This is a genomic window from Myroides sp. DF42-4-2 (assembly GCF_030326445.1).
Classification (GTDB): domain Bacteria; phylum Bacteroidota; class Bacteroidia; order Flavobacteriales; family Flavobacteriaceae; genus Flavobacterium.
Genome location: NZ_JACAKI010000012.1, coordinates 1 through 57,671 on the forward strand (window position 1 = coordinate 1; position 57,671 = coordinate 57,671).

General features: G+C 37.7%; 49 protein-coding genes, 1 tRNA gene and 1 riboswitch (1 of these 51 running past the window's edge). Of the genes, 24 read left to right on the plus strand and 26 right to left on the minus strand.

What is annotated here, in order from left to right; all coding sequences use genetic code 11:
• Positions 1 to 3: 3 nt before the first annotated feature.
• The 5 genes from HX062_RS09940 to idi all read right to left on the minus strand — a co-directional run bounded on the left by HX062_RS09940 (position 4) and on the right by idi (position 2,491).
• A tRNA-Thr gene (locus tag HX062_RS09940) sits at positions 4 to 77 on the minus strand.
• Between the two features lie 80 nt (positions 78 to 157).
• Positions 158 to 421, minus strand: a complete 264-nt coding sequence (locus HX062_RS09945) for a hypothetical protein (RefSeq protein ID WP_182627364.1) — start codon at positions 419 to 421, stop codon at positions 158 to 160.
• A 55-nt stretch (positions 422 to 476) separates the two neighbouring features.
• A complete protein-coding gene (locus HX062_RS09950; RefSeq protein ID WP_182627517.1) occupies positions 477 to 1,445 on the minus strand; it encodes a type I phosphomannose isomerase catalytic subunit in 969 nt (322 codons plus the stop codon).
• A gap of 96 nt (positions 1,446 to 1,541) precedes the next feature.
• Positions 1,542 to 1,958: a 6-pyruvoyl trahydropterin synthase family protein gene (locus HX062_RS09955; RefSeq protein ID WP_182627362.1), complete on the minus strand. Its 417-nt coding sequence runs from the start codon at positions 1,956 to 1,958 to the stop codon at positions 1,542 to 1,544.
• The gene (idi, locus tag HX062_RS09960) at positions 1,955 to 2,491 is read right to left on the minus strand and encodes an isopentenyl-diphosphate Delta-isomerase (RefSeq protein WP_182627360.1); all 537 of its coding nucleotides are present in this window, start codon (positions 2,489 to 2,491) and stop codon (positions 1,955 to 1,957) included. Before idi ends, HX062_RS09955 begins: the two co-directional genes overlap by 4 nt.
• A 172-nt stretch (positions 2,492 to 2,663) precedes the next feature.
• Between idi and HX062_RS09965 the strand changes: the two genes are divergently transcribed.
• A complete protein-coding gene (locus HX062_RS09965) occupies positions 2,664 to 2,906 on the plus strand; it encodes a hypothetical protein (RefSeq protein WP_182627359.1) in 243 nt (80 codons plus the stop codon).
• 92 nt (positions 2,907 to 2,998) lie between these two features.
• Here the strand turns inward: HX062_RS09965 and recQ are convergent, their stop codons facing one another.
• On the minus strand, positions 2,999 to 5,194 hold the full coding sequence (recQ, locus tag HX062_RS09970; RefSeq protein WP_182627357.1) for a DNA helicase RecQ: 2,196 nt from the start codon (positions 5,192 to 5,194) through the stop codon (positions 2,999 to 3,001).
• 90 nt (positions 5,195 to 5,284) lie between these two features.
• On the opposite strand from recQ, the gene HX062_RS09975 reads away from it, so the two are divergent.
• From HX062_RS09975 to HX062_RS10000, 6 genes are all read left to right on the plus strand, one after another.
• Positions 5,285 to 6,250 (plus strand): KpsF/GutQ family sugar-phosphate isomerase, encoded by a 966-nt coding sequence (locus HX062_RS09975; protein ID WP_286467276.1) that lies wholly within the window; start codon positions 5,285 to 5,287, stop codon positions 6,248 to 6,250.
• 3 nt (positions 6,251 to 6,253) lie between these two features.
• Positions 6,254 to 7,093, plus strand: a complete 840-nt coding sequence (gene tatC / locus HX062_RS09980; protein ID WP_182627353.1) for a twin-arginine translocase subunit TatC — start codon at positions 6,254 to 6,256, stop codon at positions 7,091 to 7,093.
• Positions 7,094 to 7,095: 2 nt separating this feature from the next.
• Positions 7,096 to 7,839: an LPS export ABC transporter ATP-binding protein gene (gene lptB / locus HX062_RS09985; RefSeq protein ID WP_182627351.1), complete on the plus strand. Its 744-nt coding sequence runs from the start codon at positions 7,096 to 7,098 to the stop codon at positions 7,837 to 7,839.
• Positions 7,840 to 7,950: 111 nt separating this feature from the next.
• The gene (locus HX062_RS09990; protein ID WP_182627349.1) at positions 7,951 to 8,733 is read left to right on the plus strand and encodes a polysaccharide biosynthesis/export family protein; all 783 of its coding nucleotides are present in this window, start codon (positions 7,951 to 7,953) and stop codon (positions 8,731 to 8,733) included.
• A 5-nt stretch (positions 8,734 to 8,738) separates the two neighbouring features.
• Positions 8,739 to 11,150 (plus strand): GumC family protein, encoded by a 2,412-nt coding sequence (locus HX062_RS09995; RefSeq protein WP_286467278.1) that lies wholly within the window; start codon positions 8,739 to 8,741, stop codon positions 11,148 to 11,150.
• 250 nt (positions 11,151 to 11,400) lie between these two features.
• A complete protein-coding gene (locus HX062_RS10000) occupies positions 11,401 to 13,623 on the plus strand; it encodes an NADP-dependent isocitrate dehydrogenase (protein ID WP_286467279.1) in 2,223 nt (740 codons plus the stop codon).
• Between the two features lie 126 nt (positions 13,624 to 13,749).
• Here HX062_RS10000 and purB read toward each other — a convergent pair whose 3' ends face one another.
• From purB to HX062_RS10030, 6 genes are all read right to left on the minus strand, one after another.
• Positions 13,750 to 15,099 carry an adenylosuccinate lyase gene (gene purB / locus HX062_RS10005; RefSeq protein WP_286467280.1) on the minus strand — a complete coding sequence of 450 codons (1,350 nt, stop codon included), beginning with the start codon at positions 15,097 to 15,099 and terminating at the stop codon, positions 13,750 to 13,752.
• 107 nt (positions 15,100 to 15,206) lie between these two features.
• Complete coding sequence (locus HX062_RS10010) at positions 15,207 to 16,061, minus strand: DUF2911 domain-containing protein (RefSeq protein ID WP_286467281.1); 855 nt, start codon at positions 16,059 to 16,061, stop codon at positions 15,207 to 15,209.
• A 134-nt stretch (positions 16,062 to 16,195) separates the two neighbouring features.
• Positions 16,196 to 18,184 (minus strand): protein-disulfide reductase DsbD family protein, encoded by a 1,989-nt coding sequence (locus tag HX062_RS10015; RefSeq protein ID WP_286467282.1) that lies wholly within the window; start codon positions 18,182 to 18,184, stop codon positions 16,196 to 16,198.
• Positions 18,181 to 19,536, minus strand: a complete 1,356-nt coding sequence (gene tilS, locus HX062_RS10020) for a tRNA lysidine(34) synthetase TilS (RefSeq protein WP_255492418.1) — start codon at positions 19,534 to 19,536, stop codon at positions 18,181 to 18,183. Before tilS ends, HX062_RS10015 begins: the two co-directional genes overlap by 4 nt.
• Before the next feature lie 126 nt (positions 19,537 to 19,662).
• Complete coding sequence (locus HX062_RS10025) at positions 19,663 to 20,706, minus strand: RluA family pseudouridine synthase (protein WP_182627334.1); 1,044 nt, start codon at positions 20,704 to 20,706, stop codon at positions 19,663 to 19,665.
• A gap of 13 nt (positions 20,707 to 20,719) precedes the next feature.
• Positions 20,720 to 21,313, minus strand: coding sequence for a PASTA domain-containing protein (locus tag HX062_RS10030; RefSeq protein ID WP_182627332.1), 594 nt, complete (start codon positions 21,311 to 21,313; stop codon positions 20,720 to 20,722).
• Positions 21,314 to 21,437: 124 nt separating this feature from the next.
• Here HX062_RS10030 and HX062_RS10035 point away from each other — a divergent pair, with 124 nt between their 5' ends.
• A complete protein-coding gene (locus tag HX062_RS10035; RefSeq protein WP_182627329.1) occupies positions 21,438 to 22,412 on the plus strand; it encodes a D-alanine--D-alanine ligase in 975 nt (324 codons plus the stop codon).
• Positions 22,413 to 22,425: 13 nt separating this feature from the next.
• The gene (gene coaD, locus HX062_RS10040) at positions 22,426 to 22,878 is read left to right on the plus strand and encodes a pantetheine-phosphate adenylyltransferase (RefSeq protein WP_182627327.1); all 453 of its coding nucleotides are present in this window, start codon (positions 22,426 to 22,428) and stop codon (positions 22,876 to 22,878) included.
• 45 nt (positions 22,879 to 22,923) lie between these two features.
• On the opposite strand, the gene HX062_RS10045 is transcribed toward coaD, so the two are convergent.
• A complete protein-coding gene (locus HX062_RS10045) occupies positions 22,924 to 23,529 on the minus strand; it encodes an NUDIX hydrolase (RefSeq protein WP_286467283.1) in 606 nt (201 codons plus the stop codon).
• A gap of 7 nt (positions 23,530 to 23,536) precedes the next feature.
• Here HX062_RS10045 and pyrE point away from each other — a divergent pair, with 7 nt between their 5' ends.
• Positions 23,537 to 24,178: an orotate phosphoribosyltransferase gene (gene pyrE, locus HX062_RS10050; RefSeq protein ID WP_182627323.1), complete on the plus strand. Its 642-nt coding sequence runs from the start codon at positions 23,537 to 23,539 to the stop codon at positions 24,176 to 24,178.
• 16 nt (positions 24,179 to 24,194) lie between these two features.
• Positions 24,195 to 24,587 carry an SRPBCC family protein gene (locus tag HX062_RS10055; RefSeq protein ID WP_286467284.1) on the plus strand — a complete coding sequence of 131 codons (393 nt, stop codon included), beginning with the start codon at positions 24,195 to 24,197 and terminating at the stop codon, positions 24,585 to 24,587.
• Between the two features lie 36 nt (positions 24,588 to 24,623).
• On the opposite strand, the gene HX062_RS10060 is transcribed toward HX062_RS10055, so the two are convergent.
• The gene (locus tag HX062_RS10060; protein WP_182627319.1) at positions 24,624 to 25,367 is read right to left on the minus strand and encodes a hypothetical protein; all 744 of its coding nucleotides are present in this window, start codon (positions 25,365 to 25,367) and stop codon (positions 24,624 to 24,626) included.
• Positions 25,368 to 25,869: 502 nt separating this feature from the next.
• Here HX062_RS10060 and HX062_RS10065 point away from each other — a divergent pair.
• A complete protein-coding gene (locus tag HX062_RS10065) occupies positions 25,870 to 27,261 on the plus strand; it encodes an RtcB family protein (protein WP_286467285.1) in 1,392 nt (463 codons plus the stop codon).
• Positions 27,262 to 27,348: 87 nt separating this feature from the next.
• Here the strand turns inward: HX062_RS10065 and HX062_RS10070 are convergent, their stop codons facing one another.
• Together HX062_RS10070 and prmA are read right to left on the minus strand one after the other, a co-directional pair.
• Positions 27,349 to 27,627, minus strand: coding sequence for an ATP-dependent Clp protease adaptor ClpS (locus tag HX062_RS10070; RefSeq protein ID WP_182627315.1), 279 nt, complete (start codon positions 27,625 to 27,627; stop codon positions 27,349 to 27,351).
• A 24-nt stretch (positions 27,628 to 27,651) separates the two neighbouring features.
• The gene (prmA, locus tag HX062_RS10075; protein WP_182627314.1) at positions 27,652 to 28,485 is read right to left on the minus strand and encodes a 50S ribosomal protein L11 methyltransferase; all 834 of its coding nucleotides are present in this window, start codon (positions 28,483 to 28,485) and stop codon (positions 27,652 to 27,654) included.
• Between the two features lie 120 nt (positions 28,486 to 28,605).
• Here prmA and HX062_RS10080 point away from each other — a divergent pair, with 120 nt between their 5' ends.
• Together HX062_RS10080 and HX062_RS10085 are read left to right on the plus strand one after the other, a co-directional pair.
• Positions 28,606 to 29,829, plus strand: a complete 1,224-nt coding sequence (locus tag HX062_RS10080; protein WP_286467286.1) for a porin — start codon at positions 28,606 to 28,608, stop codon at positions 29,827 to 29,829.
• 136 nt (positions 29,830 to 29,965) lie between these two features.
• Positions 29,966 to 30,454 carry a hypothetical protein gene (locus tag HX062_RS10085; protein ID WP_182627310.1) on the plus strand — a complete coding sequence of 163 codons (489 nt, stop codon included), beginning with the start codon at positions 29,966 to 29,968 and terminating at the stop codon, positions 30,452 to 30,454.
• Positions 30,455 to 30,503: 49 nt separating this feature from the next.
• On the opposite strand, the gene HX062_RS10090 is transcribed toward HX062_RS10085, so the two are convergent.
• The 3 genes from HX062_RS10090 to HX062_RS10100 all read right to left on the minus strand — a co-directional run bounded on the left by HX062_RS10090 (position 30,504) and on the right by HX062_RS10100 (position 33,308).
• The gene (locus HX062_RS10090) at positions 30,504 to 30,734 is read right to left on the minus strand and encodes a hypothetical protein (protein WP_182627308.1); all 231 of its coding nucleotides are present in this window, start codon (positions 30,732 to 30,734) and stop codon (positions 30,504 to 30,506) included.
• Between the two features lie 80 nt (positions 30,735 to 30,814).
• Positions 30,815 to 31,978, minus strand: coding sequence for a diaminopimelate decarboxylase (lysA, locus tag HX062_RS10095; protein ID WP_286467287.1), 1,164 nt, complete (start codon positions 31,976 to 31,978; stop codon positions 30,815 to 30,817).
• Between the two features lie 10 nt (positions 31,979 to 31,988).
• Positions 31,989 to 33,308, minus strand: a complete 1,320-nt coding sequence (locus HX062_RS10100) for an aspartate kinase (protein WP_286467288.1) — start codon at positions 33,306 to 33,308, stop codon at positions 31,989 to 31,991.
• A gap of 418 nt (positions 33,309 to 33,726) precedes the next feature.
• On the opposite strand from HX062_RS10100, the gene HX062_RS10105 reads away from it, so the two are divergent.
• From HX062_RS10105 to HX062_RS10125, 5 genes are all read left to right on the plus strand, one after another.
• Entirely contained in the window at positions 33,727 to 35,478 is a 1,752-nt protein-coding gene (locus tag HX062_RS10105) for an ABC transporter ATP-binding protein (protein WP_286467289.1), read from the plus strand.
• A 74-nt stretch (positions 35,479 to 35,552) separates the two neighbouring features.
• Positions 35,553 to 35,918: a PUR family DNA/RNA-binding protein gene (locus tag HX062_RS10110; protein WP_182627303.1), complete on the plus strand. Its 366-nt coding sequence runs from the start codon at positions 35,553 to 35,555 to the stop codon at positions 35,916 to 35,918.
• A 66-nt stretch (positions 35,919 to 35,984) separates the two neighbouring features.
• Positions 35,985 to 36,046, plus strand: a riboswitch (Fluoride riboswitch).
• A gap of 28 nt (positions 36,047 to 36,074) precedes the next feature.
• Positions 36,075 to 37,292 carry a chloride channel protein gene (locus tag HX062_RS10115; RefSeq protein WP_286467290.1) on the plus strand — a complete coding sequence of 406 codons (1,218 nt, stop codon included), beginning with the start codon at positions 36,075 to 36,077 and terminating at the stop codon, positions 37,290 to 37,292.
• A gap of 324 nt (positions 37,293 to 37,616) precedes the next feature.
• Positions 37,617 to 39,170, plus strand: coding sequence for an FMN-binding glutamate synthase family protein (locus HX062_RS10120; protein ID WP_286467291.1), 1,554 nt, complete (start codon positions 37,617 to 37,619; stop codon positions 39,168 to 39,170).
• Positions 39,171 to 39,944: 774 nt separating this feature from the next.
• Positions 39,945 to 41,642, plus strand: a complete 1,698-nt coding sequence (locus HX062_RS10125; RefSeq protein ID WP_286467292.1) for a tetratricopeptide repeat protein — start codon at positions 39,945 to 39,947, stop codon at positions 41,640 to 41,642.
• Between the two features lie 42 nt (positions 41,643 to 41,684).
• On the opposite strand, the gene HX062_RS10130 is transcribed toward HX062_RS10125, so the two are convergent.
• The 3 genes from HX062_RS10130 to HX062_RS10140 all read right to left on the minus strand — a co-directional run bounded on the left by HX062_RS10130 (position 41,685) and on the right by HX062_RS10140 (position 44,801).
• On the minus strand, positions 41,685 to 42,623 hold the full coding sequence (locus tag HX062_RS10130; protein WP_286467293.1) for a pyridoxal-phosphate dependent enzyme: 939 nt from the start codon (positions 42,621 to 42,623) through the stop codon (positions 41,685 to 41,687).
• A 62-nt stretch (positions 42,624 to 42,685) separates the two neighbouring features.
• On the minus strand, positions 42,686 to 43,618 hold the full coding sequence (locus tag HX062_RS10135; protein ID WP_182627297.1) for a peptidylprolyl isomerase: 933 nt from the start codon (positions 43,616 to 43,618) through the stop codon (positions 42,686 to 42,688).
• A gap of 13 nt (positions 43,619 to 43,631) precedes the next feature.
• The gene (locus HX062_RS10140) at positions 43,632 to 44,801 is read right to left on the minus strand and encodes an MFS transporter (protein ID WP_286467294.1); all 1,170 of its coding nucleotides are present in this window, start codon (positions 44,799 to 44,801) and stop codon (positions 43,632 to 43,634) included.
• A gap of 176 nt (positions 44,802 to 44,977) precedes the next feature.
• On the opposite strand from HX062_RS10140, the gene trmD reads away from it, so the two are divergent.
• The 4 genes from trmD to HX062_RS10160 all read left to right on the plus strand — a co-directional run bounded on the left by trmD (position 44,978) and on the right by HX062_RS10160 (position 47,911).
• A complete protein-coding gene (gene trmD, locus HX062_RS10145) occupies positions 44,978 to 45,664 on the plus strand; it encodes a tRNA (guanosine(37)-N1)-methyltransferase TrmD (RefSeq protein ID WP_286467295.1) in 687 nt (228 codons plus the stop codon).
• Between the two features lie 216 nt (positions 45,665 to 45,880).
• Complete coding sequence (gene rplS / locus HX062_RS10150) at positions 45,881 to 46,231, plus strand: 50S ribosomal protein L19 (RefSeq protein ID WP_182627285.1); 351 nt, start codon at positions 45,881 to 45,883, stop codon at positions 46,229 to 46,231.
• Positions 46,232 to 46,475: 244 nt separating this feature from the next.
• A complete protein-coding gene (locus HX062_RS10155; protein ID WP_286467297.1) occupies positions 46,476 to 47,009 on the plus strand; it encodes a COG3415 family protein in 534 nt (177 codons plus the stop codon).
• A 32-nt stretch (positions 47,010 to 47,041) separates the two neighbouring features.
• Positions 47,042 to 47,911 carry an IS3 family transposase gene (locus HX062_RS10160; protein WP_286417822.1) on the plus strand — a complete coding sequence of 290 codons (870 nt, stop codon included), beginning with the start codon at positions 47,042 to 47,044 and terminating at the stop codon, positions 47,909 to 47,911.
• Between the two features lie 436 nt (positions 47,912 to 48,347).
• Here HX062_RS10160 and HX062_RS10165 read toward each other — a convergent pair whose 3' ends face one another.
• Both HX062_RS10165 and HX062_RS10170 read right to left on the minus strand, forming a co-directional pair.
• Positions 48,348 to 52,004 carry an ABC transporter permease/M1 family aminopeptidase gene (locus HX062_RS10165; protein ID WP_286467298.1) on the minus strand — a complete coding sequence of 1,219 codons (3,657 nt, stop codon included), beginning with the start codon at positions 52,002 to 52,004 and terminating at the stop codon, positions 48,348 to 48,350.
• A gap of 3 nt (positions 52,005 to 52,007) precedes the next feature.
• Positions 52,008 to 52,880 (minus strand): ABC transporter ATP-binding protein, encoded by an 873-nt coding sequence (locus tag HX062_RS10170; RefSeq protein ID WP_182627281.1) that lies wholly within the window; start codon positions 52,878 to 52,880, stop codon positions 52,008 to 52,010.
• Between the two features lie 191 nt (positions 52,881 to 53,071).
• Here HX062_RS10170 and HX062_RS10175 point away from each other — a divergent pair, with 191 nt between their 5' ends.
• Positions 53,072 to 54,604: a SulP family inorganic anion transporter gene (locus tag HX062_RS10175; RefSeq protein ID WP_286467299.1), complete on the plus strand. Its 1,533-nt coding sequence runs from the start codon at positions 53,072 to 53,074 to the stop codon at positions 54,602 to 54,604.
• 312 nt (positions 54,605 to 54,916) lie between these two features.
• Here HX062_RS10175 and capA read toward each other — a convergent pair whose 3' ends face one another.
• Together capA and HX062_RS10185 are read right to left on the minus strand one after the other, a co-directional pair.
• Positions 54,917 to 55,951 (minus strand): cysteate synthase, encoded by a 1,035-nt coding sequence (capA, locus tag HX062_RS10180; protein WP_182627278.1) that lies wholly within the window; start codon positions 55,949 to 55,951, stop codon positions 54,917 to 54,919.
• 69 nt (positions 55,952 to 56,020) lie between these two features.
• Positions 56,021 to 57,671 carry the 3' portion of a S9 family peptidase gene (locus HX062_RS10185; RefSeq protein WP_286467302.1) on the minus strand. Its footprint extends 410 nt past the window's final position, so the window shows 1,651 of its 2,061 coding nt (coding positions 411-2,061); its start codon lies off the right edge, out of view — the gene reads right to left on this strand; its stop codon occupies positions 56,021 to 56,023.

Genomic DNA, 57,671 nt, shown 5'->3' on the forward strand with positions numbered 1-57,671 from the left:
TTGAGCCGATGGAGGGACTCGAACCCACGACCTGCTGATTACAAATCAGCTGCTCTAGCCAGCTGAGCTACACCGGCGACTCATTTTTCGAGTGCAAATATAACACGCTTTTTCAGTCTTACAACTGATTTCGCGTGTTTTTTTTACTTTATTTTAATTACAAGTTGTTAATTTTTCCAACTAATTGACCTGCAATGTTTTCTAATTTTACAAAAACGCCTTTAAAATGAGCTTTTTTATTTTCAACCCCTTTTGCATTGATGTCCATGATCAATTCGTCGAATCCTGTTAAGGCTTCTTCGATCAAAGCAGTTGTTTCTTCTGTAGGTCCTCCTACTGTCAATTCATGAATATAAATTGCCTCAATGATATCTCCTAATACTTGGTGAACATCTTTTTTTAATCCTCTTACGCTTGCCATAATAATTTATTTAAAATTTAAACAAAAGTACAATTATCTTTACTACATCGACGGTCTAATCGATATATATTTCTAACAATGTTGCTTGACCAACTGCAACGAGTTTATTTACTGAGGCGGGAATTAAAACGGTTTCACCTTGTTTAATTCCGCACGATAAATCGTTAATCTGAAGCTCACAGGCTCCGTCTGTACACACATAAAGATAGAAGCGATCTAGTGGCTTCTCTAGCTCATATCGCTGGGCTAAAGGGATGTAATTTACCGTAAAAAACGGACAAGAAACCAGTTGATTCGCACGGTTTTCTTCTTCAGTATAAGAAAGTACGACCTGTTTCTTTTCGTAATTAATCGCTTTTAGCGCCAAATCTACGTGTAATTCTCTTGTTTGTCCTTCACTATCTACGCGATCCCAATCGTAAACGCGATAGGTAATATCTGACGTTTGCTGAATTTCAGCGAGTAAAACTCCAGCTCCAATGGCGTGAACAGTTCCTGTTTGTATAAAAAAAGCATCGCCTTTTTTTACGGGAATTTCATTTAAAATTTCAGGTAGTGTTTTGGTATTCAGGTGTTGCAGATAATCCTCTTGGGTAACCCCTTCTTTAAAGTCTACAACAACCCTGGCCCCCGGATCGGCTTGCATTACATACCACATTTCGGTTTTTCCCAAAGAATTATGTCTCGTTTTTGCGAGTTCATCATTGGGATGTAGCTGAATAGAAAGATCCTCTTTAGCATCTAAGAACTTGAATAACAACGGGAATTGATATCCAAATGTCTGAACGATAGCGGAACCTAAAATATCTTCAGGATAGGTTTTAATTAGTTCTTCTAAGCTTTGTCCTTTATATGTGCCATTGGAAACAAGGCTAACATTTTCTGGAACATTAGAAATTTCCCAGCTTTCTCCAATTGAATCAGAAATCTGCTGTTTACCTAAAACAGTATGTAATTTCCGCCCTCCCCAAATTCTATCTTTTAGGATGGGTTCAAACATCATTGGATATTGTATAAAACTCATAGGCTTAACTTCTTCCTCATTTCGCAATAGTCCATCAGCGGGATTATTGCCTAAAACAAGACGCAAATGTACAACTTTTAATGGATTCTATGCATGTTAAATCCCCTCCCCTTTAAAAGTTACAAAGTTTCTATTGGTTTCATACAAAACCACCTCTAAATCTTTGTCTTTTGCAATAAAAGGCCTTAATTTTTGCCAAATCACTACAGCAATGTATTCTGCAGTAGGGATTAGATTTTTGAATTCTATAACATCTAAGTTCAGATTTTTGTGATCAAAAGCCTCTTCAATCTCGGATTTAATCAAATCTGACAGTATTTTCAAGTCCATGACAAATCCGGTTTCTGGGTCAACTTCACCAGTAACATGGACGATTAATTCGTAATTATGTCCGTGAAAATTGGGATTGTTACACTTACCAAACACAGCCTGATTCTTTTGGTCCGACCAATCTGGGCGATGTAATCGATGTGCGGCGTTAAAATGTGCTTTTCGGCTAACTGTTAATCTCATGCTGTTTTAATTTTATGTGCTTCGATATGGGGGTAAAATTCAGCGAAAATAATTTTAAACCAAGCGGTATAAACCTGTGGATTGACTTCCATATCTCTTTTTACTGCTTCAATTCCCATCCACTTCCACGCTTCCACTTCTTCTGGATTCGTATTGGGATCTTCGTTATAATACCCCACCATCACATGGTCAAATTCGTGTTCTGTCAACCCGTTGTCAAAGGGTGCTTTATAAATAAAGTGAAATACTTCTTTCAGCTCTACTTCAAACCCCATTTCCTCTCTCAAACGGCGTTTTCCTGCTTGAATATTTGTTTCTCCTACTCTTTGGTGACTACAACAAGTGTTCGCCCATAATAAAGGAGAGTGATACTTCTCTGCTGCGCGTTGTTGAAGCATGATCTCATTTTTATCATTCAAAATAAACACAGAGAACGCCCTGTGTAACAAAGCTTTTTCATGTGCTTCTTGCTTGCCCATGGTGCCAATTGGCTCATCTTGCTCATTAACTAAAATCACTTGCTCTTCAATCATACCTAGTGTTACATTTATTTTACTTCCAAAAGTACAAAAAACAAAATAGGAAACCAATGCCAAAGGGGAGTTTAAAAACTAGAGGGGAACTCCTCATCACAGTGGTAAAGATTGCGATGCTTTTTACGGTGGTCCTACACAATTTGGTTATCTTTGGCGTTTTATACAAATCATGGAAAGATTAATCAAACTAATATGGGATTTTCGAGGTCCGGATGCTGAAAAAATTGCTGAACACCATGTAATTCACTTGCGTGAATTCGTTGCTATAGAACAACTCCCTTTAACTATTATGGACAAAGAAGTCATCAATGAGGTTCACAGTATTGCGTATCTCGTAGTAAATGACCAACAAATGCGAGAAGTTAGAGATGCTTTAAAACCACATCGTGGTGAACTTTACGAAGTAAAATAACAGCTATACACCCCTATAAAAAAGAGGGTGACCTTTTGGGACACCCTCCGTATAATAACAAGTCTTTAGGACTTTTCTTAATAGATCAGCTGTTAATTTGCTTCTTTGGTGATAAACTGGATGCGCATTAATCGCAATTCATCTGTATCGTATTCTCCATCAAACTCTGTCATAGCAGTTTTGATGTTATCCGATTCAGAATCCATGAAATAATCGTAGATTTCCTCTTGTTGATCTTCGTCTAACACTTCATCTAACCAATAATCAATATTCAGTTTGGTACCCGAATATACGATTTGCTCCATTTCTTTTAATAAAGCATCCATATCCAATCCTTTGGCTTTGGCAATATCATCTAAAGACAATTTGCGATCAACACTCTGGATAATATACAGTTTTAGTGCAGAATTAGCACCTGTAGATTTCACAACTAAATCGTCGGGTCTGATAATATCGTTTTCCTCTACGTAATTTTGGATCAGATCGACAAAATCTTTTCCGAATTTCTTCGCCTTTCCATCACTTACTCCTATAATATTAGCCATTTCCTCTAGTGAAATAGGGTATTTCAAACACATTTCTTCTAGTGAAGGATCTTGAAAAACCACAAAAGGAGGGACTCCTGCTTTTTTGGCTACTTTTTTTCTCAAATCTTTCAGCAAGTGGATCAATACTTGGTCAATAACCAATTCTGTTTTTGGTGCATCGCTTTCTACCACAGCATCTCCTTCTGCATATTCGTGATCTTCTGTCATCATAAATGAGATAGGGTGCTCAATATAGCGCTCACCTGCTTGAGTTACTTTCAAGACACCATACGTTTCGATGTCTTTTTTCAGATATCCCGCTACATTAGCTTGCCTGATCAACGCCAACCAAAAGCGTTCATCCTTATGTTTACCACTTCCGAAAAAGGGCTGAGTATCTGTTTTATTTACTTTTATAACTGCATTCAACTTACCTAGGAGCACAAATACAATTTCTTTTGTTTTGTATACTTGTTTTGTTTCAGCAATAATTCTCAACACTTGTTGAAGCTCGTCTTTTGCTTCGCTTTTTTTCTTGGGATTGCGAACATTGTCATCCATGTCCGCTCCTTCTCCGTGCACTTCGTCAAATTCTTCTCCAAAATAATGAAGTAAAAACTTGCGTCTGGACATAGATGTTTCGGCATAAGCAACAACTTCTTGCAACAAGGCAATTCCTATTTCTTGTTCAGCAATTGGCTTTCCTGCCATAAACTTCTCAAGCTTTTCAATATCTTTATACGAATAATAAGCCAAACAATACCCTTCTCCTCCATCTCTTCCCGCTCTACCTGTTTCTTGGTAATAGCTTTCGAGTGATTTAGGAATGTCGTGGTGAATGACATAACGCACATCTGGCTTGTCAATTCCCATTCCAAAGGCTATAGTTGCCACAACCACATCGACATCCTCCATGAGAAACATATCTTGGTGTTTGGCTCTTGTTTTAGCATCTAAGCCCGCGTGATAAGGTACTGCGCTAATGCCATTTACTTGGAGAACATTTGCTATTTCCTCAACTTTTTTTCTACTCAAGCAATAGATAACCCCTGACTTTCCTTTGCGTTGTTTGATAAAGCGAATAATGTCACTTTCAATGTTTTTCGTTTTGGGTTTTACCTCGTAATACAGATTGGGTCTGTTAAACGACGCTTTAAAAACATTTGCATTGGGAATTTCTAAGTTTTTTAAGATGTCTTCTTGAACTTTTGGCGTTGCTGTAGCAGTTAAGCCAATAATGGGAATATCGCCCAATTGTCGGATAATATTCCTCAAATTTCTGTATTCGGGTCTAAAATCGTGTCCCCATTCAGAGATGCAGTGTGCTTCATCAATGGCGACAAAGGACAATTCAACCTCTTGCAAGAAGTTTACATATTCCTCTTTTGTCAATGATTCTGGGGCAACATATAACAATTTTGTCACGCCTCGTTTAATATCTTCTTTTACTTGATTGACTTCGGTTTTGGTCAAAGAAGAATTTAAAACATGGGCAATTCCTTGCTCTGTGGACAAGCTACGAATAGCGTCCACTTGATTCTTCATTAAAGCAATCAAAGGAGATACAACAATGGCAGTCCCGTCTAAAACCAACGCAGGCAATTGATAGCAAAGTGATTTACCACCACCTGTAGGCATGATCACAAATGTGTTGTGTCCAGAGATAATACTTTTCACTACGTCTTCTTGGAGACCCTTAAACTGAGAAAAGCCAAAAAACCTCTTTAACTCTTTGTGCAAGTCAATTTCAATTGATTTCATTATTTTTGTATGGTATTTTACATAAATTTGCAGTACCTAAAGATACTAATTTTCTTTGGTGCAATCCTAATATTTAACATTCTCGTCATTTTGAATACATCTACAACTATACTAGACCGAGCAAAAAAAACCTTACTATCTGAAAGTGAGAGCATTAAAAAGCTAATTGATTACTTAACAGAAGACTTCGCAGTGGCTGTACAAACCCTATTGGCTTGTAAAGGTCGCGTTGTTGTTACGGGGATTGGTAAAAGTGCGTTAATCGGAAGCAAAATTGTTGCAACATTCAACTCTACTGGCACGCCTTCGCTTTTTATGCATGCGTCCGAAGCCGTTCATGGAGATTTAGGGTTACTTCAACCCGATGATTGCGTCATTTGTATCTCCAACAGTGGAAATAGTCCAGAGATCAAGGTTCTGACCCCGCTACTTAAGCGTTTTGGCAATACATTAATAGCTATTACTGCGAATGAAAATTCGTTTTTGGGCAAAAATGCCGATTGTGTTTTACTGTCTAAAGTAGAGCGCGAATCAGATCCAAACAACTTAGCGCCAATGGATAGTACAACTGCTCAATTAGTGTTAGGAGATGCATTAGCGGCTTGTTTAATCGAATGTAGAAATTTCACAGCCAATGATTTTGCGATGTATCACCCTGGAGGTGCTTTAGGTAAAAAGTTACTCTTAGTCGTTCAAGATATTTTAAATAGTGAAAACAAACCGATGGTTACTCCAGATTCATCTGTTAAGGATGTAATTGTAGAAATATCGCAAAAACGCTTAGGTGTAACCGCTGTAATTGACAATAATAACTTAATTGGCATAATTACCGACGGGGATTTGCGTAGAATGTTACAAAATAACACTAGCTTTGAAAACATCCAAGCGAAAGATATAATGAGTATAAACCCCAAAACGATCGAATCCGATCAATTGGTATCAAAAGCGTTGTCCCTATTAGAAGACAATTCAATAACCCAATTAATCGTCACAAAAGAGGGGGCATATCAAGGAATCATTCACTTACATGACATTTTAAAAGAAGGAATAGTATAACAAATGGCAAAACAAAAAAACTCAGAAAAGGCGATGTCCTTTTTAGACCATTTAGAAGAATTAAGATGGCTATTAATCCGCGCTTCTGTCTTCATTTTAGGAGGGGGTATTATCGCGTTCTTTTTTAGAGATTTCATCTTCAACACCATCATTTTCGGTCCTAAAAACAGTGATTTCGTAACCTATCAATTCTTTTGTAAAATCGCGCAATACTTTAATTTTGACGATAGTTTTTGTCAGCAAGAACTTCCATTCGAAATACAAAACAGAACGATGGATGGTCAGTTCTCTGTGATGATGTGGACGTGTATAACTGCTGGTTTCATCATTTCAGTACCCTTTATTTTATGGGAAATATGGAAATTTATCAGTCCAGCGCTTTATCAAAAAGAAAAAAAATACGCCAAACTATTTATTGTCGTTTCGTCTTTCTTATTCTTTTTAGGGGTACTATTTGGTTACTATGTAATTACGCCCCTATCGATCAACTTCTTAGTGAACCTACAAGTAAGTGATGTAGTAAAGAACGACATTGACATCAACTCCTACATTGGATTAGTCAAGACGACTTCTATCGCATGTGGTCTAATCTTCGAATTACCGATCATCATGTATTTCTTATCGGTATTAGGTTTGGTGACTCCGGAGTTTTTGAGAGAATACAGAAAGTACGCCATCGTGTTGATTCTAATTTTAGCAGCAATCATCACGCCACCAGACGTTATTAGCCAAATTATCGTATCTATCCCCCTATTAATTCTGTATGAAATTAGTATTTATATCTCTAAATTTGTTCAGAAGAAACCCAAAGCAGAAGTTTTAGTACAAAACAAAAAGGACTAATCATGAAATTAAGAGCAGACAATATAGTCAAGATATACAAGAAGAGAAAAGTCGTTAAAGGTGTTTCTGTCGAAGTAAATCAAGGAGAGATTGTGGGGTTATTAGGCCCAAATGGAGCGGGAAAAACAACTTCCTTTTACATGATTGTTGGATTGGTAAAGCCTAATTTCGGACATATTTATTTAGACAATATGGACATCACCAATTTTCCGATGTACAAACGCGGACAACACGGTATTGGTTACCTCGCACAAGAGCCTTCGGTATTTAGAAAGTTGAGTATTGAAGACAATATTTTGAGCGTACTGCAATTGACTAAGCTTCCAAAAGAAGAGCAAGTAGCAAAAATGGAGTCCTTGATTGCTGAGTTCAACTTAGAACACATCCGCACCAATCGCGGGGATTTACTATCAGGAGGTGAGCGTCGAAGAACGGAGATTGCCCGTGCCTTGGCAACAGATCCAAAATTCATTTTACTAGACGAACCCTTTGCAGGGGTTGACCCCGTTGCCGTAGAAGACATTCAACGCATCGTAGCCAAATTGAAAAATAAAAACATTGGCATACTAATTACCGACCACAATGTACAAGAAACACTAGCTATTACTGACAAAACTTACTTAATGTTTGAAGGAGGTATTTTGAAAGCAGGCGTCCCAGAAGAACTTGCAGAGGATGAAATGGTTAGAAAGGTATACTTAGGTCAAAACTTTGAATTACGTAAAAAGAAACTAGACTTCGACTAAGATATCAGTAAAAAATTAACAATTAACACACTTTTAATTTTAATTGTAAAATATTGTTACTTTTACTTTTATTCAACTTAACAAAGTTCTATTTTTGAAAAAAAATTAACAATGAAATTAAGAAACTTATTTGTCGTTCTACTTATCACTACGACAGTTTTTCTCACTTCTTGTGCCTCAAGAGAGTCGATGGTATACTATCAAAATATTGAGGAAGTATTAGCCAAGAATAATACGGTAGAACAATTTGAAACGTATCTACAGCCAGATGATTTATTAATGATTATTGTATCTGCACAAGATAGAGAAGCGGCAGAGCCATTTAACTTAGTAAATACCATGCTTACCAATTTGAATAATCCTGCAGGTACTGGATCTGCTCAACAGCAGCTTTACCTAGTAGACAACAAAGGTAACATCGAATTCCCAGTTTTAGGCACTGTAAAAATCAGTGGTTTAACGAAGAAACAAGCGATCGATTATTTGACCACGGAGATTAGTAAATACATTATTCGCCCTATCGTTAATATGCGTATAATGAACTACAAAATCACGGTACAAGGAGAGGTGAATCGTCCGGGTATTCACACCGTTGTAAGTGAGCGATTGACTTTAGCGGATGCCATAGCTCTATCTGGAGATTTAACGGTTTATGGCAAAAGAGATAATATTCTTGTCATCCGTGAAGTCGATGGGAAACGCATTCCTTATCGCGTAGACATGACTAAAGCAGACTTCATAACATCCCCTTATTATTATTTGAATCAAAATGATATTGTCTATGTTGAACCAAACAAAACAAAAGTTAACTCTTCTGTTATTGGTCCAAACTTAACTGTGGGTATTTCAGCTTTATCTCTATTAATAACCATCATCTCGATTGCAACTAGATAAAAAAAATGGAAGGAAAATTTGACAATAGCGAAAACGTTAGTGTAAATATTCGCGAAGAATTAGAAAAATATCTCATCCACTGGAGATGGTTTGTTGTAAGTATTATTCTTACACTTGTACTAGGGTTCATCTACCTTCGTTATACGGAAAAAACCTATAAGGTTAATACAACTATTGTTGTAAAAGACGAAAAAAGAGGGGGAGGTATTTCTACCGAACTTTCAGCATTTGCAGATTTAGGTATGTTATCCGGTGGCAAGAGTAATCTTGAAACCGAAACACAAGTTTTGTCTTCTCGTACCTTAGCAGAAAAAACGGTACGTCGTTTGCAATTAAATATTTCTTATATCAATGAAGGTCGAGTAATAAAAAGCGAACTATACAATAACAGTCCGATAGATTTCAACTTTATTGAACGCGTTTTTGATTTTGACAATATTACCTATACTTTTCACGTAAAAGATATTACAGAAACGTCATTCACTCTTTTTGACATAGAGAAGGAAAAACTAGGAACCTTCGAATACAACACACCTATTGAAACAGTTTTAGGTAAATTAATCGTTACTCGAAATGCTCCAAAACCTACAGCTACTTTACACAAATTAAAAGTAGAGAAAGAAGAAGAACTTGAAGAAGTTAACAGTATTATCGTTGAAATAAATCCCATTGAAAAAGTAACGGAGCACTTTGTAAAAAATGTGCAAATTGCACCTACAGATAAGTTTTCGAGTATACTTGATTTGACTTTACTAAGTCCAACTCCTGCTAAAGCTATTGATTATTTAGATAATCTAATTACGATCTACAATGATGCAGCTATTGCAGACAAGCGCTATATTTCAGAAAAGACATCTGAATTTATTGACAGTCGTTTGAAACTTATTACGGATGAATTAAGCGATGTCGAAAAAACAGTAGAGGGGTATAAATCGAGAAATAGCATCACTGACATCCCAACGGAGTTAGGTTTATTCCTAGAGAATGCCAATGCCTACGACAAGCAAATTATTGAAAACGAAACAGAATTAAAAGTTGTTTCCTCATTAATTGATTTCTTAAAAAACAGTAAACAAAATGAGCTTTTGCCCAATCTAATTTCTTCTGATGCTAATGTAAACGCACAGATTAATCAGTACAATATGCTGGTATTAGATCGCAATCGCATTAGTTCAAGTTCGACAGAATTGAACCCTATGGTAGTCAAATACGACGACCAAATCGCAGCGATGAAAACTTCGGTTGCTGGAAGCTTAACGCGTTTAGAGAGTTCCTTAAAAATCACTCAAAAGGAGCTTGCAAGCAAAGAGCGTCAACTGCGTTCTAAGTTATCCCAAGTTCCTAGACAAGAGCGTGAGTTTAGAATTATCGACAGACAACAAAAAGTAAAAGAAGCGATCTACCTATACTTGTTCCAAAAAAGAGAAGAAACGGCCATTGCATTAGCTGCGACTGATTTGAATGCTAAAGTAATTGATACAGCGAAGAGTTCGGAAAAACCGGTTTCGCCTAAAAGTATGATTGTCTTATTGGCTTCACTAGTACTAGGAGGGTTAATCCCTTTTGTAGTGATATACTTGCGTTTACTATTAGACACCAAAGTGAAGAATCGCTTAGATATTGAAAATAACACGCCTGTACCTTTCTTAGGTGATATTCCGCATTCAGATGACCACGAAAATATCATTGATTTATCGAGTCGTTCAAGTTCAGCAGAGGCCTTGCGTATTATACGTACCAACTTAGAGTTTATGCTAGGAAATGTTGAAGAAGGAAAAGCAAAAACAATTTTCTTAACTTCTACTTTCCCAAAAGAAGGAAAAACATTTACCTCAGTAAATCTAGCGGCTACGATAGCGCTTTCAGGCAAGCGAACGCTTTTAATTGGAATGGATTTGCGCAATCCTCGCTTGGATGATTACTTATCTTTACCATCAAAAGGAGTCTCTGATTATTTATTGAGAAAAAATGTTGACATTGATCAATTTATTGTTAAGATTGATGGATACGAAAATCTATACGCATTACCAGCAGGAACAATTCCGCCAAACCCGGCCGAATTACTAATGGGAGATGCGATAAGCGCTATGTTTACAAAATTAAAAGCAGAATACGATTACATTGTTGTAGATACTGCTCCTGTGAGCTTAGTAACAGATACCCTATTAATCAGCAAATTCTCAGATACGTTTATTTACGTAACAAGAGCAAATTACTTAGATAAGCGCATGCTAAAACTTCCAACGGATTTACACCGCGAAGGCAAATTGAAAAATATGTCAATTATCTTAAATGACACCATTACCATGAAAGGATATGGAGGTTATGGATACGGTTATGGCTACGGTTACGGTTATGGACACGATGTTCAACAAGACAATCGTCCGTGGTGGAAAAAACTATTAAATCTGAAATAACGCGATAAAACCCAAAGGGCTGATACAGAAATGTGTCAGCCCTTTTTTATAAATATTACTTTTTTAATCGAGCAAAAATAACAATAAAGCAATTTTACTTATACATATTATAAACTTAACAATTCTACTGTTATATCACTGAATAAGCACGTTTTTCTCAATGCTTATGATTATATTTGCTAGTATAATTACAATGTTTTAGACTCAACACATACAACAATTATATTGTTATCATTTAAATCTAACAAAAATGACAAAGAATTCTAAAATCCTTTACACGTTTACAGACGAAGCTCCCATGTTAGCTACGTATTCTTTTTTACCGATGGTTCAGGCTTTTGCAAAGACAGCAGGTATTGATGTAGAAACAAGAGATATTTCTTTAGCTGGACGTATTTTAGCTAATTTCCCAGAATTTTTAAAAGACGAACAAAAAATTGGTGACGCATTAGCTGAACTAGGAGAATTGGCAAAAAGCCCAGAAGCGAACATTATTAAATTACCGAATATCTCTGCTTCAATTCCACAATTAAACGCAGCAATTAAAGAGCTTCAAGCCCATGGTTTTGCCGTACCTAACTATCCTGCTGAGCCTAAAAACGACGAAGAAAAAGAAATTAAAGCTAAATACGCTAAAATTTTAGGATCTGCTGTAAATCCAGTATTGCGTGAAGGTAACTCTGACCGTAGAGCTCCAAAAGCAGTGAAGAATTACGCAAAGAAGCATCCACACAGTATGGGGGCTTGGGCGAAAGATTCTAAAACTAGAGTAGCTTCAATGTCGGAAGGAGATTTTTATGGTTCTGAAAAATCAGTAACACTAGCAAAAGATGCTAAATTCAAAATTGAATTCATCGGTGCAGATGGGACAACTAAATTATTGAAAGACTACGCTTCTCTTTTACAAGGTGAAGTAATTGATTCTACAGTATTAAACTTAACTAAACTAAAAGCATTTGTATCTGAATGTAAAGAAGAGGCGAAAGCGAAAAACATTCTTTTCTCAACTCACTTAAAAGCGACGATGATGAAGGTATCTGACCCTATCATTTTCGGTGCTGTAGTTGAAGGATATTTTGCTGATGTATACGCTAAATATGCTGCTGTATTTGCATCTTTAGGTATTAGTCCAAACAACGGTTTAGGAGATTTATACGCTAAAATAGCAGGTCATGCACAAGAAGCTGAAATCAAAGCAGCAATTGACACAGCTATTGAGCAAGGACCAGCAATTGCAATGGTTAATTCTGACAAAGGCATCACAAACTTACACGTTCCATCAGACGTTATCGTGGATGCTTCTATGCCAGCGATGATCCGTACTTCAGGACAAATGTGGAACAAAGCAGGTCAACAACAAGATACGTTGGCTATTATTCCAGATCGTTGTTATGCGGGCGTTTACGAAGCTGTTATCGAAGACTGCAAGGTAAATGGCGCTTATAACCCAACAACCATGGGATCAGTACCAAACGTTGGTTTAATGGCTCAAAAAGCAGAAGAATACGGTTCACACGACAAAACATTCCAAGCAGAGGCTACTGGAGTAATCCGCGTTTCTGATGAAAATAATACTGTGTTCTTTGAACAAGCAGTAGAAGCAGGAGACATTTTCAGAATGTGTCAAACCAAAGACGCTCCAATTCAAGACTGGGTTAAACTAGCAGTTAACCGTGCGCGTTTATCAGAAACACCAGCCATCTTTTGGTTAGATGAAAATAGAGCACATGACAGAGAATTAATCAAAAAAGTAAACGAATACTTAAAACAATACGATACTACAGGTTTAGACATCCGTATTTTAAGTCCAATCGAAGCGACAAAAGTTACTGTTGAGCGCATCCGTCAAGGATTAGACACTATTTCGGTAACTGGAAACGTATTGCGTGATTACTTAACGGATTTATTCCCTATCTTAGAAGTTGGTACCTCTGCGAAAATGCTTTCAATCGTTCCTTTGATGAACGGTGGAGGATTATTCGAAACGGGTGCTGGTGGATCTGCTCCAAAACACATCGAACAATTTATTGAAGAAGGATATTTACGTTGGGATTCGTTAGGAGAATTCTTAGCTTTAGGTGCATCATTTGAACACTTGAGCCAAACACAAGACAACGCTAGTGCATTAGTATTAGCTGAGACTTTGGATGAAGCAACAGCTAAATTCTTAGACAACGACAAATCACCCGCACGACGCGTAGGTTCTATTGACAACCGCGGATCTCACTTCTACTTAGCCATGTATTGGGCTGAAGCATTAGCTGCACAGACGAAAGATGCAGGTTTGCAAGCTAAATTTGCACCAGTTGCAAAAGCTATGCTTGAGAATGAAGCTAAGATTAATGAAGAGTTAATTGGTGCGCAAGGAAAAGCACAGCAAATTGGAGGGTACTATCAAACGAACCCAGAGGCAACTGCAAAAGCAATGCGTCCAAGTGCTACATTAAATTCAATTATTGATGCTATTGCGTAATTCAAACGCATGTACATAATAAAGGCTTTAAAAGCCTCAAAAATAAAACCCCGTCTAAAAAAGGCGGGGTTTTTATTTTACAAAAGCCGCAAATAAATAATAGCCGCTTTTTAGATGTGATTCTCTTTATAAATTCACCCCCAAATAATTACTTGGTGTGATTTGTTTTAATTCGGATTTAATGGCATCACTTACCGCTAAAGTATCGATAAAATTATGAATAGAATCTCGGTTAATCACAGTGTTGGTACGCGTTAAATCTTTTAAGGCTTCGTATGGATTTGGATACCCTTCTCTTCTCAGAATCGTTTGAATCGCTTCTGCTACAACTGCCCAGTTTTTATCTAAATCTTCTGCAAATTTGTCTGCATTTAAAAGCAATTTGTTCAATCCTTTCAACGTAGATTCAAAAGCAATTATTGTGTGTCCCATCGGTACGCCTATATTTCGCAAAACAGTACTATCCGTTAAATCGCGTTGTAATCTTGATAGGGGTAGTTTTGCAGCTAAATGTTCAAAAATAGCGTTTGCAATTCCCAAGTTTCCTTCTGAATTTTCAAAGTCGATAGGATTTACTTTGTGAGGCATAGCCGAAGATCCAATTTCACCTGCTTTGATTTTTTGTTTGAAATAATCCATGGATACATAGGTCCAAATGTCACGATCTAAATCAATCAAAATAGTATTAATTCGCTTCAATGCATCAAAAAATGCAGCAAAGTGATCGTAGTGTTCGATCTGAGTGGTTGGGAAAGAGTATTTTAACCCTAGACTCAATTCTACGAAATCTTCGCCAAATTGTTTCCAATCGTTTTTAGGATACGCCACATGATGTGCGTTAAAATTTCCAGTTGCACCCCCAAATTTAGCTGCAAAAGGAACGTTGTTTAGCAGGCGTAATTGTTCTTCCAAACGCTGTACAAAAACGTTGATTTCCTTTCCTAAACGCGTGGGAGAAGCCGGTTGTCCGTGGGTTCTAGCCAACATAGGAACATCATTCCACTCTTGACTTAATTCTTTTAACTTGTTGACTACTGACAGAAACAAGGGCATATACACCTCATGGAACGCCTCTTTTGTCAACAAGGGAATAGAAGTATTATTGATATCTTGAGAAGTCAGTCCAAAGTGAATAAATTCTTTGTACTGTTCTAGTCCCAAACGATCAAAAGCATCCTTAATAAAATATTCAACGGCTTTGACATCGTGATTGGTTATCTTTTCTTTATCCTTAATCCAAAGCGCATCTTCCGAAGTAAAATCTTTATATAGCTTGCGCAATTCTGGAAATAAGGTAGGAGAAATACCACTCAATTGAGGAAGGTTATATTCACATAGTGCAATAAAGTATTCCACCTCAACCAAAACTCTGTATTTGATTAGCGCTTCTTCTGAGAAATATTGTGCTAATGATTGGGTTTTACCTCTGTATCGACCATCAATTGGCGATATAGCATTAAGTTCTGTAAGTATCATTTAGATTGTGTTGTTAAGAAACAAAGATAATATTTTTTTGCGTTTTTTTGCGCGGTTCGTGAGGTTTGTAAACCGTCCACCGTAATCTGTCAACCGTCAACTGTAAACTAAATCGCCTTAGACCACTCTTTAATTGCGTCTTTATTCATTTTTACATAGTCGGGATTATTTGCTTTTTCAGCTAAGTCTAGGGCTATTTTTGCCGTAGCTACTGCCCCTACTTTGTCTCCTGCTTTTGCTTGGATTTGCGATTTTAGTCGAACAAAGTAATAAGGCACGCGTTCGCCTGATTTTTCAATAGCACTGTTGATCCAAGATAATGCCTTAGACAAGTCTTTGCCAGTTAAGTAAAAGTACTCAGCTGCTGCGTAGTAATCCACTACTTTAGGACCATCGAATGTTTCGGTAATGCTTTCCATTGCTAGCTTGTCCGTTGGCACTTTGAAACGCACGGGCACCAAGGTTTTCTCCCACATGATTTCCAAATCGGCATAATCAATATTCACGTTATTAATAGCCATGGTAAAAGTTTCGAACTTGCGATCGAGGTTTTGTACTTTTACCTTAGTTGACAAAGCGATATTCGCCTCATTCCACTTCTCAGGTAGCCCCCAGTTGTTCGTGTCTTTATAGAAAATTACTTCCCACTCCTCTACTTTTGGAATTGTATAAATCGCATAGGAACCTTTTTTCAATATTTTACCGTCTATCTCAACGTCATTGTTAAAGGTAACCACTGTATTCATATTGGCTCCTGTACGCCATAAACGTCCGTATGGTACCAAATCACCAAACACTAAACGCCCGCGCATATTGGGTCTTGAATAGTCTATCTTGACATCTGTTAACCCAACGACTTGGTGTATTTCCGACTTTGTACTTGTTGGAGGGGTATATACTTGCGCTTCTGCACTTGATAGTGCAAACACAGCTAAACTTGTAATAATAAACTTTCGTATCATTTTTTGATGTATTAAATAGTCAACTTGACTTTGAATTGAAGCATACAATTTATTAATTAATCACATGATTATCTCTTAAAATATACAAAAAAAAGCGATTGAATTTTCAATCGCTTTTTTCTTATGTAATTGGATTAATTTGCTTTTTGAATACCGCCTTCCAACCAAGCTTTGTACTCATCTACATCGGGTGTATACCCTACAGGCTCAGATAAACGCTGTCCGTCTGCATCCAAGACGATATAGTATGGTTGCGCATTGGCATGGTAGTGTTTCATTTGAAAATCACTCCATTTATTTCCAATAGTCTTGATTTTTTTCCCAGTTGTTTCTGAAATATACTGTTCATTTTCAGGCAATTCTTTTTTGTCGTCAACGTAAAGAGAGATCAAAACCACCTCTTTTTTCAAAAGGGCTAAAATTGCTGGATCAGACCAAACGTAATCTTCCATTTTGCGGCAATTAACACAAGCGAATCCTGTAAAGTCAAGTAAAACTGGTTTGTTTACCGCTTTTGCATATGCCATTCCTTGTTCGTAATCCGTAAAGGCTACGATATCATGTGCGCCATATTTTGCTCCTTCAGGCAATGCTTCAGCTGTAGAGCCGCCACCGCCGTTTCCTTTACCTCCTACTCCATAAGGACTTTCAGCATAGGTCATCGGAGGAGGGAAACCTGAAATAATTTTCAAAGGTGCACCCCATAAACCAGGCACTAGGTAAATGGTAAAGGTTGTTACAAACAAAGCCATGAATAAACGTCCTACGGAAATACTGTCCATTGGACTATCGTGTGGCAATCTGATTTTTCCAAATAAGTATAAGGCCCAAGCTCCGAAAATGGTAATCCAAATCGCTAAGAACACTTCTCTTTCTAACCAATGAGCTTGCAATACAAGGTCTGCATTTGACAAGAATTTAAAGGCTAAAGCCAATTCTAGGAATCCCAATGATACTTTTACGGTATTCAACCATCCGCCAGAACGCGGCATTGAATTTAACCATCCAGGGAACATGGCAAATAGCATAAATGGAAGTGCCAAGGCTAAAGAGAAGCCTAACATTCCAACAATAGGTGCAATTCCTCCTTTTGAGGCTGCTTCTACTAGTAGTGTTCCTACAATAGGTCCTGTACAAGAGAAAGAAACAATTGCCAGCGCTAACGCCATGAACAAGATTCCGATTAACCCTCCGCGATCTGCTTGTGAATCTACTTTATTCGCCCATGAATTCGGTAGCATAATTTCGAATGCCCCTAAAAAAGACGTTGCAAAAACAACAAGTAGCAAAAAGAATATAATATTAAAATAGACGTTTGTCGAGAGCGCATTAAGTGAATCCGCACCAAAAATAGCTGTTACAATGGTACCCAATACTACGTAAATCAAGATGATTGACAATCCGTATATAATGGCGTTCTTAATTCCTTTAGCGCGTGTTTTACTTTGTTTGGTAAAAAAGCTCACAGTCATCGGAATCATTGGAAACACACAAGGCGTTAACAAAGCGGCGAATCCAGAGAAAAAAGCCAAGATAAAGATGGTAAACAACCCTCTTTTTTCTTCTGTTTTGGGTGTTTTTGCTGCTGTATCATTCGGTTGATTTGCGTCGCTTTTTGCAGCAACTGCCTCCGTTTTATACGCTTCAAAATTATCTACTTCAGTAACTTGTAAAGTCTTTAAATCGTAGACAAACAAATTACTTTGGCTAATACAAACGTCTAAACAAACTTGATACCCCAATTCTACTTGAATATTTGGTGTATCTGCATTGGTCAATTTAATATCTTGTACCAGCTGTACTGGTCCTACAAAATAGGTTTCATCCACTTCAAAGATGTCGTTATAAACCGTTTTGGTTTCGCTTTCTTTCGCTTCGCCAACTAGTTCATAATTTCCCTCGATGTTGTTGTATAAAAATTCAGTTGGTAACGGCCCTCCATCAGCTGTATATTGGGAGTACATATGCCAACCATCTTCGATAATACCATTCCATGTGATGGTATACTCGGTGTCGGATTTCTTCTCAATTTTCGTGGTCCATTTGGCAGGATTTTCCATCATCTGCGCTTGAACACTAAAAATAGACACAAAGAAAAATAGCAAATAAGCTAATTTTTTCATACGGTTAATTTAATTTTTAAAACATTAATAGTTGTATTTCTTACTTTATATCGTTCATCCATTCGACTTCCAATAATCCATACAATAGTTTCACCTGAGCATAAGACCCATAGATTTTCTCTTTCTATTTGGGTCATTTTCTCATCTTTTACATATTTCGAGATCCGCTTCGTTCCCTTCATGCCAAAAGGCACAAAATAATCTCCTTTTTTAGGCTTGCGAATTAACAGGGGAAACTGCAATTTATCTCGATCGAGATAAGCGCATAACGGATCTGTGGTTAATTCAATTTTACTTCTTTCATAATTTCTGGTTGTTAGTTGTATCGGTTGTTTAATTGTTTGGTTCTCTTGAATGTAATACACGTCTTCTGCTTGCTCAATCATTTTATTTTTCAATCGCAACAAGAGGTAGCCTCTGTCTTTGATTAAGCAATAGTGTTCTGCTAGTATTTTCTTTCCTGTTTCTGCCTTGAGCAAATCAGCGATATCTCCCCAAGCTTTAAAACCGTAGGGTTCTAACCATTTGTAGAGATAAGCCTTAGGCAAGGACAATTCGTTTAATTCATTTAGCGGGAACAACAAGTCATCGCCTTGCTTGATCACCACTTTTTCAAACATCAGTTGACTGGCATCGACACTCATCTGATGGGTTTCTTTTAAATAGGCAATCGTTTGTTGAAACGATTGATCTAATTGGTGATTAATTTCCTTAAAAACAGGCAAGATATTTTTTCTTATCTTATTTCGCAAATATTTTGTTTGTGCATTTGTATAATCCTCCCGCCAAACCAATTGATTAGCTTGTGCATATTGCTCAATTTCCTCCCGAGTAAACACGAGTAATGGCCGCCGAATATAGTCAATTCGCTCGGGTATCCCTAACAGTCCTTCGATACCAGTTCCCCTTGAAAAATTAATAAAAAAAGTTTCCATAGAATCATCCAAGTGATGTGCGGTCAATAAAAGCTTATACTTTTCGCCTTTAATAAGTGTTTCAAACCACTGATAACGCTGTTCTCTTGCGGCTACTTGAATAGACACTTTCTGTTCCGTTGCATAGTGTTTGGTATCAAATTCTTGCACAAAAGTAGGCACGTTTAGCTGTGTACCTAGGGACTCAACAAATTGCTGATCCAAATTGCTATCTCCATCGCGCAAGTGGAAGTTGCAATGCGCTAGAGCGATATTCAAGCCTATACGGTGACATAAATGCGTTAATACGACGCTATCAACCCCACCGCTGACAGCAATTACAAGTGGATGCTGGGTTAATTCAGCAAAATTTGATTCAATGTGTTTTTTAAACTTTTTTTCCATGGTCACCTCAACATAACTAAACCCAAGGGGCATAAAAAAGAACTTTTACCCACCATTATTTAGTAGCCTTCAAAAATACCTATTTTTTTACGATAAACGCGTAGTAAACATTCATTTCTATGCATAAAAAAACCACAAATCGAAATTTGTGGTTGCGTATTATTCGAGTTCAAGAGCGGAATTTTGCGAATAGGTTCTCCATTTGTCAATGCAAGCAACCATGTCTTGAGGCACTTCTGAGTCAAAGCGAACATATTCTTTGGTAACGGGATGTTCGAAGCCCAATGTTTTAGCGTGTAATGCTTGTCTTGGCAAGAGCTGAAAACAATTTTCAATGAACTGCTTATACTTGGTAAAAGTCGTTCCTTTTAAGATGAGATTTCCTCCGTAGCGTTCATCGTTAAATAGGGTATGTCCGATGTGTTTCATGTGCACGCGAATTTGGTGGGTACGTCCTGTTTCTAAACGACAAGAAACTAGGGTTACATAGCCAAAACGCTCTAAAACTTTGTAGTGGGTAACCGCCCATTTTCCTTTTTCTTCGTCGTCAAAAGCGGCCATTTGCATGCGGTCTTTGACATGTCTTCCAATATAGCTTTCAATTGTTCCTTCTTCTTGCTCTACATTTCCCCAAACCAAAGCTACATATTCTCTTTCTGTAGTTTTTTCTGCAAATTGACGTTGTAGTTCCGTCATGGCCCATTCGGTTTTTGCCACCACGAGTAATCCACTGGTATCTTTGTCGATGCGGTGGACCAATCCAGGGCGTTCACTGCTGTTTAAGGGTAAATTGTCGAAGTGATACGCCAATGCGTTCACCAACGTACCGGTATAGTTTCCATGTCCTGGATGTACCACAAGGCCAGGTTCTTTATTTACCACTAACAAGGCATCATCTTCATAAATAATATTCAGCGGAATATTTTCGGGGATGATAATATTTTCAAAAGGCGGTTGTTTCATCAATACGCGCACAACATCCAGCGCTTTTACTTTGTGGTTGGATTTTACGGCTATATCATTGACAAAGATATTTCCATTTGATGCGGCTTGTTGAATCTTATTGCGCGTTGCATTTTCAACTAAGTTCATCAAAAATTTATCTACGCGTAAAGGCGCTTGTCCTTTACCCGCTTCAAATCGAAAATGTTCATACAATTCTTCTTCAAAATCGTCAAACACCTCATTTACATTCTCTTGCATAAATTACGTTGTCTTAATCAATAGTAGGAGCTACATCTAGTTGTTCGGCTGAAAGCCCCGCTTTCCCATCCCCTAACACGAAATCAATCTTAGAGTTTTTCACAACTAAATCTCCTTTTTTTAGTTTTTTCCCATTTTGTTGGATCCCCAAAACAACATCTTTACCAATAAAAGTAGTATAGGATATTGTTCCTTCTTTTAATCCCATCGAAATAATCGTGGACCTAGCTTGTCTGTATGTCAATTGCTCCAGTTCAGGCAAAATAACTTTACCGTAGCCAGAAGCATTAATCTTCACATAAATTTTCCTATTCTCTTTCACACTAGATCCTGGCATTGGATCTTGTTCCAATACGGTTAAAGGGGGAAAGTTTTTATCGTAATCCAACGTATCCAACACCACCATGCGCAACTCATTTTTTTCAATTACTTGCTCTGCTTGAAAAGTATCTAACTTCAATAAACTAGGTACTTCAATTCGCTGATCGTGATTTGTCGTTATTTTCAACCATTTCAAAAGGCCTACTACGCCCACAATGGAAATTACGATGGCCGCTGCCAGGGAAATTAAAAAGCTTTTGCTTTTCAAAAATTGAAATAATTTCATAGGATATATTTTTGACAAAGATATAAAATCGAAAAGATTTTTTGTTTCTGTGTTTTGTTATAAATTTGTTTTAAACAATATTATCCAATTCTTTTAAAAATCTAACTTCAAACATTCTTGGCATATGAAGCACGTAGCAATAATTATGGGGGGCTATTCGAGTGAATTCGAAATTTCACTAAAAAGTGGTCAAGTCGTATTTGACACTTTGGATCGCACACAATACACGCCATACAAAATCCATATTTTTCGCGATAAATGGGTCTATGTAGATGAAAACCAAGAGGAGTTCCCTATAGATAAAAATGATTTTTCTGTGGTACACAAGGGGAATAAGATAAGGTTTGACGTTGTATTTAACGCCATACACGGCACACCTGGGGAAGACGGTTTATTACAAGCGTATTTTGAACTAATCAAAATGCCTCACACTTCTTGTAGTTCGTACCAAGCGGCATTAACCATGAACAAAAGAGACATGCTCTCAGTATTGAAGCCTTATGGAATTAAAACGGCTATTTCCTACTACCTAAACGAGGGAGATGAGATCAACACGGAAGAGATCATTCAACGCGTTGGGCTTCCCTGCTTTGTTAAGCCTAACCGTTCTGGGTCGAGTTTTGGAATTTCGAAAGCTCATACAACAGAAGAGCTAATCCGCGCGATTGAGGTGGCTTACAAAGAGGATAATGAGATCTTGATTGAGAGTTTCTTAAAAGGTACAGAAGTATCTGTAGGCGTGATCAATTACCAAGGGGAAGTAATTGTATTACCTATTACGGAAATTGTAAGTGAGAATGACTTTTTTGATTATGAAGCGAAATATTTAGGTAAATCGCAAGAAATTACACCTGCGCGCATTGACGAGGCACTCAAAGAAAAGATTGAAGCTATCGCTATAAAAATCTATCGCATTTTAAAAATGGACGGATTTTCTAGAAGTGAGTTTATCATCGTTGGCGACACACCATTTTTATTAGAGATGAATACAGTACCTGGATTAACAAGAGAAAGTATTTTACCGCAACAAGCTGCAGAAGCGAATATTGCACTGTCCGATTTGTTTGGCAACGCAATTAACTTAGCTTTGCAAAACTAAAGACTCCCAAAGTATGAGAAGAGCTGTATTACCAGGGTCCTTTGATCCTATTACCAATGGGCATTACGACATTATTAAACGAGCGTTGCCTCTTTTTGATGAGATTATTATTGCGATTGGTGTAAATGCTGACAAAAAATATATGTTCAGTTTAGAGGAACGCAAAGCGTTTATTGAAAAAACCTTTGCGGGTGAACCCAAAATAAAAGTGGAAACCTACCAGGGATTGACAACAGATTTTTGTCATCAAAAACAAGCGCAATTTATTTTAAGAGGCTTGCGCAATCCGGCTGACTTCGAATTTGAGAAAGCCATTGCCCACACAAATCGCTTCTTAACCAAGATTGAAACCGTATTTTTACTTACGGCTGCTAGCACCTCATTTATCAGCTCGAGTATCGTGCGCGATGTCATCCGAAACAATGGAGAGTACACCAAATTAGTTCCGCCACCGGTGAGAATCTAACCATATAAAAAAGTCGCCCGCATGTAGATGCGGGCGACTTTTTATTTATTCACTAAGCAAACCTGCTTCTTCTACTAAGAGTTTAATGTTTTCATATGAATTGGACATGGCTTCTTTGATTTGATCTTTGTCGAACCAAACCACCTCTTCAATTCCCTCTTCTACTTGGCCTTTTAATTCACCTTGGTAAGATGTGGTCATCTCAAACCAACTGGTAATTTTCAATCGATATTTGCCATTGCGCTTAAAAACGTGATACGTCTTAGGCAATTTTCTGATGATCTCTAGCTGTCCGACTCCTGTTTCTTCCTCAACTTCACGCATTGCGGTTTCTCCGATTTCCTCTTGCTTTTCTATACCCCCTTTGGGCAAATCCCATTTGCCGTTGCGCTTGATAAATAGCACTTTTCCCTCTGCATTGTACACCACTCCTCCTCCTGCTTTTTGAACGGGAATTTTTTCTTTTAACCTTTTCATCATTGCTTTTTCATCAGGATGATATAAAAATGCCTTATCAATTTTATTTTGAAAATATTTAATGATAATTTTGTCAATATCAACACTGTCTAACAAGAACAACTGAAAATCGGTTTCTTTCTCAATTTTATCAGTTAGAAACAACGGTTTATCGTTTACAAAAACTTTATACATTTGTATTATGATTTTTACTAAAGAAACAGCTCAACAAACTGCCGAATTACTTCTGCAAATTAACGCAATTAAATTAAATCCAAAAAATCCTTTTACGTGGGCTTCTGGATGGAAATCACCTATATATTGCGACAATCGAATTACACTGTCTTATCCTGAGATAAGAAAATTCTTAAAAGAGGAATTTGCTAAGCACATTGTGGAGAAATATGGCAGACCAGATGTCATTGCTGGTGTAGCAACTGGAGCAATTGGAATTGGGTTATTAGTAGCTGAAGCTTTACAATTACCTTTCGTATACGTTCGTCCTGAGCCTAAGAAACACGGGAGACAAAATCAAATTGAGGGGCAACTCGATGCAGGAAAAAAAGTAGTGGTTATTGAAGATTTAATCAGCACAGGGAAAAGTAGCTTACAAGCCGTTGAAGCATTGAAAGAAAATGGGGCTGAGATCTTGGGGATGGCGGCCATCTTTACCTATGAATTTCAAGTATCAAAAGACAACTTTGCTCAAGCCGGTGTAGAATTAACGACTTTGAGTAACTATACATCCTTATTGGAAAATGCAGTAAAACAGCAGTATATTTCTGCTTCTGATCTAGAAACACTACAAGAATGGAGAGTTAATCCATCTGAATGGAATCAATAACTAAAGAAATAAGAATATGCAATTAGAAAGTCCAAAAGTAACAGTAGCGCAATCCGCTGAATATATATTTAACGCATTATCTGACGTAAAAAACTTCGAAAAGTTAATGCCTGAGTCGATTGCTAAATTTGAAGTAACAGGGGATGATTCTTTCATTTTTGCGTTGAAAGGAATGCCTGAAATCAAATTAAAAAAGAAAGAGGCAACTCCAAACTCTACTATTGTTTTAGGTGCTGCTAGTGATAAATTGCCGTTTACCTTAACGGGAACTATTGCGGAAATAGACGCTAAAAACACAGAAATTCAACTTCACTTCGAAGGAAATTTCAACCCAATGATGGCGATGATGGTCAAAGGTCCCATCGGAAAATTCATCGAAGCTTTAGCAGGAAACATGAATAAACTATAAAAAAAAGAGCTTGATAAAAAATCAAGCTCTTTTTTTTTATTTCAATTCTACGGTGTATTCTAATACACGTGGATTATCAATAATCTCTGACATTTTAAATGTTTTGACAAAAGACTTTCCATCTTGTGATATTAAAGCATCTGTATAGGATACCGATTTAATAGGTTGCTCGAAATTCACTTTCAATTGATAGGTAAACATCGCAGCCATCTGTCCCATTTCACCTAAGGATTTTTGCAAATCTCCTGATTTCATCTCGACTTTGCGTTGGAATGATTTCTTCTTCAATTCAAACATAGAAGCTTTAACAAAGGCAGGTGCATCCATTTTTTTTCCATTGTTCTCCCCTAAAGCACTCAATTCGTCTAAGTTTCTCAAAGATTTATTCAAGTCATCTACATTTTTTCCCAACACTTTTAATGCAATATTCCCCACAGAGTCATTCATCATGACACGCATGCGAATGTTTTGCGTTTTTTTCAACAAATCGGGATTTGCTTTTAAAATACTATCTTTCTTTTGCTCTGGGTTTTTACTTTCCAACAAGCTGATATCCAATAGCTGCTCAACCGACAACTCTTCTCCATTAATTAAATCCAATGCTTTTTTCACATCTCCTGATGTAGCGTTAGTAGAAGGCATTGTTTTTAGTAATTCAGAAAAATCCATATCCAAAGAAAACGTGATGTTTCCTTCTTTTTTTACGGTTACTTCTTCTGTTGTTACACAAGATTGTAACATAAAGCCTATAGCGATGGCTAATCCGATTAACTTTCTCATTTTGAAATATTTTTTTACAAAAATAGACAAAACTTATCAACAGCCATACCTTCTTTTATATTTCCCTTGTATTCTACTGAGTTCACATTAGTTTTGGTGTTTGATAAAGCTCAACTGCACTTCTCAACTCATACCGTTTGACTGAAAAAAATTAAAAACATTGTTTTACTTGTTTTACTCAAAAACTTTTTGCAAAATTTGCAATCAAATATGTTTCACCATTAAAAACGAAGAAAAAATGTTTGTACTAAATTCTACTTCAACATTGTTCACACCGGCACAGCGTGCATGGGTGTATCTTCGCGGTACTTCTTTGTAGTAAAATCAATTACTTTATATATGAAAAGCCCGAAGATGTAGATTCGGGCTTTTTTTGTTTATTCCGGACCCTTTACAAAACCCCGAATTGACGTGTTGGTCGAACGCCAACCACTTTCACACGACTCAAGCGCTAAAAAAGCGATTTCTTGAGTGGTTATTATTGTCAATTAAACAACATATCATGGGAAGGAAACTTTCGGGGAAAGACCTCATTCAATTGGGATTTCCCCAAAATAATACAATCAATATTGCACTGGGTACAATTAGTCGATATAAGAAAAAAGAAAACAAAGATGCCGTACTACGAGAGGCAAAACAAGTGTTACAAGCCCCGGAACGCTATTTAGGTGATGGCATATGGGGCAAAGTAGCTGAGAGTATGGTCAAGCAGGTCGAAGTGAGACGACACGAATTGACGCATACCCGCGCCCCTTTCTCCATTTTTGGAGAAGATGGGATTGACGAACAGACTAAATATCAATTATTCACTGCCCTAAAGCTACCTGTTGCAGAAGCAGGTGCCTTAATGCCTGATGCGCATTACGGTTATGGATTGCCTATTGGAGGTGTTTTAGCCACCAACAACGCGGTTATTCCTTATGGAGTAGGTGTTGATATTGGATGCCGCATGAGCCTATCTGTATTCAATTTACCTGCGAGTTTCCTCAAAGGTAAAGATCATCAACTAGTAAATATTCTCTCAGCTCACACCAAGTTTGGCATGTATGAAACACACGCCAACAAAGTGGATCACGAAGTATTCTACCGCAGCGAGTTTCAGGATATTCCCTTTGTTAAAGGGCTTTTAGACAAAGCTTACAAACAATTGGGTACCTCAGGAGGAGGCAATCACTTTGTAGAGATTGGAATTGTGCACTTAACGGAAACAAAACCCGAATGGAAATTAGCTCCGGGTGCCTATGTTGCGGTTTTATCGCACAGTGGATCGAGAGGTTTAGGCGCTAATATCGCCAAGCACTATACGTATTTGGCAACCAAACAATGTCCATTGCCGAGTCATGCTCAGCATTTGGCTTGGTTGGATCTGCATACACATGATGGCCAAGAGTACTGGTTGGCGATGAACTTAGCAGGGGATTACGCCAAAGCTTGCCACGATGATATTCACAGACGAATTGCAAAAGCCTTGGGAAAACAGATTGTCTTTACCATTGAAAACCACCACAATTTTGCGTGGAAGGAGCTTATTCAAGGCAAAGAGCTGATCGTACATCGAAAAGGAGCTACCCCTGCTGCTGCAGGGCAATTGGGGATTATCCCAGGATCAATGACAACCCCGGGCTTTATTGTAGAAGGCTTGGGCAATGAAGCGAGTTTACATTCAGCTTCTCATGGTGCAGGTCGTTTGCACTCGCGAAATGTCTGCAAGAGCAAATTTACTAAAAGCGACATTAAAACAGCTTTGAAAACGGCGGGTGTGCAGCTCCTCGGTGGCAGTGTAGATGAAGCGCCTATGGCGTATAAAGATATTCACGCCGTCATGCACGCACAATCGGATTTAGTAAAAACGCTCGGTATGTTTACGCCTAAATTCGTGCGGATGGATAAGTAAGAGGAAAATCAACCTATAAAACTACCTCAGCAAGAGGTGTTGCAGACACCCTAATTAATAAAAAAAGGGAGCTAAAAGCTCCCTTTTTTATTGTATTTCCGCACTTAATCCTGCGTCTAACAATTGCAGGCATTGTGGTTTTAACTTTTTAAATTCTCCCGTCTTCACGGTACACTTTCCTGTATAATGCACCAAAATAGCACATTGTTCCGCCTGTTCGGCTGTGTGGTCGCATACTTTAATTAAGGTATCAATCACGTGATCAAAAGTATTCACATCATCATTGTATAAGATAATCTCACTTTGACCATTTAATAACTCCGATACATCAATTTTTTCTTTTACTATTTCCTTTGTATCTCCCATATTATCAAAATTTTAATACGATGACTAACGTTTTTTAAACTTCAAAGATACCCAATTATTTCTTTCTAATTGATTTTCAAAGGTTAAACCTTTTTCTTCCGCTGCTTTTTTAATGCTTGGAATATCTTCTGTATAGAATCCACTAAAGTAAATTTCCCCTTGTTCTTTCATGGTTCGTATATAAGCATCCATGTCATTCAACAAAATATTGCGATTGATATTTGCCAATACTACGTCGTACTTTGGTTCTTTAACCAAGATAGAAGCATCTCCTTCGAATACTTGGATAGTAGTACACGCATTACGCGCTGCATTTTCTATTGAGTTCAAATAGCACCAGTTATCAATATCCACTGCATCAACTTGAGAAGCACCGCGCATTGACGCTAAAATAGCTAAGATGGCCGTTCCACATCCCATGTCCAAAACAACCTTGTCTTTCATCTCGTTAGTTAAAATTTGACGCACCATCATATAAGTTGTTTCGTGGTGTCCTGTTCCAAAGCTCATTTTGGGTTCGATAACGATATCGTATTTCGCTTGGGTTTTTTCGTGAAATGGCGCTCGGATGTAGCATATACCATCTACATCAATTGGATTGAAGTTTTTTTCCCACTCCTCATTCCAATTCACTTGTTCAATCGCTTCTTTGCGGTAGGTAATTGTAAATTGATCGGATTGCAAAATGTAAATATCCTCTAAAATATCCTCCGTCCACAATTCTTCTTGTACATAAGCACTTACACCGATTGCTGTTTCTTCAAAACTTTCAAAAGCCTTTTCACCTAACTCGGCGATAAGAATTTCTACACCAGGCACTAAAGGCTCTACTGTAAAATGATATCCAATATATGACATACTGTAATGTTTACTATCTTTAATTAACCATTTAATAACATTGTCCTTACATTACAATAACAACGATATAAATGCAGTAACAAAACTAATCTTATTTTTGCAATCTCAACACACGAACACATGAAAAAGATCTATTTATTAATATTGACGTTACTTTCATTTAACGCAATAGCACAGAAAATCGAAAGGGTTAACAACGATGTTAAGTTAGCTCAATTGCCTTACTACAACTTTGGTAAGGGGGTAGGAATTACTTCTGCGGATAGTATTTTCCAATTGAACTTGCGATTCCGCATGCAAAACCGATTAACCTTTGCTGAAAACGACGGAGGAAAAACGAAATACGAGGGGGAAATCAGACGTTTGCGTTTGCGTTTTGACGGTTATGTTGGAAATCCGAAATTTTTATACGTGATTCAATTGTCTTTTGCGCCAAAGGATATGGGGACAACCGTAGAAGGTGAATCTGTTAATATCATACGCGATGCGGCACTGACCTATCGTCCAAATGAAAATTGGAGTTTTATCTTCGGACAAACAAAATTACCGGGAAATAGACAGCGTATAAACTCTTCGGGCGCCTTGCAACTAACGGATCGCTCCATCAATAATGCCAAATTCAATATTGATCGCGATTTTGGTATACAAGCCTACTACCACCAAGAGCGAAAAGACAAATTTGGCTATGTTATTAAAACTGCTGTATCTACGGGTCGAGGAAGAAACTTCCAGGGATCTGAAAGCGACAGTTACGCCTTGACTGGGCGAGTTGAATTATTCCCAATGGGAAGTTTTAAAAATAACGGAGCTTATTTCGAGGGAGATATCGCCCGCGAGAGCAAGCCTAAATTAATGCTTGCAGGAACGTTTTCACACAATAACAACGCGGAGAACTCTCAGGGACAAACGGGGAATGCACTATTTGAGACTAAAAACCTCAATTCCTTTATGGCAGATGCCATCTTAAAATACAACGGATGGGCGGGAATGGTCTCTTTTATGAACCGAAATGTCGACGATGCTATTACCTACCAAACGGATCTTGACGGAATAAAACAAAGTAGCTATGTTTATGCTGGGCATGGAATGGACTATCAATTGAGTTATATTTTCCCAAGTAATTACGAAGTAATTGGTCGTGTTTCTACTCAAAAAATGAAAACGCAATTGTACGAACAGTTGAATTTACCTAATACAACGCAATACTCTGTTGGAGTAACCAAGTACTTATGGGAACACGCGTTTAAACTACAAGCTGAATTGACATATGATCAACTTAGTTTTTATCAAGGATCGAGTAAAAACAATTGGTATTTTAGAATGCAATTTGAAATCGGAATCTAATCTTTGGTTTTTTAGTTCAAATTTCACGCGATAGATAACAAAAAAACAACGCTTATTCAAATCAATTGAAAAATAATTACAATCCTATATTTTTTTTCTATATATTTATAAGAGTAACCAACTTAAGTAATTAGCTATGAACAGATTATTTTATTATTTCAGCATTATACTAGTTGGAGTTAGCGCAATGAGTTGTAAAGATAAATCAACGGCAACCACTCCAGCTGAAGTAGAGACGAGTACTCCTGTAGATCAAACAAAAATTGAGTCAGCTATTCAAGAATACGAATTAATATCCCAAGAAAAAATAGATGATTTAAACCAGGCAATTCAACGTGATAAATTGACTTCAGTAGAGGAGATTATGCGTTTTTACTCACCTGAAACTAAAGGTGCAGAAGGAAAATACACCTACGATATAACCGTATTGAAAATGGCTAATTCATCGACGATACTTGTTACTTTGATTGAGGATGGAATCAACGATGATTCGATGCGAGCGAAAAAAGTAATCATGAACGTCACTGCAAAAGACGGAAATTTTGTAGTAACGAAAATAAAACAAAGTTACAAATGCTGGGAAGGAAGAGGACATAGCGATTGGAATGCAAGCTATTGTAATTAACATAAAAAAAAAGTCGTGCAATGCACGACTTTTTTAGTTGATGTATTTCTTATTCAGCTTTCGCTTGTTCCTCATCTCTTTTCGCAATATTCATATTTGGAAATTTCTTTTGAATAGATTGCAAAGCAAATTCATTAATCTCATTCATTGCTTCTGGTGAAGGTAATTTTAATGTTTCTGCGTTGTGTTTCAAAACTTCTTCTAATAAGATCTGCGTTCTTAATAATTGAAAGTTTAAATCGATTAATTCTCCTGCTACGTCGATATCTCCTAATTTCATCTTAGTGTAATTAAATTAAATTTCTATTTTTATTTCAATCAAATTTAACAAACAATTTCTAATTTATACTAGAAAAGATTTTATTCTTTAAAATAATAATTCAGTGGTTGTCTCAAATTGTAGCGCGACGCCATGACTTCACCATAAGCACCAGCAGAGCGAATGGCGATCAAATCTCCTCGATGTAAAGGCGGCAGTTGAATATTTTTACCAAAACAGTCGCTACTTTCGCAAATGGGCCCGACCACTTCGTACAGTACGGATTCTTCTAGGGATACCTGTGTAGCTGTTAGACTATCGATTTTGTGTTGGGCTTGGTATAAAGCTGGTCGTAATAATTCGGTCATTCCTGCATCCAAGATGGCGAAGTTTTTATTTACTCCGTTTTTGATGTATAAGACACGGCTGATCAAACTACCGCAGTTGGCCACTAATGATCGCCCCAGTTCAAAATGCACTTGTTGTCCTTTCTCAGGGGTCAAAAATTGATTAAAAATAGAAAAAAAGGCAGCAAAATCAACGATAGGCTCTGCATCAGGTTGAGCGTAGTTGATTCCTACACCTCCACCAACATTTAATATAGGCAAGACGTAGCCTCTAGCGACAAACCAAGCATTCCATTCGTTTACCTTGAGACACAAACGCTTGAATACCGTCCAATCAGAGATTTGAGATCCAACGTGAAAATGCAAGCCTACGAGAGTGACTCTGCTTTCTTTTTCCTGAACAAACGACAGACAATCCTCGAGTTCATGCATAAAAATACCAAATTTATTTTCGTCCAATCCTGTGGTGATATAGTGATGTGTTTGAGCGTCAATATTGGGGTTGATACGCAAAGCGACACGAGCTTCTGTCTGCATTTTTTGCGCAAGAGCACCGATAACTTTTAATTCTTGTAAGGATTCAACATTAAAAGCTAAAATTCCGTGTTCCAAAGCGGTTTGAATGTCGCGATCGGTCTTCCCTACTCCAGCGAAGACAATATCCTCAGCCTGAAATCCATGGGCTATTGCCTGTTCGATTTCCAATCCGCTCACGCAGTCTGCGCCCATACCACTCGCGCTAATTTCTTCTAGGATGCGCGGATTAAAATTGGCTTTCACCGCATAGTGGATGTGATACCCCCAGCGATCAGCTTGTGCTTTGGCCGTGGCAATGGTTTGACGTAGCAAGGGCAAATCATAGTAGTACATTGGTGTTTCCTCTTGCTGCAGTTGTGCTAATATAGTTGTTGAAATCATAAGTATATCTTTAAAATAAGCGGTGATGTAAAGCGCGTAACGCTTCAATTTTATAGGCTGAAGGAAGGAGTAGCGAAATATTGTGTTCGCTTCCTCCATAAGAAATCATGCGGATTGGAATGTGTTTAACTGCTTCAGATACGATAGTGGCATAGCCATTTTTATTGCGCTTAAAATCCCCAACAACACAAACAATAGTCTGATTTTCATCCACTTCTACACTGCCAAAGTGATTGAGTTCCGCAATAATTTCATTCAAATGTGTAGTCTTATCAATCGTTAAAGACACGGCTACTTCGGAAGTAGTGATCATATCAATGGGCGTTTTATAGCGTTCAAAAACTTCAAAAACGCGTCTAAGAAACCCATAGGCAAGCAACATACGAGAGGAATAAATGCGAATAGCAGTAATCTCATCCTTTGCAGCGACGGCAACAATTTCATCGTGGTGATCAAAGCGAGAGGAGATCAATGTCCCTGGGGCCTCAATATGCATCGTATCAAGTAAACGCACGGGAATATTGGCTTTTTGCGCTGGAAAAACGCTCTGGGGATGTAGGATTTTCGCTCCGAAATACGCCAATTCCGCTGCCTCGTCAAAACTCAGATGAGCAATCGGTTTGGTATGCGAAACACAGCGGGGGTCATTGTTGTGAAACCCATCAATATCCGTCCAAATTTGAATTTCTTCCACTGCTAAAGCAGCCCCAACTAGAGAAGCCGTGTAGTCAGATCCTCCTCGTCTTAAATTATCTACCTCGCCAAAGGCATTTCTACAAATAAACCCTTGGGTGATAAACAGCGTATCTGAAACATAGGAAGTCATCAACTGCTCTAATCGCTGTTTGATATACGGCAAATCGGGTTCGTTGTCTTCATTCATACGCATAAATTCCAGTGCTGGGAGCAAGACCGACCTTATCCCTTTTTCCTGCAAATAACGGTGAAACAAAGCAGTCGACAGCAGTTCGCCTTGAGCTAAAACTAAGCGCGATTCGGCAGTCGTAAATAAATCATCGCCCAAAGCAATCAACAAATTAAAATGATGATGTATTAGTTGGTTCCCCTCGAGTTTCCCTTTTTCTGTCGCAAACAATTCTAAGACAAAATCTTCGTATTTGACTATTAATTCTTGAATGAGTTCCCGTGCTTGAAACACATTTCCTTGGGTATACTGGGCGGCAATCTCAACCAAGGCATTCGTTGTACCTGCAACTGCAGAGAGAACAATCAGGTGCTTATCCGTGGATTGAGATTGAATAATGGGCCATAACTTTTCGAATCGCGCTGGGCTTCCAACAGAAGTCCCTCCAAATTTTAAAACTTTCATCCTGTGATTTTTATAAAAAAAGGGGTTTGTCGTCATGACAAACCCCTTGTTATTTTATTCGATTATAAAAAAAAGGACTTTCCTCACGACAATTGACGTAAGCTAAGCTTTTTCCCCTTTTTTATAACGATTGTGTACATATTTTCTTTTCTTTTAACTCAGCAAATATATTTGTTTTTTGCTGACGATTTACCTTATTAATTTATTTTTAATTATATATTAGTTTATTTTTAACACTTATATATGTTACACCTGAGTGTGTAACCTGTAATAATCGAAAGAGGGGGCGCTTACATTTCTCCGATCCTTTTCCCATCAAAAAAGAATAATAGTTTATATTTGCCTATCCTTTAAAAAGGAGCAGAAATGGTTTTATCGCCATCTTTTTTCTTACTTTGCAAGACTAGACAAACAAACTATGCGCGCTTTACAGTCCTTAAATAAATATTTTTTTAAATATAAGTATCACTTTCTAACTGGGGTAATTATTACCATTGTAGCCCAGATCTTTACGTTATACACGCCAAAACTAGTGGGAGATTCCATTCGCATTTTGGAGCAACTCACTGCTTTTGACAAAGAAACGGTAACAGAACTGTTATTATCGAACATTTTTTGGATATTGGTTACCACGCTTATTGCGGGTTTTCTAACATTTTTGATGCGTCAGACGTTGATTGTTATGTCTCGTCATATTGAATTTGATCTTAAAAATGATGTTTTTAAGCACTATGAGGTTCTTACCCAGAGTTTTTACAAGCAAAATCGCACAGGTGATTTGATGAATAGAATCAGCGAAGATGTAGGAAAAGTGCGACAATATGTAGGACCTGCGGTGATGTATTCTATCAATACGCTTATTCGTTTTGCCGTGGTATTAACCCAGATGTACATCATTTCGCCTCAGCTGACGCTATACTCATTGCTTCCGTTGCCGCTATTGGGGTATTTTATATTTAAACTCAGCAAACAAATCAACGAGCGCAGTTTAATCTTTCAGCAAAATTTATCTGTTTTATCAACCTTCACACAAGAGATTTTCTCGGGCATGCGCGTGATCAAGGCCTATGCGATTGAGAAGAAAAAAGTGGAAGAATTTGAAGAACTCACACAAAGTAGCAAAGAGAAATCGCTAAAACTTGCAAAAACAGGGGCCTTAATTGGTCCATTGATGATATTGTTAATTGGGATGAGTAATTTAATTGTCATCACCATTGGTTCTATTCTGTATTTCAACGGTAAATTACCAGATATTGGGGTGATTGCTCAATTCATTCTCTACATCAACATGCTAACTTGGCCTGTTGCTTCTTTGGGATGGATTTCGTCTATGATTCAGGAAGCGGAAGCTTCTCAAAAGCGAATCAACGAATTTTTAAACGTGAAACCAGAGATATACAATACCAATCCCAACCCTACGGAAATCAAGGGAAATATCGTCTTCGACCGAGTGTCGTTTACCTACCCTGACACGGGAATTGTCGCTTTACAAGATGTTTCCTTTTCCTTAAAAAAAGGAGAAACACTTGCTATTTTGGGAAAGACGGGATCTGGAAAGAGTACGTTACTTTCGCTTATTAGTCGCATGTACAACATTGATCAGGGACAGATTCTGTTAGATGGAACTCCGATAGAAGATTGCAACCTGCGAGATCTAAGGCGTAATGTAGCAGTTGTTCCACAGGATTCGTTTTTGTTTTCTGACACTATAAGCAATAATATTCGCTTCGGAAAAGAAGATGCGACTATGGAAGAAATTGTCGAAGCGGCAAAAAAGGCGGTGGTACATCACAATATTGAGCAATTTGAGCACGGATACGAAACTGTACTAGGTGAACGCGGGCTGACACTTTCAGGAGGGCAAAAACAACGTGTTTCCATTGCTAGAGCCTTGATAAAAGACGCCCCAATTCTGTTGTTAGACGACGCATTATCTGCTGTTGACACGGAAACAGAAGAGCGTATCCTCAAACATTTAGAACAGCACAGCAAGCATATTACGACCCTGATTGTGACCCATCGAATTTCATCTGCTAAAAACGCCGATCAGATTATTGTCTTGGATCAAGGCCGTATCATTCAGGCCGGTACACACGATACTTTAATCGATCAAGAAGGATATTATGCGGAGTTACATGAAAAACAATTGAAAGAAAAAGAAATAGTGTAAAAAGTTGGTTTATTAGGATTTTTTTTAGACTTTTGAAAGCTATATATACAAATCAATTAATTGATAGAAGGATTATGAGAGATAACGAAATGTTAGAAAAAGAAGAGATTTTCTCAAAAGTACTGAGAGCGGGTAGAAGAACTTATTTCTTTGATGTAAGAGCTACTAAGGCAGATGATTACTACATAACCGTAACTGAAAGTAAAAAATTCACAGAAGATGATGGATCTTTTCACTTCAAAAAACACAAAATCTACTTGTACAAAGAAGATTTCACAGCATTTAAAGATATCTTAGATGAAATGACTGAATATGTAGTGAACCACAAAGGAGAAGAAGTAATTTCGGAAAGACACCAAAAAGATTTCAAAAAAGAATATCAAAAAGAAGAATCTGATTCATTGAATAATTTCACAGATGTAGAATTTGATGATATTTAATCTACTCGATAACAAAATAATAAAAAGTTCAACTTCTTGAGTTGAACTTTTTTTTTACCTTTGTACGATCACAAGGGCAATGATGTCTGCCTTGAACCGCCTAAGTAGCTGATGACGTCTAGTATACTATAGTTTTATTATCTATACCAGATCGTTATGCATACAATTAAAAAAACAAAAGACTTTCTATTACACCACCTGAGTAAACCGTTTCTCTGGTTATTTATGAGTGTGGTTATCGGTGGATTGGTTGGCACATCTTCAGCACTTTTCCTCTTTATTCTCGATTGGGTTACTGCCACGCGAATGGAACATCCCCTATGGCTCTTGGGTTTGCCTTTGGGCGGTCTATTTGTAGGTGGCTTATATCACTATATGGGAGGCACAGCCAATAAGGGAAACAACTTACTCATTCAGGCATACCATCATCCAGCAGAGAGCATTCCTTTAAAGCTAGCTCCCCTTGTGCTTGTGGGTACATGGATTACGCATTTATTCGGAGGTTCAGCTGGTAGAGAGGGTACAGCTGTTCAAATGGGAGGTGCGATTGCGGCTCAATTTATGCGACTTTTTAAACTCGGGACCTTTGACCGACAAGCACTATTGCTTATGGGGATTTCAGGCGGTTTTGCCTCTGTATTTGGCACTCCTTTGGCTGGCGCTTTATTTGCCTTAGAGCTCATGGTTGTCGGTCGCATACAATACAAGCATATGCTACCTGTAGTTGCAACCGCATTCCTATCGCATTGGGTTTGTCTTAGTTGGGGCATTAGCCATACTGTTTATACCGTGGATGTACTTCCTAACTTCGACCTCCTCACCTTGTTGAAAGTATGCCTAGCAGGATTACTCTTTGGGTTTACGGCTATCGTATTTGTCAAAGCAACGGATGCTGTTGCTCACTGGACAACAAAAGTAATAGTCTATCCGCCTTTGCGTCCCTTTATAGGTGGGATCGTACTGTTGGGGTTATATTGGATGATTCGAGATCCTCGATTTTTAGGTTTGGGCATTGAAACAATAGTTGATTCATTTGCACATGCTCAAGCCTATTCGGTTTTTTTACTTAAAATTCTATTCACTGCACTGACTTTAGGAACAGGCTTCAAAGGAGGTGAAGTCACGCCTCTCTTTTTTATTGGAGCGACCTTAGGTAGCTTTTTAGGCATTTACCTCCAAGTACCGATTGGGTTTCTTGCTGCTTTGGGCTTTGTCGCTGTCTTTGCTGGTGCTACAAAAACGCCACTCGCTTGTATCTGTATGGCAGGTGAATTATTTGGTGGTGAAATACTTATCTATGCAGCACTTGCTTGTTTCCTAGCCTATCGCATCAGTGGTAAACACGGTATATATAAATTTCAATTATACCTATAAAACTGCACTACCATTCACATTTATAGTAATAAAAAAGAACAAAGATTACATTTTATACAGCAGTATAGAAAATTACATAAAAATTATTCACTCAATCTTGATAAAATTATCATATTAGCATTTTTATAGCTTAATCTTATCAAAATAATAATTATAAAAATCTTTTAAATTCAAAATCTTTACTACCTTTGCTTTCGATAGAAGTGATTTTACATTTTGTTTTTCATTAAGCAAAAAGCTAGTAATTACAACCTATTCACCCTATTTTTAAACCATTAACATTACAAACTAGACAACAAAAAGATTGCACTAAATTTTAGATTTATGTTTCACAAAAAGTTTTTTAATCGATTTACATTTGGCCAATTGACCATAGCATTAGTTGTGATTTACGTATTATACGCAGTTACGACTTTCGCTCTTTATCAATCAACAGCTAGCATTGTTAATCTCGTAATCTCAGGAATTCTTACATATTTGACAATCTATGATTTAATCCAAAATAAACATACGATTCGTAAAAACTATCCTTTATTTGCGCGTTTTAGATATATGTTCGAATCCATTCGTCCAGAGATGCGTCAGTATTTTTGGGAGGGGGAATTAGATGGTAAACCCTTTAACCGTCGTGAGCGTTCGATTGTTTATCAAAGAGCAAAAAATGAGAAGCAAACCGTATCATTTGGTATGCAAGACGATGCAAATCGCATTGGCTACGAATGGGCGGCCCACTCTGTTTACCCAAAACACGTAACAGATACGAACTTCAGAACATTGATTGGAGGCGACGACTGTAAGCAACCTTATAGTGCGAGCATATACAATATTAGTGCAATGAGTTATGGTGCATTGAGTAAAAAGGCGATTACGGCTTTAAATGAAGGGGCTAAAATCGGTGGATTTGCACATAACACGGGTGAAGGAGGAATAAGTCAATACCACCGTTCAGGAGGAGATTTAATATGGCAAATTGGTACGGGATACTTCGGTTGTCGCGATGAGAAAGGTTTTTTCAGCGATGCATTGTTTGAAGAACGTTCGAATTACCCAGAGGTAAAAATGATTGAGTTAAAACTTTCACAAGGAGCAAAACCAGGACATGGAGGATTGCTACCTGCTGAGAAAAATACAGTTGAAATTGCTGCAATTAGAAGTATTACACCGCATACAACAGTTCACTCGCCCTCAGGACATACTGCTTTTTCAAATCCAGTAGAGCTAGTTCAATTCTTAGCTAAAATGAGAAAATTATCCAACGGAAAACCAGTTGGATTTAAAATCTGTATTGGACGCAAAGATGAGTTTTTAGCTATTGTGGACGCAATGAAGCAAACGGGTATTACTCCAGACTTCATTACTATTGACGGTGCAGAAGGAGGAACAGGAGCAGCTCCATTAGAGTTTATTGACTATATGGGTATGGCGTTAAACGATGCTTTAGTATTCGCAAACAAAACGTTAATCGAAAATGGGTTAAGAGGTAAAATTAGACTTTTAGCTTCAGGTAGAATTATCTCTGCATTCGATATTGCAAAAACGATGGCATTAGGTGCTGATGCATGTTACAGTGCTCGTGGAATGATGTTTGCATTGGGTTGTATTCAAGCTTTACAATGTGATAGTGGTCACTGTCCAGTAGGTATTGCAACTCAAGACGAAACGCTATACAAAGCGTTAGATGTTACAGACAAGAGAATGCGCGTGGCGAACTTCCACAAAAACACAATGAAAGCTTTAGGTGAATTCATCAGCGCTGTTGGATATGAAAAACCAAGCGAAATTGACCCTAGAACCTTCCATAAACGAGTGGATCACGGGGTTACAAAGAGTTTCCAAGAAATGTACTTTGGCGAATTAGATACGCGCAAAAAAGCGTAATCATAACCAAACTTATCGAAATAAAAAAAGGTCAGCAATCGCTGACCTTTTTCTTTCCCAAAAAACTCACTCATCAAATTAGGTTAGAATTTCAATGAGTGTTCAAAACAATTAAAACAAAAAATTTATTCATAGACTAAACGTCATCTCTTGTCTTACAAAATCAGGCGACAAGGTTAGGTCATCGCCTGAATACAATTCAAAACTGATAAAACTATTGTACGCATCTCACCTATTCTCCTCTGGCGCAGTTTGGCTTAATTAAGCCTAGCTGCATTAACAAAGAACTCGGTTAGAACTCTAGTCTTAGAATTGATTTTATATTGGCATTGCTTACACACAATGCTATCACTTTTTATATGGCTATTTCTGTACCTATATCGTCCCCTCATGCGGGATTATCCTTCCTTTATTCTAGGTCTTCTATACTTTTGGATGATCTCCTCCCCTTTTTTCTTAGAAGCCGCTACGCTCATTCGATTTGTCTCTTTTCTTTTCGCATTAGTATCTCCAATGGAATGCAAACCTGAGCTATATGTTGTACTAAATCTGGGACTATTCCATGTAAATAGGGCGATTAGGGATTGTAACATTCACAATACAGCAAGAACGTTGTCCTTGTTTCACCACCTTAATTCAACATTCACTTTAAGCTTCCTGAAACAAATTCTTAAGCAAAGTAAAACATTTTGTTAAAAAAGACACTATATTTGGGGTGGACATCGTGGTGGACAAAGGGGTGGACATTTTATTTTTTAACAATAATTGCTGTTTATGAAAAAGCTACTGTATCTTTTTATGTTATCGCTTCTATTTTCTTGTACTCCCTCAACCGAGCATACATCCAATCAAATTAACCTATTACTGGCTGATTTAAACAAAATAGACGATTTAGTGAACCTTGAAGAAGTGGTAGCAGCCAAGCCGGCCAAAGCGTATGATTTGAATAAAAATATGTTTAGTACAATTGTAAAAATTAAACGCGCACAAATCAAATCCAAAGAACTCGGTGCATTTAACGAGCAATCAACTTTGCTTTTTAAAGAAGTCGAAGAGCAATTAGAAACCATAAACTTTCCTAATTTAACGCATTGGGCCTATACACAAATCGGCTTTTATTACTATACATACAATTACTATGTTGAATCGGCAAATTACTACAGTAAAGTCACTATTGCCTTAGATCATAATCCCGAACAAATCACCATTCAAGCTACAGATATTTACCGAAAAATTGGATATTTCTACGGAACCATAGGCAAAGCAAAACAAGGAATTACCTATTTGACCAAGGCGCTTCAACTAACCACTAAGGACAATATCAATTACACAAGTCTACTCAATGCTATTGGCAATTTTGCAATTAAAGACAAACAAGAAGCACTAGCCTATCCCTATTTGATTCAGGCAAAGAATATATCGGAAAGTCAGGGAGATCTTTTGCGCTATGCCAAAGTACTCGGCGATCTTGCGACAATTGAAAACAACAAGCAAAATTGGGAAAAAGCGATCAGTTACTTAGAAGAAGACATTGCGATTTCCAAAAAGGTAGACGACAAAAAGAACACCATGTTTGCCTTGCTTTCCCTTGCACAGGTATATTGGGATAAATCCGATATCCCTATGGCAAAGAAAACAGCGCTAGAGGCCTTTTCTTACACCCAAAGTCTGAACTATGTCAAAGGCTTTGAATATCAAATCATGCATCTTTTACTCGAAATCGCGATTTACGAAAAAGATGAAAAAAGAGAGCTTCTCTACCGAAGAAACCTAACTACCCTACACGAATATATCAATGAAACCGAAGGACAAAAAGCAATTGATCAGATAAACTGGGATGCTGAAATTGAATTGATTAATCTGCAACTAGAAGCTCAGCGCTATCACTATGAGAAAATCAATTATCAACGCTTGTTATTTATATCTATTTCCTTCTCATTGGGTTGTATTTTAGTTTTTCTCTATCGCGTATACCGCACACAGTTATCCAAACAAGCTTCTATTTATGAGTCAAACATCTTAAAAATTGAGCAGGAGATGGCAGAATCCGAAAAGAGATGGCAGGACACTAATCACTCTTTAGATTCGTACAAAGAATATTTGGCAGAAAAGACCAAGCAGATTAATATTTTAGAGATTGAGTTAAATAAGCTAAAAGACTCTACTAGTGTAAAATCTCAGACGGAGCGAATGAAACTAGAACAAACCATTTCTTCCCATTTAATGACGGATGAGAGTTGGTTAATCTTTAAGAAAACATTTCAAAATGAACAACGGGAATATTTTGAAAACTTAATGCAACAGTTCCCCGAATTAACAGATTCAAATCTGCGCGTTGTGCTGCTTCAAAAATTAAATTTAACCAATCAAGAGACAGCAAATATTTTGGGTATTACCATTGAAGCTGTAAAAAAGACCAAACAGCGACTAAAGAAAAAATATAGGGATACATACGATCAATTATTCAATTGATCACAAAAAAAGGTTTAGTTTCCAACTAAACCTTTTTGTTATTTATTCAAAGGGTAAATTATCCAGATCTACATTACCTCCAGATAAAATTATTCCAACTTTTTTGCCTTCAAACAATTGACGTTCTTTAATTAAGACGGCAAGTGCAACGGCACTACTTGGTTCGACGATGATTTTCATCCGTTGCCAAATTAGGCGCATGGCACTGATTATTTCATTTTCTCGAACGCGGATAATCGCTTTAACTCCTTCTTGAATGATAGGAAAGTTGACATCACCCAGTTGCGTACGCAGACCGTCAGCGATTGTCTCGACAGACAGGTTGCATTCAATTTTTCCACTTTCTAGGGAGCGAAAGGCATCGTCTACCTCATAAGGTTCACCTGCATACACTTCGATTCCCGCTTTACCAAAGGCTTTGGCGGCTAAAATAGTACCTGCCAATAGCCCCCCTCCTCCAACGGGAACGATCAGGGCATCCAAATCGGGTTTTGCTTCTAGCAGTTCTTTTGTTGCGGTGCTACTACCGAGGATAACATCCATTTCATTAGACGGGTGAATAAACGTCGCTCCAGTTTCATCAATCACCTGATTACACACGCGTTCTCTGGATTCCATAGTAGGGGCACATTCGACGATTTCACCGCCGTACATTACCACGGCATCTTTTTTGACAATGGGTGCATTAAAAGGCATCACAATATAACACTTCACATCAAAGGTACGCGCTGCAAGGGCTAAAGCTTGGGCGAAATTTCCAGACGAATGCGTAACCACTCCCTTCGCTTTTTGATCTGCAGACAAATTGAGAATAGCATGGGTCGCTCCTCTCATTTTAAATGCGCCTGCGCGCTGAAAGTTTTCACATTTAAAATACAAATCACTTCCCAAAAAGTTTTCAATATGTCCCGATTCCATAATAGGCGTCAAGTGAACATAGGGCTTAATTTTTTCGTAACAGGTATTGATTTTCTCTTTCATAACTAAATTAACCTAGGATAAAAAACTCCCAAACTGATTAAAGTTTGGGAGTCTATAGTATATTACTTTACGTCCATTAATTCAACATCGAAAACTAGGATTGCATTTGGTGGAATAACTCCTCCTGCTCCTCTTTCTCCATAACCTAAATAGGATGGAATAACGAAACGAGCCTTATCACCTACTCTCAATAGTGCGATTCCCTCGTCCCATCCTTCGATTACATGTCCCATTCCCAATGGAAATTCGATTGGTTTCTTGCGTTTATAAGAGTTGTCAAACTCTGTTCCGTTGTCTAATGCACCTTTATAGTGTACGGCAACTGTTTTTCCTTTTTCTGCTTTAGCACCTGATCCGTTTACGATCATTTGGTAACGCAATCCGCTTGCTGTACGTTCAAAACCAGCGGCTACTTTTTCTAATGCTTCTTCCGCTGCTTTTTTCTGCTCTTCTATTCTTCTTTCTCTTGCTCCTTCAAATACTCTGAAAGCCTCTACCGCATTCCATTGTTGAGCTGCTTCACCAACGCGAACGATTTCTAGTGATTCGATTACGTCATCTTGTCCGATTGCATCAACAATATCTTGTCCGCTAACTACATGACCAAAAACAGTGTGTTTTCCATCTAACCATGGAGTTGCTACGTGAGTAATAAAGAACTGTGAACCATTTGTTCCAGGACCTGCGTTTGCCATAGACAATACACCAGGACCATCGTGTTTTAAAGTTGCGTCAAACTCATCGTCAAACGTATACCCAGGTCCACCTGAACCAATACCTTGAGGACAACCTCCTTGAATCATAAAGTCAGGAATAACTCGGTGAAATTTTAATCCATCATAATATGGTTTTCCTTGTGGACGTGCTGAATTTTCTAATTTCCCTTCCGCTAATGCAACAAAGTTACCTACTGTACCAGGTGTTTTATCTTCCGTTAGTTTAACTAAAATTTCGCCTTTTGACGTATTAAATTTTGCGTAAATACCGTTTTCCATTCTTCTTATGTTATTAATTTTTAATACTTTTATTTCGCTTGGCTTTTAAGTAGATCAGCCATGACAAAAAGGCTAACACCATGCCGCCTATACACACGCCTACCCAGCCAAAATAATTCCACAAATATAAACCAAAAGCCGAGCCAAATGCTGTTCCGAGGAAACTAAATGACATATAGACAGTATTTAGTCGATTACGCGCTTCTGGCAATAGGGAATAGATTCGCGTTTGATTGGACACGTGGATCGTTTGTAATCCTAAATCGATGAGGATGATTCCAATAATAATTCCGACAATAGAGGTATCCGACAGGGCAAACACGACAAAACTTAAAAATGTCATGCCAATACCATATAAAATTAGTTTTTGAGCGCCACCTGCGCCTCCAATTTTTCCGACTAAGGGAGCTGCAAAGGCACCACAAGCACCAATCAGTCCAAAAGATCCGATCAATGCGCTGTCATAACCAAAAGGTTGGTTGTGCAACAGCAGGACCATCGTGGTCCAAAACGCTCCAAATTGTGCAAAGGCCAAACTCGTAATCCACGTAGCTTCGCGCAGGATGGGTTGTTCTTTTATCAGTTTAAAAAGAGAACCATATAAACTAGATAGGCTTCCTTCATAGGTAGGTTTATTAATAGGGAGTCGAAATTGAATCAGGATAACTAAAAGCAGACAAATGGCCGTAGCTATCCAGAACATTCCACGCCATCCTAGCCACACGCCAACGAAACCACTTAAGGTACGAGAGAATAAGATACCGATTAACAATCCGCTGACCACCGTGCCAATTACCTTGCCCCTTTGTTCGTCAGAAGACAAACTCGCTGCCATAGGTAGAACCAATTGAGGTACAATAGACGTTGCTCCAAGGACAAAGCTTATCACCTGAAGCCAAAAGAAATTTTGTACGCTAGCCGTTAGTCCCAAAGCGACAATCGCACAAAGGGTTGTCAGGGTGATTTGTTTTTTTCGCTCCAACATATCTCCTAAGGGAATCATCAAAAACATTCCGATAGCATAGCCCGCTTGGGTGAGGTAGGTCAGCGTTCCCGCATCTGATTCTGACACCTTAAACTCATCGGCAATTAAGGGAATTAAGGGCTGACAGTAATATAAATTGGCGACAATTAACCCGGTAACTGCAGCCATGAACCATACATTTGCTTTAGATAAACTCATAGGTACAAAGGTAAAACTTCTGCTTTGTTCCCACCCCTATCAGGCATAATTTGTACAAGAAATAAATAATTCCACACATTTTTTATACTTGTATTTTGTAGGGATCTTTGAGTAAGGTAGATATTAGCGTTGGATTGTATTTAATTGGATTGTACCTTTGTGTAAATTTTATTAAGATGCGCATAGATATCATTTCCGTTATTCCGGAGTTAATCGAAAGTCCTTTTCAAGCTTCAATATTAAAACGAGCAATCAGCAAAGGGCTAGTAGAGGTACACTTTCACAATTTACGAGACTATAGCACGAATAAACACAAAAACGTAGATGATTATCAGTTTGGTGGAGGTGCAGGTATGGTGATGAGTATCGAGCCGATCGATCGCTGTATCAGCGCGTTGAAAGCCGAACGCGACTACGATGAGATCATATATATGTCGCCAGATGGAGAAACGTTAAATCAAACCATGGCCAACTCCATGTCACTCCTTAAGAACATCATTATTTTATGTGGTCATTATAAAGGAGTAGATCAACGTGTTCGCGATCACTTCATTACCAAAGAAATTTCGATTGGTGATTACGTCTTATCTGGAGGAGAATTGGGTGCTGCAATTTTATGCGATGCCTTGATTCGCTTAATTCCAGGGGTACTTAACGACGAAACCTCAGCTTTGACTGATAGCTTTCAGGACAATCTACTCGCTCCACCGATATACACTAGACCCTCCGAGTACAAAGGTTGGAAGGTTCCCGATGTGTTATTGAGTGGAAATTTTGCAGCCATCGACAAATGGAGGGAAGACATGGCTTATGAACACACGAAAAACAGAAGACCTGATTTATTAGAAGACCAAAACAAATAAATCTAAGTTTCTAGTTTTTAATTAGTTTCTATATTTACAACTCCTATTGCTTGTCAAATATAGGTTGTATAACCAAGTAAAGAACAATATTCCAATTATTTAGCCGAGAAATTAGGATTATTTTATTGGTTTTTCATATATTTGCACTCGCTTTAAACTAACCTCTGGCGAGGTCCGTGTATGTTGGTTTAAATTAATTAATTATTTTTTTCAGAAATGGCAGATTTAATGAAATTCGTTCAAGACGAATTAGTTGCAAAAAAAGACTTCCCAGCATTTAAAGCTGGAGACACTATCACAGTGTACTACGAAATTAAAGAGGGTGACAAAAAAAGAACACAGTTCTTTAAAGGAGTAGTTATTCAAAGAAGAGGTACAGGTGCTACTGAGACTTTTACTATCCGTAAAATGTCTGGTAACGTTGGTGTAGAGCGTATCTTCCCAATCAACATGCCTGCTTTAGAAAAAATTGAATTAAATCAAAGAGGTAAAGTTCGTAGAGCTCGTATTTTCTACTTCAGAGAACTTACTGGTAAAAAAGCAAAAATCAAAGAAAGAAGAGGATAATCTTATTTCTGAGACGCATAAAAAAAGGAAAGCAATATTGCTTTCCTTTTTTTTATGCGTCAATTCCTAGTCTTCAGCCCTCCATCAAAAACAAGATTACAAGCAACAGAATCTAAATACACATCCAGAGGCTATTCTAGTATACTCCCTAAACAAGACTTCTGCAAAAACATGTATTGTTACAACAGAACGAGACAACCTGACCCGTCCTAAAAAAACTGTACAGTTTTTAAAACATAAAAAGATGGGAAGAGAACCAAAAATCAAAGAGCGTTATCATTTAAAATTCATAGAACAAATAGTTCAAGAAATAGAGAATGGGGCAAGTCAAAATTCAGTAATTCGCAAGTATAACCTAAATAGATCTACTGTAAATCGTTGGGCTAAGAAATATGCAAGTCCTGAGTATCATGCTACACGTAAAAATAAAGTTTATTCAGAAAGTCTTAAACGTCAAGTAGTTCATAGTATTACAGAACACCATATGACAGCACAAGAAGCCTGTATAGTGTATGGTATAGAAAGCATAAGTACGATAAATAACTGGTTGTTAGTTAATTATAATAAAAATATAGATATTTGTAATGAAATTGTTATTCCGTCACTTATGGAAGAAAAAACATTCAATACAGAATCTTTAGAAATTAAAGCTTTAAAAAAGGCATTATCAGAGGCACAATTTAAGATAGTAGCTTTAAATACATTGATAGATGTAGCAGAGAAAAGTTTGGATATTGATATCAGAAAAAAGTCTGGTTCCAAGCAGTTGAAGAAGTAAAACTCTTATACCCTAATAAGGGAATAAAAAAAATATGTCAACTGTTTGGTAAAACTCGAAGTGCTTATTATCAGTCAATAGACAGATATGCAAGTCAATCTATTAAAGATGAGATTATTCTTCAAGAAGTTTTAAATATTAGAGCTACTCTACCAAGAGTAGGAACTCGAAAACTTCAACATATGTTACAAGAACGCTTAGGTTCACACAATATAAGCGTAGGAAGAGATTATCTGTTTGATTTATTAGACAGTCATAAAATGTTGGTTAGACAACGAAAGCGTAAAGCATATACAACAGACTCCAGAGCTTGGAGAGGACAGTATTTAGACTTGTATAATGGAGTAAAAGTTACTAGGCCAGAACAATTTTGGGTAAGTGACATCACCTATATCAGGTTAAATAATACTTGGGGCTATTTAAGTTTAATCACAGATGCTTATTCTCATAAAATAATGGGCTATAGTTTTAGTTTAGATTTAACTACTAATGGATGCTTACAAGCCTTGAAAATGGCATTAAAGAACAGGATTTATACAGAGAAACTTATTCATCATTCAGATCGAGGATGTCAATACTGCAGCAGTGTTTATACTAAATTACTGATAGAAAACAACATATCTATTAGTACAACACAAAGTGGTGAACCAAGAGATAATGCCATAGCAGAGCGAGTAAATGGTATAATTAAAGGTGAATTTGATTTAAACTATTCAAGTTTAGGTTATCAGAAAACGATTGATAAAATTAAGAATAGTATAGAAGCTTATAACCAAATTAGACCTCATGATAGTTGTGATAGGCTAACTCCAAATCAAGCTCATTTAAAGACAGGTGTTCTTGCTAAGAGATGGAAGAATTATTACAAGACTAATAAACAAAAAAAACAACCTGTACAGTAATAAAAGGATTAATAAAAATCTGTACAGTATTAAGTAGGATTATTAACTATAGCTGTACAGTTATAGTAGGACGAGACAACCCTGCTTCGGGCTGTGTCCATACTGAGTCCATAGTGAGTCCATAGTGAGTCCATTAAAACCCCATTTTTTAATAGACTCAGTACGGATGCACAACGCAGGTACCCTAGTCGCAATAGTACGATAACCACTAGAAAAAAGTTAAAAACTAAATATGACTGCTTTAGCGGATGTACAAAAGCAAGAGTAAAAAGTATACAACGCTCAAGTTGTGAAGAGTTGAGCGTATATCATACAAAAACCCCGTCTAAAAATAGACGGGGTTTTATTTTTTTAAGCTTTTTGACAGCCTCGTTTTTTATTGTTTTTTTACTCGCTTTTTTTAAACTCAAGCTAAAACAAAAAAAGAATCCTTTAGCTAAATGTTTTTTCTATTGTCATAGGAGCGAGTATCGATCAATTTATAGTAAGGATCAATCCCAACTTCTGTTGGTTTTTCATCTACAATGATCGTAAACTCATTCTCAATATCAGTAATCTTTACTTTTTGTAAGTACAACACTTTTTCTTTGGCCTTAGCCTCTTTTGTTTTGGCAAAAACGCCCACCTCAACATAATCTGCTAAAGGAAGTGACTCTATTTTTACATCTTTATCAGCTGTAAATAGCAGTGGTTGTTCTCCTTGATCCGCATACTGTCTCGCTCCTGTATCACCTGCTCTATATTTACTAACATAGGCTTTTAGTTTCACCTCATATTTTCCGTCAGCCAAAGCTTTTGTTTCAACTTGCTCTACGTAATTGTCATAGAGTGTGATCGTTTCAAACATATCCTTAACCATATATTGAAGAGAATCTGGTGTTGCGCGTTTAATTTCTTGTACCAGTTCAGCTGAGATGGTATAAGGAGCTTCTTGGAAAGCTACTTTTTTGACATATTCTTTCAATACACCATTTAGCACCGTATCGCCTAAATAATCACTCAAAGTATAAAACACTAAGGAACCTTTATTGTAGTGGATATACTGTTGGTTTTCGTTATACATTAATGGTTTTTCTTTTTTATCCTCTCTTGAACGTCCACTTAAATACCCATCTAAAGCGTCTTTTAGGAAACGTTGCATTTGACCTTTTCCGTATTCTTTTTCCAATACTTTCAACGAGCTGTATTCAGACAAACTTTCTGAAAGCATCGTTGCTCCTTGAACATTGGCTCCGATTACCTGATGTGCCCACCACTGATGAGCAACCTCATGTGCCGTTACAGAAAACGGATAATCGACTGCATTTTCATCGGTTTCATCCACATTGGCAACGAAACCGATGGTTTCAGAGAATGGAATAGTATTGGCAAAAGATTGAGCAAAACTTCCCATAGTCAGTGGAAATTCAATGATACGCACTTGTTTGTGTTGGTAAGGACTGAATGCTTTGGAGTAATAATCCAACGACTTTTTAACACTAGACACCATTCGATCAAGGTTGTACTCATGGCCTTTATGGTAGTAAATTTCGATATTTACACCTTGCCATGTGTCTCGTTTCACCTCGTATCGCGCTGAATTAAACGCGTAGAAATGCAACATTTTTTGATCCATTTTATAGTGGAAATAACGACGGTTTCCTTCGGTCCATTCCTTTTGTAAATAGCCTGGAGCAATGGCGATTTGATCCGCAGAAGTACTCACTGTTGTTTCGAAGTGAATCCAATCTGCATCGTGGTTGATATACGTATTTTGCAACGCTTTTTGATCGGTTTGCTCCGCCATGCGTTCTTTTGGTGCTAGTCCGTATTTTTTGCGAATCTCATCGTCGCTAATTTCCGCGCGATCAGCATACCCCAATCCTGGAAAATAACTATTATTTATGAAGGTTCCATTGTCTAATACAGGAGAGTCGGAACGGATCCACGAATTGGGTTTGTTTTGAACGACAAACTCTAAGGTTCTAGTTTCTCCAGCTTGCATAGGCGTATCGAAACGGTAGAAGCTAATGCCTTGGATAGAATCGGTTGATAAAAACGTTCCTCCTTCTAGAACGATTGTATTTTTTAAACTTGGATAATAGGACACATATAAACTGTCTAAGGCTTGATTTGTCTTGTTTTCGAGGATATAGGTTCCTCTAGCTTGAAAATTGTTTTGCTCAGGATATAAATCAACGTCAACCTTTACATCTACGATACGTGGCTGTGCCATATCTTGGTATTTTTTGTACGTTTTTTCATAAGCTACCTGAAGAAGCTCCGTGTCTTTAGAAGAGTGAAATACATTGAGTACTGTATTTTCATAGTATAAATAAGCGCCTAGACCGATAAATGCAGTAAAACAAAGTAGTGTTGGCACCACTACAATCGTTTTCGCTCGTTTCTTTGCGAAATAAAAACGCTCTTTGAGTCCACTAAAAACGCCTCTTCTCCAAAACAGTAAGGTTAAGCCACTAATCCCTCCTACAAATAACAACCAATACAAGGAGAAGATGATAAATCTACCAAATAAAGCACTTGAACCGAAGCCATTCATATCAGAGTAGGTTGGTGTAGGAATCGAATTAAAGAAGAAAACAGCTTGTTCAATTCCAATTGAACCAAGTGCTGGCCATCCCATTTGAATAACGAGCAGGGCAAAGAAACCTATGATATAATTTTTAAAGAACGTTTGTACGGCTAGCGCCATCAACGCCCATATAATAAACTCAATCCAGCTATACCCTAATAAACTCTGAAGGTACAAACCGATTTCGAACTGAAAATATCCATGGTAGCTTTGAATTCCAATACTCGTGAGGATAATCACTAAGAACAACATTAATTGCATACCCAACAAAGCGAAGAGCTTTGAGGTAAATAATACCCAGTTGGACACAGCCGTTGAGTCTACCAATAAATTCATACGCGTATTTTCCCCTCTGTGCACGAGTAATCCCGCGCCCAAAAACGTCATCATCAAGATAAAGAAGGTAAAGGTTCCTCCTGGGATCATCAGCATTTGACGGGTTAAGGGATACGTTGGTGTACCATACATCGTCATGGAGAAACTAGCCACCAAGATCATAAACATAACTCCCACACCGATAAGAATCCAAAATACGCGATTGCGCGCTAAAAATTTGAAGTCCATTTTTGCAAAGGCAAAGACATTGCTCCAACTTGTTTTTAAAGAAAAGTCGTAGTTGACTTTTGGCAGCTCAATTTTAAAGATGCCACCAAAATTATTTTTAACCAAACGCTCGCCTTTATTTTTTCGTTTCCACGAAAAAGTGGCGGGTTGCTGAGCGAATTTGAAGACACTTCCCAAAACAAGGAGAGACGCTAAAGTAACACCTAACCACAACAAACGATTGAGAATAAAGTATTTTTCTAGGGGTAGATTATTGATATTCTTTTCTTCTACGCTCCAATATTGCGTATAATAATAGATTGCTTGATCTCCATTGGGATCGAGTAAAGCGGCTAATTCTCTGTAATCTACATCTGCGGCAATACTATTGACAACTCCCTGTAGAATCATAATGATAATAATCGTTATAAAACCTGCATAAATACTACGGCTAAGTGTTACAACAGCAAAGATTATTGCCCCCATAAACAGCATATTGGGAATCAAATTAAAAAGATATCCTTGGATATAATTCCACCATAAATTAGGGCCTAATAACTCTGGCTTTGCCCAAGGCACGAGAGTTGCTAAATAGCACCCAATTCCCATCATCACGCTGATTGACAACGTAACTAGAAAGGAGCTGGCAAATTTACCCGTTAAATACTGCCATTTAGAAAAGGGATAAGAATACAGAATGTGATGAACATTATATTTGTAATCGCGATAGATTGACATTCCAATGATGGACGGAAATAAAAAATACAGCAGCGTATTGAACGAATTCAACAAGGAATTAAGGACATAAGCTGAGTTCATTTGCAAAAGCGAAGCAGAAGTATTTCGAACGGCATCAAAAACACCAATAGTGGCCATCATCGAAAAGAAGCTTATTGTAAAAAATATTGCTAGGTAAAGATAAAATACCCAGCTCTTAAACCAACGTTTAAGTTCAAAAGTAAACACAGTTTTAAACATCCCTTAGTCGTTTTTTAATGCAACAAAATAAACATCTTCTAACGTTGGTTTTACCAATTCAAAACCTTCATTTGTCAAGGAATCCTTGGTATGTACACGAATTTTTAGTCGGTTTTCTTGGTTGTATTTACCAGATAAAATATTGAGCTGTTGGTATTGATCTAATTCTTCTCTATTGATTTCTTTGATCCATATTTGCCCATCTAATTTTTGTTCTGCCTGTTTTGGTGTACTTCTTTCCAATAGATGTCCACCATTTAAGATGGCCATTTCGTGGCATAGTTCGTTGACGTCATCTACAATATGAGTAGAGAAGATAACGATATTGTTTGTACCAATTTCGCGCAATACATTCAAAAAACGATGGCGTTCTGCGGGGTCTAACCCTGCAGTTGGTTCATCGACGATGATTAATTTAGGATCGTTCAACAACAATTGAGCAATGCCGAATCGCTGCTTCATTCCTCCAGAATATCCACTAACGCTTTTGCGTCTTACATCATATAAATTGGTAACTTCCAATACGCGTGTTACGATTTCACGGCGTTGTGTGGCGTTAGAAATTCCTTTTAAACGAGCGAAATAATCTAATAAGTCTAAGGCAGACATATTGGGATACACCCCAAAGTCTTGCGGTAAGTATCCCAATACTTTTCTAAATTCCGTTTGTTGTTCTAAAATATTGATATCTCCGAATCGAATTGTTCCTGCGTCTGGTTTTTGTAAAGTAGCTATTGTTCGCATCAATGTAGACTTACCTGCTCCATTAGGTCCTAACAGTCCAAACATACCAGGTCCAATTTCTATTGATAAGTCATCCAATGCCTTTACCCCATTTTTATAGGTCTTACTTAAATTTTCAATAACTAATTTCATATTTCTATTTTTTGATTTAGTCTATAAGTGTTCCTTTTCAAGCATTTGTTACATAAAAAGTACTAATTATTCTATTTTCCTTTACGTTTCGTTTAATTTTTACGTTTAGTCTACTTCTTTTCTGTTCTCCCCCTTGAAAATCGGTCGTATACGTCAATTAAAATCTTATTTTTGCGGTATTTTTTAGCAGTATGATAGCAGCGTCTTTCTTCTCGAATAAAACATATAAGGAAATCAACTTTAAAAATGAGATTTTCGCAGGATTAACCGTGGCGATGACCATGATTCCTGAATCGTTATCCTTTGCCATTCTCGCGGGTTTAAGTCCGCTTACGGGGTTGTATGCTGCCTTTTTGATGGGCATTATTACGGCTATTTTTGGCGGTAGACCTGGGATGGTTTCTGGAGGTGCAGGAGCAACAGTTGTTGTCTTAATTGCCTTAGCCTCTCTTCACGGGGTGGAATACCTATTTGCTGCGGTTGTTGTTGCGGGTATCCTTCAATTCCTGGTGGGTGTGTGCCAATTGGGGCGATTTGTTCGACTCATTCCTCAACCGGTGATGTACGGGTTTCTAAATGGATTAGCAGTTATTATTTTTATGGCACAAATCGCACAGTTCCAAGTTACCACAGCTGGAACAACCACCTGGTTAACCGGAGAATCCTTATATTATATGTTAGGACTGACCGCTTTGACCATTGGTATTGTTTGGTTATTTCCTAAATGGACAACAAAAGTTCCCGCTTCTTTAGTTGCGATTATAAGTATATCCCTGCTTGTCTTTTTCTTGCAGTTAGACACCAAAAAAGTAGTAGACATTGCCTCCGTCAGTGGCTCCTTGCCTCATTTTCATCTGCCTGATGTTCCTTTTACTTGGGAAACGCTGAAAATTATTCTTCCTTTTTCTGCGGTCATGGCAGGTGTGGGTTTAATCGAATCTTTATTGACACTCAATATTGTAGATGAATTGACCAATACGAAGGGCAACAGTAACAGAGAAGCTATGGCGCAAGGAGGCGCTAATATTGTCAATGGTTTTTTTGGTGGAATGGGAGGTTGTGCGATGATTGCACAAACCCTAGTGAATATAGGAGCTGGTGCTAGAACAAGGCTTGCTGCCATCTTGGGAGCCCTCACCATTTTGTTCATTATTTTATTTGGAGGCACGATTATTGAACAAATTCCCTTAGCAGCTCTTGTTGGGGTGATGATGGTTGTGGCCCTTTCTACTTTTGAATGGGTTTCTTTTCGGTTGATTACCAAAATGCCTGTTTCCGATATTTTTACTTTATTTCTCGTTACGGGACTTATTGTATTCACTCATAATTTAGCCTTGGCGGTGTTGGTAGGAGTAATTGTATCGGCTTTAATTTTTGCTTGGGACAACGCAAAGCGCATACGTGCACGAAAATCTTGGGATGAAAAGGGAAACAAAATATACGAGATCTATGGACCCCTTTTTTTTGGAAGCACTACTGCCTTTGCGGAAAAATTTGTTCCACAAGAGGACCCAAACTGTATTATTATTGACTTTAAAGAATCACATATTGCTGATATGTCCGCTTTGGATATCCTCCAAAAGGTTATAGGCAAATACAGTGATTTAAACAAAAAAGTTGTTTTGCGCAATCTTCGGGCAGACAGCCTTCGATTAATTCACAACAGTAAGGCATTTCAAGAAATAGAGATCGAAGAGAACAGCCCCCTAGAAGAATTGCATTAATTCGTTTTATTATCAGAAAAAGTGTGAACTTTTCGGTAGAATACACCATAATTCACTCAAATACAGAATAAAAAACAAATACCATATATTTTTAACAACATTTTGAATTGCATTCGTTTTTTATTTATTTTTTTTACCTACATTTGTTTGATCTTATACTAAAAAAGACAATAAAATATAATCCTTTTAAAGTAATTACCTAAAAGGTAAAGTAAAAAGTCCAACTAGTTTAGACTATCTCGACTTCTTTCTGATAACCCCTTAATCTGAAAGGAAAAAGGCTGTTTTGATTCAAAACAGCCTTTTCTTGTATTACTTGATGTAGTTTATTTCATTTTTGGGTTCATTCTCATCGAGAAAACCTTGTTGATTCATCCACTCATCGCTGTAAATTTTGCTCATATAGCGAGAACCGTGATCAGGAAACAGCATAACTACTACGCTATTTTCATCAAACATTCCTTGTTCTGCGTACAAACGAGTTGCTTGAAGCACGGCTCCAGAGGTATACCCTAAAAACAAACCTTCCGTACGTGCTAATTCTCTTGCCACTAGAGCAGCATCTTTATCTGTTACTTTGACAAACTGATCGATCACTGTGAAATCTGTAGCTGAAGGGATTAGATTTTTCCCTAACCCTTCAATTTTATAGGGAGCAATTTCGTTTGGATCTAATTCCCCTGTTTCGTGGTATTTTTTTAGCACCGAGCCGTAGGCATCAACACCTAATACTTTGATATTTGGGTTTTTCTCTTTTAGAAAACGTGCAGTTCCTGAGATTGTCCCCCCTGTTCCTGAACAACATACAAAATGAGTAATTTGCCCTTTCGTTTGTTCCCAAATTTCAGGTCCTGTAGACAAATAATGTGCTTCTGTATTTAAAGCATTAAAATATTGATTAATATAAATTGAGCCAGGTGTTTCTTCATGCACGCGTTTTGCTACTTCATAATACGATCGGGGATCGTCTGCGGCAACATTTGCTGGACAAACGTATACTTTTGCTCCCATTGCTCTTAGCATATCGATTTTGTCTGGAGAAGATTTATCACTAACCGAAAGAATACACTTATATCCTTTGATAGCGCTAATCATTGCAATACTAAATCCCGTGTTTCCCGACGTTGTTTCTACGATGGTCCCTCCTGGTTTTAAGATTCCTTTTTTCTCAGCTGTTTCAATAATATGCAGGGCAATTCGATCTTTTGCAGATTGTCCTGCGTTAAAAGCTTCTACTTTTCCGTAAAAATGTCCTGCCAATGAAGCAGTAACCTTTTCTAATTTCACTAAAGGTGTTTGTCCTACTAGGGAAATCACATTATCATAAGCTTGGATTTCTTGTTTCATTTTTCAATTTATTTTTTACCGCATTTAGAACAGCACATATTCTAAACAAAGGTATGAATTATTATTTTTTTACTGTTTAATTCCTTCCAAGTCAAACATAAAAGCAAACTCTTTGGCTACTTCTTTGAGCGATTCAAATCGCCCTGAAGCACCTCCATGTCCAGTATCCATATTGATATCAAAATACAATTGCTTGTCGTTTGTTTTCGTATCTCTCAACTTGGCAACCCATTTTGCGGGTTCCCAATATTGCACTTGTGAATCGTGTAATCCCGTAGAGATATACATATTAGGATACGCTTGTGCTTTTACATTGTCATAAGGAGAATACGACAACATATAGTCATAGTACACTTTTTCGTTGGGATTTCCCCATTCGTCATATTCGCCTGTAGTCAATGGTATACTGTCGTCTAGCATTGTTGTTACCACATCGACAAAAGGAACTTGTGCGATTATACCTTGGTATAAATCGGGGCGTTCATTAGCGATTACTCCCATCAACATTCCCCCGGCAGATCCTCCTTCAGCAAATAGGTGTTCTTGGGAGGTATAGCCTTGTTCAATCACGTATTCAGAACAGGCAATAAAATCGGTAAACGTATTTTTCTTTACCAATAGTTTTCCGTCTTCATACCAATCGCGTCCCATGTCTTCTCCTCCGCGTACATGTGCAATCGCATACACAAAACCGCGATCCAACAAGCTCAAACGCGTCGTGGAGAAATAAGGTTCCATGGTAATTCCATAAGAACCATATGCATATAACAAGAAAGGATTTTTCCCGTTGCGTTCCATACCTTTTCGGTAGACCATGGAAATTGGCACTTTTACCCCATCCTTTGCCGTTGCCCAAATTCGCTCTTCGACGTAGTTATTTTTATCAAAGTCACCCAACACTTCTTGTTCTTTTAGAATCTCTTTTTCTTGGGTACGCATATTAAAATCAATCACCGAAGAAGGGGTGTTCAACGATTGATATACAAATCTAAATTTCTCCGTTTCGAAGTCGGCATTGATCTGTGCTTGTGCGTTATACGTTTCGCTTTGAAAAGGCAGGTAATAGGCTTGTTCACCTGTTTTCCACGGTTGAATTTTAATGTGTGGTAATCCGTTAGATCGCTCAGAAATCACCAAATAATCTCTAAAGATATCTACTCCTTCTAACAGCACATCTTCGCGATGAGGAATTAATTCTTCCCAATTCGCGCTAGATGTTTGTGTTTCTGGACAAGACATCAATTTAAAGTTATCGGCATTGTCTTTGTTGGTTAAGATATAAAATCGATTGTCATAATGAGAAATCCCATACTCTACGCCACGCTCTCTTTTTTGGAAGATTCTAAAATCTCCTGTAGGATTGTTTGCTTCTACAATGCGGTACTCGCTAGTCAGAGTGCTTTCGCTTCCGATAACCAGGTATTTCCTCGATTTTTCTTTGTAAATAAAAGTGTCAAAAGTATCGTCTTTCTCGTGATACACTAGCACATCCTCCGCCATAGGAGTTCCGATTACATGTCTGTAGATTTTATCTGAACGCAGGGTTACGGTATCTTTACGCGAATAAAAAAGTGTTTTATTATCACTTGCCCAAGTAGAAGCTCCTGTGGTATTGGGAATGGCTAAATCTAGGGTTTCTCCTGTTAGTAGGTTTTTCACGTATAGGGTGTATTCTCTGCGCGAAACGGTATCCACGCCATAAGCGACCCATTGGTTGTCT

Excerpts from the sequence above, each read along its gene's own strand:
- tilS (WP_255492418.1), bottom strand. The coding sequence starts at position 19,536 with ATGCCCCTTGGGTTTAGTTATGTTGAGGTGACCATGGAAAAAAAGTTT.
- recQ (WP_182627357.1), bottom strand. The coding sequence starts at position 5,194 with ATGAAATCAATTGAAATTGACTTGCACAAAGAGTTAAAGAGGTTTTTT.
- HX062_RS09950 (WP_182627517.1), bottom strand. The coding sequence starts at position 1,445 with ATGAGTTTTATACAATATCCAATGATGTTTGAACCCATCCTAAAAGAT.
- HX062_RS09995 (WP_286467278.1), top strand. The coding sequence starts at position 8,739 with ATGGAAGGAAAATTTGACAATAGCGAAAACGTTAGTGTAAATATTCGC.
- lysA (WP_286467287.1), bottom strand. The coding sequence starts at position 31,978 with ATGATTTCAACAACTATATTAGCACAACTGCAGCAAGAGGAAACACCA.
- HX062_RS09990 (WP_182627349.1), top strand. The coding sequence starts at position 7,951 with ATGAAATTAAGAAACTTATTTGTCGTTCTACTTATCACTACGACAGTT.
- HX062_RS10110 (WP_182627303.1), top strand. The coding sequence starts at position 35,553 with ATGAGAGATAACGAAATGTTAGAAAAAGAAGAGATTTTCTCAAAAGTA.
- HX062_RS10100 (WP_286467288.1), bottom strand. The coding sequence starts at position 33,308 with ATGAAAGTTTTAAAATTTGGAGGGACTTCTGTTGGAAGCCCAGCGCGA.
- HX062_RS10055 (WP_286467284.1), top strand. The coding sequence starts at position 24,195 with ATGCAATTAGAAAGTCCAAAAGTAACAGTAGCGCAATCCGCTGAATAT.
- HX062_RS10165 (WP_286467298.1), bottom strand. The coding sequence starts at position 52,004 with ATGTTTAAAACTGTGTTTACTTTTGAACTTAAACGTTGGTTTAAGAGC.
- HX062_RS10030 (WP_182627332.1), bottom strand. The coding sequence starts at position 21,313 with ATGAAATTATTTCAATTTTTGAAAAGCAAAAGCTTTTTAATTTCCCTG.
- HX062_RS10115 (WP_286467290.1), top strand. The coding sequence starts at position 36,075 with ATGCATACAATTAAAAAAACAAAAGACTTTCTATTACACCACCTGAGT.
- HX062_RS10025 (WP_182627334.1), bottom strand. The coding sequence starts at position 20,706 with ATGCAAGAGAATGTAAATGAGGTGTTTGACGATTTTGAAGAAGAATTG.
- HX062_RS10155 (WP_286467297.1), top strand. The coding sequence starts at position 46,476 with ATGGGAAGAGAACCAAAAATCAAAGAGCGTTATCATTTAAAATTCATA.
- HX062_RS10065 (WP_286467285.1), top strand. The coding sequence starts at position 25,870 with ATGGGAAGGAAACTTTCGGGGAAAGACCTCATTCAATTGGGATTTCCC.
- HX062_RS10085 (WP_182627310.1), top strand. The coding sequence starts at position 29,966 with ATGAACAGATTATTTTATTATTTCAGCATTATACTAGTTGGAGTTAGC.
- HX062_RS10090 (WP_182627308.1), bottom strand. The coding sequence starts at position 30,734 with ATGAAATTAGGAGATATCGACGTAGCAGGAGAATTAATCGATTTAAAC.
- purB (WP_286467280.1), bottom strand. The coding sequence starts at position 15,099 with ATGATACTTACAGAACTTAATGCTATATCGCCAATTGATGGTCGATAC.
- HX062_RS10080 (WP_286467286.1), top strand. The coding sequence starts at position 28,606 with ATGAAAAAGATCTATTTATTAATATTGACGTTACTTTCATTTAACGCA.
- HX062_RS10175 (WP_286467299.1), top strand. The coding sequence starts at position 53,072 with ATGATAGCAGCGTCTTTCTTCTCGAATAAAACATATAAGGAAATCAAC.
- HX062_RS10060 (WP_182627319.1), bottom strand. The coding sequence starts at position 25,367 with ATGAGAAAGTTAATCGGATTAGCCATCGCTATAGGCTTTATGTTACAA.
- HX062_RS09955 (WP_182627362.1), bottom strand. The coding sequence starts at position 1,958 with ATGAGATTAACAGTTAGCCGAAAAGCACATTTTAACGCCGCACATCGA.
- HX062_RS10135 (WP_182627297.1), bottom strand. The coding sequence starts at position 43,618 with ATGGAAAACGGTATTTACGCAAAATTTAATACGTCAAAAGGCGAAATT.
- HX062_RS10070 (WP_182627315.1), bottom strand. The coding sequence starts at position 27,627 with ATGGGAGATACAAAGGAAATAGTAAAAGAAAAAATTGATGTATCGGAG.
- HX062_RS10130 (WP_286467293.1), bottom strand. The coding sequence starts at position 42,623 with ATGAAAGAGAAAATCAATACCTGTTACGAAAAAATTAAGCCCTATGTT.
- idi (WP_182627360.1), bottom strand. The coding sequence starts at position 2,491 with ATGATTGAAGAGCAAGTGATTTTAGTTAATGAGCAAGATGAGCCAATT.
- HX062_RS09945 (WP_182627364.1), bottom strand. The coding sequence starts at position 421 with ATGGCAAGCGTAAGAGGATTAAAAAAAGATGTTCACCAAGTATTAGGA.
- HX062_RS10010 (WP_286467281.1), bottom strand. The coding sequence starts at position 16,061 with ATGATACGAAAGTTTATTATTACAAGTTTAGCTGTGTTTGCACTATCA.
- rplS (WP_182627285.1), top strand. The coding sequence starts at position 45,881 with ATGGCAGATTTAATGAAATTCGTTCAAGACGAATTAGTTGCAAAAAAA.
- lptB (WP_182627351.1), top strand. The coding sequence starts at position 7,096 with ATGAAATTAAGAGCAGACAATATAGTCAAGATATACAAGAAGAGAAAA.
- HX062_RS10140 (WP_286467294.1), bottom strand. The coding sequence starts at position 44,801 with ATGAGTTTATCTAAAGCAAATGTATGGTTCATGGCTGCAGTTACCGGG.
- HX062_RS10120 (WP_286467291.1), top strand. The coding sequence starts at position 37,617 with ATGTTTCACAAAAAGTTTTTTAATCGATTTACATTTGGCCAATTGACC.
- HX062_RS10125 (WP_286467292.1), top strand. The coding sequence starts at position 39,945 with ATGAAAAAGCTACTGTATCTTTTTATGTTATCGCTTCTATTTTCTTGT.
- tatC (WP_182627353.1), top strand. The coding sequence starts at position 6,254 with ATGGCAAAACAAAAAAACTCAGAAAAGGCGATGTCCTTTTTAGACCAT.
- HX062_RS10000 (WP_286467279.1), top strand. The coding sequence starts at position 11,401 with ATGACAAAGAATTCTAAAATCCTTTACACGTTTACAGACGAAGCTCCC.
- HX062_RS10170 (WP_182627281.1), bottom strand. The coding sequence starts at position 52,880 with ATGAAATTAGTTATTGAAAATTTAAGTAAGACCTATAAAAATGGGGTA.
- pyrE (WP_182627323.1), top strand. The coding sequence starts at position 23,537 with ATGATTTTTACTAAAGAAACAGCTCAACAAACTGCCGAATTACTTCTG.
- trmD (WP_286467295.1), top strand. The coding sequence starts at position 44,978 with ATGCGCATAGATATCATTTCCGTTATTCCGGAGTTAATCGAAAGTCCT.
- HX062_RS10035 (WP_182627329.1), top strand. The coding sequence starts at position 21,438 with ATGAAGCACGTAGCAATAATTATGGGGGGCTATTCGAGTGAATTCGAA.
- capA (WP_182627278.1), bottom strand. The coding sequence starts at position 55,951 with ATGAAACAAGAAATCCAAGCTTATGATAATGTGATTTCCCTAGTAGGA.
- HX062_RS10015 (WP_286467282.1), bottom strand. The coding sequence starts at position 18,184 with ATGAAAAAATTAGCTTATTTGCTATTTTTCTTTGTGTCTATTTTTAGT.
- HX062_RS10105 (WP_286467289.1), top strand. The coding sequence starts at position 33,727 with ATGCGCGCTTTACAGTCCTTAAATAAATATTTTTTTAAATATAAGTAT.
- HX062_RS10045 (WP_286467283.1), bottom strand. The coding sequence starts at position 23,529 with ATGTATAAAGTTTTTGTAAACGATAAACCGTTGTTTCTAACTGATAAA.
- HX062_RS09965 (WP_182627359.1), top strand. The coding sequence starts at position 2,664 with ATGGAAAGATTAATCAAACTAATATGGGATTTTCGAGGTCCGGATGCT.
- coaD (WP_182627327.1), top strand. The coding sequence starts at position 22,426 with ATGAGAAGAGCTGTATTACCAGGGTCCTTTGATCCTATTACCAATGGG.
- prmA (WP_182627314.1), bottom strand. The coding sequence starts at position 28,485 with ATGTCATATATTGGATATCATTTTACAGTAGAGCCTTTAGTGCCTGGT.